The sequence below is a fragment of the Aquibaculum sediminis genome (assembly GCF_040712085.1).
Classification (GTDB): domain Bacteria; phylum Pseudomonadota; class Alphaproteobacteria; order Kiloniellales; family DSM-21159; genus Aquibaculum; species Aquibaculum sediminis.
The window spans coordinates 168,694-223,141 of record NZ_JBFCVK010000006.1; the positions used below are offsets into that span (position 1 = coordinate 168,694).

61 protein-coding genes and 1 pseudogene (2 of these 62 running past the window's edge) are annotated in these 54,448 nt (G+C 65.3%); 25 read left to right on the forward strand and 37 right to left on the reverse strand.

Annotation, left to right across the window (positions count from 1 at the left end):
• Positions 1–73: the 3' end of a DsbA family oxidoreductase gene (locus ABZ720_RS11290; protein WP_366555629.1), read on the forward strand. Its footprint begins 596 nt before the window's first position; 73 of the gene's 669 nt are visible here — the last part of the coding sequence; the start codon falls outside the window, past its left edge; the stop codon is at positions 71–73.
• On the opposite strand, the gene ABZ720_RS11295 is transcribed toward ABZ720_RS11290, so the two are convergent.
• The 6 genes and pseudogenes from ABZ720_RS11295 to ABZ720_RS11320 form a co-directional block, all read right to left on the reverse strand.
• Complete coding sequence (locus ABZ720_RS11295; RefSeq protein WP_366555630.1) at positions 67–876, reverse strand: phosphodiesterase; 810 nt, start codon at positions 874–876, stop codon at positions 67–69. The two genes, ABZ720_RS11290 and ABZ720_RS11295, sit on opposite strands and share 7 nt — an antisense overlap.
• Before the next feature lie 37 nt (positions 877–913).
• The gene (locus tag ABZ720_RS11300) at positions 914–1,735 is read right to left on the reverse strand and encodes a carbohydrate ABC transporter permease (RefSeq protein ID WP_366555631.1); all 822 of its coding nucleotides are present in this window, start codon (positions 1,733–1,735) and stop codon (positions 914–916) included.
• A complete protein-coding gene (locus ABZ720_RS11305) occupies positions 1,732–2,610 on the reverse strand; it encodes a carbohydrate ABC transporter permease (RefSeq protein ID WP_366555632.1) in 879 nt (292 codons plus the stop codon). The genes ABZ720_RS11300 and ABZ720_RS11305 overlap by 4 nt, the downstream gene beginning before the upstream one ends.
• 75 nt (positions 2,611–2,685) lie before the next feature.
• The gene (locus tag ABZ720_RS11310) at positions 2,686–3,444 is read right to left on the reverse strand and encodes an extracellular solute-binding protein (RefSeq protein WP_366555633.1); all 759 of its coding nucleotides are present in this window, start codon (positions 3,442–3,444) and stop codon (positions 2,686–2,688) included.
• 88 nt (positions 3,445–3,532) lie between these two features.
• A pseudogene (locus ABZ720_RS11315) lies at positions 3,533–3,670 on the reverse strand (hypothetical protein); the annotation flags it as partial.
• Positions 3,660–4,448, reverse strand: coding sequence for a DeoR/GlpR family DNA-binding transcription regulator (locus tag ABZ720_RS11320; RefSeq protein WP_366555634.1), 789 nt, complete (start codon positions 4,446–4,448; stop codon positions 3,660–3,662). The gene ABZ720_RS11320 and the pseudogene ABZ720_RS11315, both read right to left, overlap by 11 nt.
• Before the next feature lie 258 nt (positions 4,449–4,706).
• Between ABZ720_RS11320 and ABZ720_RS11325 the strand changes: the two genes are divergently transcribed.
• The gene (locus tag ABZ720_RS11325; protein ID WP_366555635.1) at positions 4,707–5,246 is read left to right on the forward strand and encodes an invasion associated locus B family protein; all 540 of its coding nucleotides are present in this window, start codon (positions 4,707–4,709) and stop codon (positions 5,244–5,246) included.
• 24 nt (positions 5,247–5,270) lie between these two features.
• Here ABZ720_RS11325 and rlmN read toward each other — a convergent pair whose 3' ends face one another.
• The 3 genes from rlmN to ABZ720_RS11340 all read right to left on the reverse strand — a co-directional run bounded on the left by rlmN (position 5,271) and on the right by ABZ720_RS11340 (position 7,880).
• A complete protein-coding gene (gene rlmN / locus ABZ720_RS11330; protein ID WP_366555636.1) occupies positions 5,271–6,410 on the reverse strand; it encodes a dual-specificity RNA methyltransferase RlmN in 1,140 nt (379 codons plus the stop codon).
• Positions 6,411–6,421: 11 nt separating this feature from the next.
• Entirely contained in the window at positions 6,422–6,955 is a 534-nt protein-coding gene (locus tag ABZ720_RS11335; RefSeq protein ID WP_366555637.1) for an invasion associated locus B family protein, read from the reverse strand.
• 343 nt (positions 6,956–7,298) lie between these two features.
• Entirely contained in the window at positions 7,299–7,880 is a 582-nt protein-coding gene (locus ABZ720_RS11340; protein WP_438264094.1) for an RNA methyltransferase, read from the reverse strand.
• Positions 7,881–7,931: 51 nt separating this feature from the next.
• Here ABZ720_RS11340 and ABZ720_RS11345 point away from each other — a divergent pair, with 51 nt between their 5' ends.
• The 4 genes from ABZ720_RS11345 to ABZ720_RS11360 are packed head-to-tail and all read left to right on the forward strand — an operon-like array spanning position 7,932 to position 12,201.
• Positions 7,932–8,996 carry an asparaginase gene (locus tag ABZ720_RS11345; protein WP_366555638.1) on the forward strand — a complete coding sequence of 355 codons (1,065 nt, stop codon included), beginning with the start codon at positions 7,932–7,934 and terminating at the stop codon, positions 8,994–8,996.
• A gap of 24 nt (positions 8,997–9,020) precedes the next feature.
• Positions 9,021–10,001: an NADPH:quinone oxidoreductase family protein gene (locus tag ABZ720_RS11350; RefSeq protein ID WP_366555639.1), complete on the forward strand. Its 981-nt coding sequence runs from the start codon at positions 9,021–9,023 to the stop codon at positions 9,999–10,001.
• A gap of 14 nt (positions 10,002–10,015) precedes the next feature.
• Positions 10,016–10,750, forward strand: coding sequence for a ligase-associated DNA damage response endonuclease PdeM (gene pdeM / locus ABZ720_RS11355; protein WP_366555640.1), 735 nt, complete (start codon positions 10,016–10,018; stop codon positions 10,748–10,750).
• On the forward strand, positions 10,747–12,201 hold the full coding sequence (locus tag ABZ720_RS11360; protein ID WP_366555641.1) for a cryptochrome/photolyase family protein: 1,455 nt from the start codon (positions 10,747–10,749) through the stop codon (positions 12,199–12,201). Before pdeM ends, ABZ720_RS11360 begins: the two co-directional genes overlap by 4 nt.
• Before the next feature lie 33 nt (positions 12,202–12,234).
• Here ABZ720_RS11360 and ABZ720_RS11365 read toward each other — a convergent pair whose 3' ends face one another.
• Together ABZ720_RS11365 and pncA are read right to left on the reverse strand one after the other, a co-directional pair.
• Positions 12,235–12,498: a hypothetical protein gene (locus ABZ720_RS11365; RefSeq protein WP_366555642.1), complete on the reverse strand. Its 264-nt coding sequence runs from the start codon at positions 12,496–12,498 to the stop codon at positions 12,235–12,237.
• Between the two features lie 16 nt (positions 12,499–12,514).
• Positions 12,515–13,153 carry a bifunctional nicotinamidase/pyrazinamidase gene (gene pncA, locus ABZ720_RS11370; protein WP_366555643.1) on the reverse strand — a complete coding sequence of 213 codons (639 nt, stop codon included), beginning with the start codon at positions 13,151–13,153 and terminating at the stop codon, positions 12,515–12,517.
• Positions 13,154–13,375: 222 nt separating this feature from the next.
• Here pncA and ABZ720_RS11375 point away from each other — a divergent pair, with 222 nt between their 5' ends.
• Entirely contained in the window at positions 13,376–13,528 is a 153-nt protein-coding gene (locus tag ABZ720_RS11375) for a hypothetical protein (protein ID WP_366555644.1), read from the forward strand.
• A gap of 234 nt (positions 13,529–13,762) precedes the next feature.
• Here ABZ720_RS11375 and ABZ720_RS11380 read toward each other — a convergent pair whose 3' ends face one another.
• Positions 13,763–14,155, reverse strand: a complete 393-nt coding sequence (locus tag ABZ720_RS11380; protein WP_366555645.1) for a DUF4168 domain-containing protein — start codon at positions 14,153–14,155, stop codon at positions 13,763–13,765.
• Positions 14,156–14,465: 310 nt separating this feature from the next.
• Here ABZ720_RS11380 and ABZ720_RS11385 point away from each other — a divergent pair, with 310 nt between their 5' ends.
• The 5 genes from ABZ720_RS11385 to ABZ720_RS11405 all read left to right on the forward strand — a co-directional run bounded on the left by ABZ720_RS11385 (position 14,466) and on the right by ABZ720_RS11405 (position 18,795).
• Positions 14,466–14,984, forward strand: a complete 519-nt coding sequence (locus ABZ720_RS11385; RefSeq protein ID WP_366555646.1) for a sigma-70 family RNA polymerase sigma factor — start codon at positions 14,466–14,468, stop codon at positions 14,982–14,984.
• A complete protein-coding gene (locus tag ABZ720_RS11390) occupies positions 14,981–15,898 on the forward strand; it encodes an anti-sigma factor family protein (RefSeq protein ID WP_366555647.1) in 918 nt (305 codons plus the stop codon). Before ABZ720_RS11385 ends, ABZ720_RS11390 begins: the two co-directional genes overlap by 4 nt.
• Positions 15,899–16,021: 123 nt before the next feature.
• A complete protein-coding gene (locus tag ABZ720_RS11395; protein WP_366555648.1) occupies positions 16,022–17,692 on the forward strand; it encodes a thiamine pyrophosphate-binding protein in 1,671 nt (556 codons plus the stop codon).
• Between the two features lie 75 nt (positions 17,693–17,767).
• Complete coding sequence (locus tag ABZ720_RS11400; RefSeq protein ID WP_366555649.1) at positions 17,768–18,151, forward strand: hypothetical protein; 384 nt, start codon at positions 17,768–17,770, stop codon at positions 18,149–18,151.
• Complete coding sequence (locus tag ABZ720_RS11405) at positions 18,148–18,795, forward strand: DedA family protein (RefSeq protein ID WP_366555650.1); 648 nt, start codon at positions 18,148–18,150, stop codon at positions 18,793–18,795. Before ABZ720_RS11400 ends, ABZ720_RS11405 begins: the two co-directional genes overlap by 4 nt.
• Before the next feature lie 12 nt (positions 18,796–18,807).
• On the opposite strand, the gene ABZ720_RS11410 is transcribed toward ABZ720_RS11405, so the two are convergent.
• The 9 genes from ABZ720_RS11410 to ABZ720_RS11450 all read right to left on the reverse strand — a co-directional run bounded on the left by ABZ720_RS11410 (position 18,808) and on the right by ABZ720_RS11450 (position 27,246).
• Positions 18,808–19,422, reverse strand: coding sequence for a cysteine hydrolase family protein (locus ABZ720_RS11410; RefSeq protein ID WP_366555651.1), 615 nt, complete (start codon positions 19,420–19,422; stop codon positions 18,808–18,810).
• A gap of 3 nt (positions 19,423–19,425) precedes the next feature.
• A complete protein-coding gene (locus ABZ720_RS11415) occupies positions 19,426–20,229 on the reverse strand; it encodes an N-formylglutamate amidohydrolase (RefSeq protein ID WP_366555652.1) in 804 nt (267 codons plus the stop codon).
• Positions 20,230–20,239: 10 nt separating this feature from the next.
• Positions 20,240–21,559: a type I glutamate--ammonia ligase gene (locus ABZ720_RS11420; RefSeq protein ID WP_366555653.1), complete on the reverse strand. Its 1,320-nt coding sequence runs from the start codon at positions 21,557–21,559 to the stop codon at positions 20,240–20,242.
• Between the two features lie 74 nt (positions 21,560–21,633).
• On the reverse strand, positions 21,634–22,788 hold the full coding sequence (locus ABZ720_RS11425) for an ABC transporter substrate-binding protein (protein WP_366555654.1): 1,155 nt from the start codon (positions 22,786–22,788) through the stop codon (positions 21,634–21,636).
• A 1-nt stretch (position 22,789) separates the two neighbouring features.
• Positions 22,790–23,827: a branched-chain amino acid ABC transporter permease gene (locus tag ABZ720_RS11430; protein WP_366555655.1), complete on the reverse strand. Its 1,038-nt coding sequence runs from the start codon at positions 23,825–23,827 to the stop codon at positions 22,790–22,792.
• Positions 23,824–24,720 carry a branched-chain amino acid ABC transporter permease gene (locus ABZ720_RS11435; RefSeq protein WP_366555656.1) on the reverse strand — a complete coding sequence of 299 codons (897 nt, stop codon included), beginning with the start codon at positions 24,718–24,720 and terminating at the stop codon, positions 23,824–23,826. The genes ABZ720_RS11430 and ABZ720_RS11435 overlap by 4 nt, the downstream gene beginning before the upstream one ends.
• Complete coding sequence (locus ABZ720_RS11440) at positions 24,717–25,451, reverse strand: ABC transporter ATP-binding protein (RefSeq protein WP_366555657.1); 735 nt, start codon at positions 25,449–25,451, stop codon at positions 24,717–24,719. The genes ABZ720_RS11435 and ABZ720_RS11440 overlap by 4 nt, the downstream gene beginning before the upstream one ends.
• Complete coding sequence (locus tag ABZ720_RS11445) at positions 25,438–26,256, reverse strand: ABC transporter ATP-binding protein (RefSeq protein ID WP_366555658.1); 819 nt, start codon at positions 26,254–26,256, stop codon at positions 25,438–25,440. The genes ABZ720_RS11440 and ABZ720_RS11445 overlap by 14 nt, the downstream gene beginning before the upstream one ends.
• 90 nt (positions 26,257–26,346) lie before the next feature.
• On the reverse strand, positions 26,347–27,246 hold the full coding sequence (locus tag ABZ720_RS11450; protein WP_366555659.1) for a MurR/RpiR family transcriptional regulator: 900 nt from the start codon (positions 27,244–27,246) through the stop codon (positions 26,347–26,349).
• Between the two features lie 137 nt (positions 27,247–27,383).
• Between ABZ720_RS11450 and ABZ720_RS11455 the strand changes: the two genes are divergently transcribed.
• Positions 27,384–28,067: a cysteine hydrolase family protein gene (locus ABZ720_RS11455; RefSeq protein ID WP_366555660.1), complete on the forward strand. Its 684-nt coding sequence runs from the start codon at positions 27,384–27,386 to the stop codon at positions 28,065–28,067.
• A 33-nt stretch (positions 28,068–28,100) separates the two neighbouring features.
• Here ABZ720_RS11455 and ABZ720_RS11460 read toward each other — a convergent pair whose 3' ends face one another.
• The gene (locus ABZ720_RS11460; protein WP_366555661.1) at positions 28,101–28,250 is read right to left on the reverse strand and encodes a hypothetical protein; all 150 of its coding nucleotides are present in this window, start codon (positions 28,248–28,250) and stop codon (positions 28,101–28,103) included.
• Between the two features lie 102 nt (positions 28,251–28,352).
• Between ABZ720_RS11460 and ABZ720_RS11465 the strand changes: the two genes are divergently transcribed.
• Positions 28,353–29,573 carry a GGDEF domain-containing protein gene (locus ABZ720_RS11465; protein ID WP_366555662.1) on the forward strand — a complete coding sequence of 407 codons (1,221 nt, stop codon included), beginning with the start codon at positions 28,353–28,355 and terminating at the stop codon, positions 29,571–29,573.
• Positions 29,574–29,603: 30 nt separating this feature from the next.
• Here ABZ720_RS11465 and ABZ720_RS11470 read toward each other — a convergent pair whose 3' ends face one another.
• From ABZ720_RS11470 to ndk, 4 genes are all read right to left on the reverse strand, one after another.
• Positions 29,604–30,041 carry a GFA family protein gene (locus tag ABZ720_RS11470; RefSeq protein ID WP_366555663.1) on the reverse strand — a complete coding sequence of 146 codons (438 nt, stop codon included), beginning with the start codon at positions 30,039–30,041 and terminating at the stop codon, positions 29,604–29,606.
• Positions 30,042–30,212: 171 nt separating this feature from the next.
• Entirely contained in the window at positions 30,213–31,415 is a 1,203-nt protein-coding gene (locus ABZ720_RS11475) for an acetyl-CoA C-acyltransferase (protein ID WP_366555664.1), read from the reverse strand.
• 17 nt (positions 31,416–31,432) lie between these two features.
• Positions 31,433–33,001: an AMP-binding protein gene (locus ABZ720_RS11480; protein ID WP_366555665.1), complete on the reverse strand. Its 1,569-nt coding sequence runs from the start codon at positions 32,999–33,001 to the stop codon at positions 31,433–31,435.
• Between the two features lie 263 nt (positions 33,002–33,264).
• The gene (gene ndk / locus ABZ720_RS11485) at positions 33,265–33,687 is read right to left on the reverse strand and encodes a nucleoside-diphosphate kinase (RefSeq protein ID WP_366555666.1); all 423 of its coding nucleotides are present in this window, start codon (positions 33,685–33,687) and stop codon (positions 33,265–33,267) included.
• A 147-nt stretch (positions 33,688–33,834) separates the two neighbouring features.
• Here ndk and ABZ720_RS11490 point away from each other — a divergent pair, with 147 nt between their 5' ends.
• From ABZ720_RS11490 to ABZ720_RS11515, 6 genes are all read left to right on the forward strand, one after another.
• Positions 33,835–35,736, forward strand: a complete 1,902-nt coding sequence (locus ABZ720_RS11490; RefSeq protein WP_366555667.1) for an ABC-F family ATP-binding cassette domain-containing protein — start codon at positions 33,835–33,837, stop codon at positions 35,734–35,736.
• Between the two features lie 107 nt (positions 35,737–35,843).
• The gene (locus ABZ720_RS11495; RefSeq protein ID WP_366555668.1) at positions 35,844–37,430 is read left to right on the forward strand and encodes a gamma-glutamyltransferase family protein; all 1,587 of its coding nucleotides are present in this window, start codon (positions 35,844–35,846) and stop codon (positions 37,428–37,430) included.
• Positions 37,431–37,668: 238 nt separating this feature from the next.
• Positions 37,669–38,922, forward strand: a complete 1,254-nt coding sequence (locus ABZ720_RS11500) for a sarcosine oxidase subunit beta family protein (protein WP_366555669.1) — start codon at positions 37,669–37,671, stop codon at positions 38,920–38,922.
• 12 nt (positions 38,923–38,934) lie between these two features.
• Positions 38,935–39,225, forward strand: a complete 291-nt coding sequence (locus ABZ720_RS11505; protein WP_366555670.1) for a sarcosine oxidase subunit delta — start codon at positions 38,935–38,937, stop codon at positions 39,223–39,225.
• A complete protein-coding gene (locus tag ABZ720_RS11510) occupies positions 39,222–42,221 on the forward strand; it encodes a sarcosine oxidase subunit alpha family protein (RefSeq protein ID WP_366555671.1) in 3,000 nt (999 codons plus the stop codon). Before ABZ720_RS11505 ends, ABZ720_RS11510 begins: the two co-directional genes overlap by 4 nt.
• On the forward strand, positions 42,214–42,825 hold the full coding sequence (locus ABZ720_RS11515) for a sarcosine oxidase subunit gamma (RefSeq protein WP_366555672.1): 612 nt from the start codon (positions 42,214–42,216) through the stop codon (positions 42,823–42,825). Before ABZ720_RS11510 ends, ABZ720_RS11515 begins: the two co-directional genes overlap by 8 nt.
• Before the next feature lie 27 nt (positions 42,826–42,852).
• Here the strand turns inward: ABZ720_RS11515 and ABZ720_RS11520 are convergent, their stop codons facing one another.
• From ABZ720_RS11520 to purE, 4 genes are all read right to left on the reverse strand, one after another.
• Positions 42,853–43,128, reverse strand: coding sequence for a hypothetical protein (locus tag ABZ720_RS11520; protein ID WP_366555673.1), 276 nt, complete (start codon positions 43,126–43,128; stop codon positions 42,853–42,855).
• A gap of 72 nt (positions 43,129–43,200) precedes the next feature.
• Complete coding sequence (locus tag ABZ720_RS11525; RefSeq protein WP_366555674.1) at positions 43,201–43,494, reverse strand: Dabb family protein; 294 nt, start codon at positions 43,492–43,494, stop codon at positions 43,201–43,203.
• A 69-nt stretch (positions 43,495–43,563) separates the two neighbouring features.
• Positions 43,564–44,661, reverse strand: coding sequence for a 5-(carboxyamino)imidazole ribonucleotide synthase (locus ABZ720_RS11530; protein ID WP_366555675.1), 1,098 nt, complete (start codon positions 44,659–44,661; stop codon positions 43,564–43,566).
• Positions 44,654–45,151, reverse strand: a complete 498-nt coding sequence (purE, locus tag ABZ720_RS11535; RefSeq protein ID WP_366555676.1) for a 5-(carboxyamino)imidazole ribonucleotide mutase — start codon at positions 45,149–45,151, stop codon at positions 44,654–44,656. The genes ABZ720_RS11530 and purE overlap by 8 nt, the downstream gene beginning before the upstream one ends.
• A gap of 317 nt (positions 45,152–45,468) precedes the next feature.
• Between purE and ABZ720_RS11540 the strand changes: the two genes are divergently transcribed.
• Positions 45,469–46,134: a class I SAM-dependent methyltransferase gene (locus ABZ720_RS11540; RefSeq protein ID WP_366555677.1), complete on the forward strand. Its 666-nt coding sequence runs from the start codon at positions 45,469–45,471 to the stop codon at positions 46,132–46,134.
• Between the two features lie 4 nt (positions 46,135–46,138).
• On the opposite strand, the gene ABZ720_RS11545 is transcribed toward ABZ720_RS11540, so the two are convergent.
• Positions 46,139–46,363 carry a YdcH family protein gene (locus tag ABZ720_RS11545; protein WP_366555678.1) on the reverse strand — a complete coding sequence of 75 codons (225 nt, stop codon included), beginning with the start codon at positions 46,361–46,363 and terminating at the stop codon, positions 46,139–46,141.
• Between the two features lie 154 nt (positions 46,364–46,517).
• Between ABZ720_RS11545 and ABZ720_RS11550 the strand changes: the two genes are divergently transcribed.
• The 4 genes from ABZ720_RS11550 to ABZ720_RS11565 all read left to right on the forward strand — a co-directional run bounded on the left by ABZ720_RS11550 (position 46,518) and on the right by ABZ720_RS11565 (position 49,208).
• Positions 46,518–47,606, forward strand: a complete 1,089-nt coding sequence (locus ABZ720_RS11550) for an ATP-dependent 6-phosphofructokinase (protein ID WP_366555679.1) — start codon at positions 46,518–46,520, stop codon at positions 47,604–47,606.
• A 1-nt stretch (position 47,607) separates the two neighbouring features.
• Complete coding sequence (locus tag ABZ720_RS11555) at positions 47,608–48,138, forward strand: TIGR02444 family protein (RefSeq protein WP_366555680.1); 531 nt, start codon at positions 47,608–47,610, stop codon at positions 48,136–48,138.
• Positions 48,125–48,655 (forward strand): chromate transporter, encoded by a 531-nt coding sequence (locus ABZ720_RS11560; protein WP_438264095.1) that lies wholly within the window; start codon positions 48,125–48,127, stop codon positions 48,653–48,655. Before ABZ720_RS11555 ends, ABZ720_RS11560 begins: the two co-directional genes overlap by 14 nt.
• A 151-nt stretch (positions 48,656–48,806) precedes the next feature.
• Positions 48,807–49,208: a transposase gene (locus ABZ720_RS11565; protein WP_438264098.1), complete on the forward strand. Its 402-nt coding sequence runs from the start codon at positions 48,807–48,809 to the stop codon at positions 49,206–49,208.
• Positions 49,209–49,223: 15 nt separating this feature from the next.
• Here ABZ720_RS11565 and ABZ720_RS11570 read toward each other — a convergent pair whose 3' ends face one another.
• From ABZ720_RS11570 to ABZ720_RS11595, 6 genes are all read right to left on the reverse strand, one after another.
• Positions 49,224–50,003, reverse strand: coding sequence for an amino acid ABC transporter ATP-binding protein (locus ABZ720_RS11570; RefSeq protein WP_366555681.1), 780 nt, complete (start codon positions 50,001–50,003; stop codon positions 49,224–49,226).
• Positions 50,004–50,017: 14 nt separating this feature from the next.
• Positions 50,018–50,773 (reverse strand): amino acid ABC transporter ATP-binding protein, encoded by a 756-nt coding sequence (locus ABZ720_RS11575; RefSeq protein ID WP_366555682.1) that lies wholly within the window; start codon positions 50,771–50,773, stop codon positions 50,018–50,020.
• A gap of 16 nt (positions 50,774–50,789) precedes the next feature.
• Positions 50,790–52,316: an argininosuccinate lyase gene (gene argH / locus ABZ720_RS11580; RefSeq protein WP_366555683.1), complete on the reverse strand. Its 1,527-nt coding sequence runs from the start codon at positions 52,314–52,316 to the stop codon at positions 50,790–50,792.
• Positions 52,317–52,340: 24 nt separating this feature from the next.
• Entirely contained in the window at positions 52,341–53,057 is a 717-nt protein-coding gene (locus ABZ720_RS11585; RefSeq protein WP_366555684.1) for an amino acid ABC transporter permease, read from the reverse strand.
• Between the two features lie 10 nt (positions 53,058–53,067).
• Complete coding sequence (locus tag ABZ720_RS11590) at positions 53,068–53,736, reverse strand: amino acid ABC transporter permease (protein ID WP_366555685.1); 669 nt, start codon at positions 53,734–53,736, stop codon at positions 53,068–53,070.
• Between the two features lie 61 nt (positions 53,737–53,797).
• Positions 53,798–54,448, reverse strand: partial view of a transporter substrate-binding domain-containing protein gene (locus ABZ720_RS11595; RefSeq protein WP_366555686.1) — the 3' portion only. Its footprint extends 198 nt past the window's final position; the window shows 651 of its 849 coding nt (coding positions 199–849); its start codon lies beyond the right edge, outside the window; it ends in the stop codon at positions 53,798–53,800.

The window sequence follows — 54,448 nt, forward strand, 5'->3', positions numbered from 1 at the left end:
CTTGCTGCAGCTGTTCGACCTGGCACGAGAGGGCGACGAGGGCCCGCGCGCCCAAACTGGATCGCCTCAGTGACCGCCGCCAAGCGGTAATGGGCCTTCGAAATCCCCGCTGGGCAGCAGGTGGCTCACCAGCCCCTGCCCCGCGATCCACTGGTGCAGCAGAAAGCCGGGCGGCTCCAGGTGCATGGTGAGCGGCGCATCCGGGCGCAGGTCGAGGCTCATCTGGTGCGCGGTGCTGGGCGCCGTCATCGCCAGGGTGCCGGCCCAGCGGACCTGGATCGGGCGATGCAGGTGGCCGCAGAGCAGGCGCTCCACGCGCGGGTGCCGGGCGACGATGGCCGCCAGTTCGGCACCGCCCCGCTTCAACCCATAGGCATCCATTTTGGCCAGGCCCGTGGTGAAGGGCGGATGGTGGATGGCCATGATCACCGGCTTGTCCGCTTCTTCCTGCAGCCGCGCCTCGGTCCAGGCAAGGCGCCGGTCGCAGAGTTCACCATTGATCGAGCCGGGCAGCAGGCTGTCCAGGGCCAGCAGGCGGCAGGGGCCGAGGTCGACGGCGAAGTGCAGGAAGTCGGGATCCTGCTTGAGATAGTCCGCTTCGGGGAAAGCCGCGCGCAGTTCCTGGCGGTCATCGTGATTGCCCGGCAGCAGGTAGACCGGCATGGGCAAGGGCGCCAGGATGCGGCGCAGCTCCCGATAGGGCGCCGGCGCCCCACCGTCGGCCAGGTCCCCGGTGAGCAGCACCGCGTCGGGTTGGGGCTCGAAGCGCATGAGCCGCGCAACGGCCTGCGCGAGCATGGCGGCGGTATCGATCCGGTCGAAGGCACGCTTCCCCGGCGCCATGACGTGAGGATCGGAAAGCTGGGCAATCAGCATGGACTGTCTCCCGGACGAGAACTCACTTGACCAGGGCTCACTTGATGCCGGCGGTCATGAAGGACTGCACGAACTGGCGCTGGAACAGCAGGAAGGCGATCAGCAGCGGTGCGATGACCATGAGCGTCGCCGCCGAGATCACCGCCCAGTTCACCCCGCTTTCCGGCGCCCCGAAGATCGCCAGCCCGACGGTCAGCGGCCGTGTTTCCACCGAATTGGTGACCACCAGCGGCCAAAGGAAGTTGTTCCAGTGGGTGGACACAGAAACTAGGCCGTAGGCCAGATAGACCGGCTTGGCTACCGGCACATAGACCCGCCAGAGTACGCCCAGGAAGCCGCAGCCCTCCACCCGCGCGGCCTCTTCCAGCTCGCGCGGCACCTGCTTGAAGGCCTGGCGCAGCAAGAAGATGCCGAAGGCGCTCGCCATGTAGGGCAGGCCGATGCCGGCGATGGTGTCGATCAAGCCGAGCCCGCTCATGATGCGGTAGTTCTCGACGATCAGCACCTCCGGCAGGATGAAGAGCTGCAGCAGCGTGAGCGCGAAGAGCAGGTCACGGCCCGGAAACTCGAAACGCGCGAAGGCATAACCGGCCAGGGTGCAGAAGAAGAACTGCCCGGCCAGGATCAGGCTCACCAGCAGGAAGGTGTTGAGGAAGTAGCGCGCAAAGGGCGCATAGCCCCAGGCCTCGACGAAGTTCTGCAGCGTCAGCGGGGCGAAGAGTTCGAAGCGCGTGACATAGGCCGGCGGGTGAAAGGCGGCCCAGAAGGCATAGAGCAGCGGCGCGATCCAGATCAGCGCCAGCAGCCAGGCAGCCGACACCTCCACGCAGCGTCCAAGGGTGAGGCGGCGTCGGGTCATCGGTAATGTATCCGTCGATCGAGACCGCGCACCTGCGCCACGGCCAGCAGGCCCAAAGTGAGCAGGATCACCACGGTCAGCGTGGCAGCATAGGGCTGGTCGAAGTAGCTGAAGGCCGTTTCATAGACGTAGTAGAGCAGCAGCTTGGAGGCGTTGCTGGGGCCGCCCTTGGTCAGGATGAAGAGGTGGTCGATCAGCTTCACCGAGTTGATCATGGCATTGACCAGCACGAAAAGCGTCGTCGGCATCAGCAGGGGAAAGACCACCCGGCGAAACCAGGTCCAGCGGCCCGCACCCTCGATGGCGGCCGCGTCCTTCAGGTCCGGGGGAATGGTCTGCAGCGCTGCCAGGTAGAAGATCATGAAGAAGCCGGCTTCCTTCCACACCGTGGTGACGATTATGGCGCCAAGCGCCGTGGAGGGATCGCCCAGCCAGTTGTGCCCGCCCAACCCCAGGGCCCGGCCGATCTGGTCCAGCAGGCCGATGTCGGGACTGTAGAAGAACAGCCAGATGTTGGCCGCCGCGATCATGGGCAGGATTGTCGGCGTGAAGTAGGCCATGCGCACCAGGGTGCGCGCCGGCAGCTTGGAATTGACCCAGAGCGCCATGCCCAGCGCGATCGCGATGGAGGTCGGAATGGTGCCGACAGCGTACCAGAGCGAGTTCTTGGCCACCTGCCAGAAGATCGGGTCCGCCAGCATGGCCTCGTAGTTATCCAGGCCGATGAACTGCGACGGCCGGCGCGCGGTGCCGCGGGAAAAGAAACTCTGCCAAAAGGTGGCAATGGTCGGGCTGAAGGCAAAGAGCGTCAGCATCACTCCCGCAGGAGCGAAGAGCAGCCAGCCGTAGAGCGTGGTGGTTTTCAATCGAGGCATGGCACTGGGGATCACCAAAAGGAAAAGACCGCACCCCGGCCGGACGTCCGGCGGCCGGGGTGCGGCTTGCAGGCCTTAGCGATACATGCGCAGCAGACGCTCGGCCGTGGCCTGGGCCTCCGCCAGGGCATCCGCCGGCTCGGCCGACCCGGTCAGCGCCGACTGGACCGCATTGTTGAGCGCCTCACGCACGCGCCCGCCCTCGTAGGTCGAGAGTTCGGCTGCGCCGTGCTCAAGCTGGTCGCGGGCCACGGCCGCTGCCGGGAACTCCTCCACGTAGGACTTGAGCGCATCGGTCTCATAGGCGGCCGGGCTCATGGCCGCCTTCTGCTCTGCCTCGGAGGTGTCCTCGAAGACGTAGAAGTTGCCGCCGCCGGTCGGTGAGCCATAACGCTCCTTCGCCGGGAGCAGGGCCACGCCGAAATCGAACTCGGCCTGGTTACGCACGGCGGTCAGGTTGCCGGTGGTGTGCCACATCATGGCGGTCTGGCCTTCGAGGAAGTTCTGGCGCAGCGTGCCCCATTCCACCGTTCCGCTCGGCATGATGCCGTGCTCGGCCGAGAGCGAGACCCAGTATTCCAGCGCCTCGACGGCCGCGGGATCGTCGAAGTAGGTCTCGGTTCCCTCCTCGTTCATCAGCTCGATGCCGTTCTGCAGGGCGAAGGCCTGGAACATCCAGTAGGGATAGCCGGTGGAGGGCACCATCACGCCCCACTGCGAGCCATCGTCCTTGGTCAGGGCCTGGCCCATCTCGACCATCTCGTCCCAGTTGGCCGGCGGCGTCTCGGGGTCCAGGCCGGCTTCTGCAAAGGCGTCCTTGTTCCAGTAGAGCACGATGGTGGAGCGCTGGAAGGGAATGCCCCAGGTCTGTCCCTTCGCTGTCCTCCAGGCCCGCGACGATGCGCAGCGTCGTGGACTTGCCGCAGCCCGAGGGTCCCAGCAGGACGAGAAACTCGCCGGATTCGACCCGGAAGCTGATGCTGTCCACCGCGACGGCATCGTCCCAGGTCTTGCGGATCGCCTCCGCTTCGACCGCTGCGGGACCGCTGTCAGCCGGCATGGACTCTCTCCCTTTCAACAGACTGGGCCACGATGGTCTCACACCCCGCCTCGGCCAGCAGCGCCGCGATGGGCGTCGGCGGCGGCCGGTCGGTGACGAAGCTGTCCACATCGGCAATATGCCCGCCGCGCACCGGGGCGCTGCGGCCGAACTTGGTGGCATCGGCCACCAGGATGCGCCGCCGGCAGTTGGCCACCAGCGCCTCGCGGGCGCGCACCTCTGCCGGATCGAAGTCGAGTAGCGTGCCCTCCTCGTCGATTCCGCCCGCGCCGAAGATGCCGATGTCCACCTTGTAGGCCGAGAAGAGCGCCTCGACCTCTTCGCCCAGGAGGTCGCGATCCGGCAGGCGCAGCTTGCCACCGGCGATGACGATGCGGTGGGAGCCGTTGACCGACAGCGCCATGGCGGCGTTCAGGTTGTTGGTCACCACTGTCAGGTCCTCGTGTGCCGAAAGCGCCAGGGCCACCTGCTCCAGCGTGGTGCCGATGCCGATGAACAGGGAGGAGCGATTGGCGACCAGCGGCCGAACGGCCTCGGCGATGCGTCGCTTGGCATCGAGGTGCGTGATGCGGCGGGTATCGTAGGGGAGGTTTTCCGCCTCGCTCAGCAGTTCCGCGCCGCCGTGCAAACGGCGCAACACCCGTGCGTCGCAGAGCTGATTGACGTCGCGCCGAATGGTCTGCGGGGTCACGCCGAAGCGCTCGGCCAGGGCCTCGATCGCCTGGTAGCCCTGCTCCCGGATCAGCGCGACAATCGCCTTCTGGCGGTCGCTCAGCACCCTTCCCCTCCTTCAGGGCCTATAGAAACGCCCTACTGTTCATTTGAACACGTTCGATCATAGGGGAGCTTCGTTTCGGCGGGAAGACGCATTGATGACGTTCATGTGAAAAACTCTCCGCTGCCAAACAACGCCAACCCTCCGTACCGAAGCGCTCGCATCGACGCGCCGCGCCCGCTTCGCTATACAGAGGCCGAGTGCCGGGGACGACATATCCCTGGATGACATCCCTGAACATGCGACGCGGTTGGAGAAGCAATGGCTGAGCGAAAGATCACGACCCTCGGACTGGTAGCAGGCGCGCTTGCGCTGCTGGGCCTGGTGCAATCACCGGCGCTGGCCCAGGGCCTTCCCACTGAGGACGTGCCGGAGGCCGAGGTGGAAGTGCAGCAGTTCGAGGACTGGAGCCTGCGCTGTGCGGGCGAAGGCGGGCAGCGGCGCTGCGAGCTGGTTCAGCCGGTGGATGATCCCGAGACCGGCGAGCCGGTGATGGCCCTAGTCATTGCACCGAGTGGTCCCGACAACGTTCCGGTGGCCTGGTTCGTCATGCCGCTGGGGGTCCTGCTGCCGCCCGGCATCGGCCTCAGCATCGATGACGCCGAGCCCGACCGCCTGCCGATCCGACATTGCGAACCCGGGGGCTGCCTGGCGCCGCTCGAGCTGAGCGACGAGGTGCAGCGCCGCCTGCGTAGCGGGGTAACCCTGGAGGTGCTGGCCTACGACATCGACGAGCAACAGGTGTCGGTCCCGCTCTCGCTCATGGGCTTCACCGCGGGCATGGAAGCCCTTATGCAGTGAGGCATTGGGGCAGCGCCGTCACCCTCAGGCGACGGCCGCTGCCTCCCGCTCGCTCTTGCGCAAGCGCTCACTGGCGCTCTTGAGCTGGCCGCAGGCTGCGGCAATGTCGCGTCCCCGCGGCCGGCGCACCGGCGCCGAGAGGCCGTGGTGGTAGAGCCGGTCCGAGAAGGCCTCGATCCGGTCCCAGTCGGAGCATTCGTACGCCGTCCCCGGCCAGGGATTGAAGGGGATGAGATTCACCTTGGCCGGAATGTCCTGCAGCAGCCGTGCCAGCTCGTCGGCATGGACATCGCTATCGTTGACGTCCTTGAGCATCACATACTCGAAGGTGATGCGCCGGGCGTTGTGGACGCCGGGATAGTCGCGGCAGGCCTGGAGCAGTTCCGCGATCGGGTACTTGCGATTGAGCGGCACGATCTCGTCGCGCAGTTCATCATTGGTCGCGTGCAAGGAAACCGCCAGGTTCACGCCCAGTTCCTCGCCGCAGCGGGCCATCATCGGCACCACGCCCGAGGTCGAAAGCGTGATGCGGCGCCGGGAGAGCGCCACCCCGTCCGGATCCATGGCCAGCTTCAGGGCCTTGGAAACCTCCTCGAAGTTATAGAGCGGCTCGCCCATACCCATCATCACGATGTTGGTGAGGCGCCGCCCCTCTTTCGGAGAGGGCCATTCGCCGAGGAAATCGCGGGCCAGCAGAATCTGCCCCAGAACCTCGGCAGCCGAGAGGTTGCGGACCAGGCGCTGGGTGCCGGTGTGGCAGAAGCGGCAAGTCAGGGTGCAGCCCACCTGGCTGGATACGCAGAGCGTGCCGCGGTCCTCCTCGGGAATGAAGACCATCTCGGCTTCGTTGCCGTCACCGAAACGCAGCAGCCACTTCTGGGTGCCGTCCTCCGAGACCTGATGGCGCGCCACACCCGGCCGCGAAATGCGGAAGTGCTCGGCCAGCTTGGTCCGGAAGCCCTTGGACAGGGTCGTCATGGCCGCGAAGTCGGTCGCGCCCTGGTGATAGAGCCAGTGCCAGAGCTGCTTCGCGCGAAAATTGGGCTCGCCAAGACCCGCGACCGCCTCGGTCAGCGCGTCACGGCTGAGACCGATCAGATCCCGCTTGGAGTCAGCGGCCGCTTCCGGCGGGGCGAAGGCAAGGGCGTGAGCGCTTCTGCTCATTGGGACGGCTTTCAGTTACAGGCTTGCTCCATGGCGTCGTAGGCCGCCATGAAACCGCGCAGGGAATAGGTGTCGGTGGTGAGGGTGCCGCGCGAGGAGGTGCCACGGACCACCATGGTGAGGCCGGCGCGCATGCGGTCAATCATCTGACGGTCCGCCCCCTGCTCGTTTGGCAGCCAAGCGGCATCTTCCTGCGTGAAGAGCGCGAAGCTGTGCTCCTGGTCGATGGCGGCTTCCACCGTGCTGTCCTCCTGGAAGGTATAGCCGGCGATGAAGCTCACCTCGGGGTCGCGGTCATCGGCCGGGCGCAGCGTGACGATGGAAAAAACATTGCCGCGCCGCGTGTACTGCCCCTCGCTGCGGGTGGGCGAACTGGCAATGAAGCAGACTTGGTTACCATCCTCCGTGGTGGTGTAGGCGGACCAGGCGTTGAAGTCGCCAACCCGCTCCACCGATTGCGCCTCGGCCGGTTGCGGCTGGAAACTGAGCAAGACGGCTGCGGTCGCGACGGCTGCCGCGGAGGTCATCAATCTCTTTCGCTGCATATCTTATCCCCTAAATACTCGCACGCTCCGGAGCCCTCACTGGGCCGCTTCGGCCGGCATCATCACCGAATCGGACTCAATAGGAAACAGCCGGCAGCGGCACGTGCCGCAATCGCCCGGCCGGCCGAGCCCTTCGCCCCGTCCGTTGCCAGACGGCCCGGACCGCGACGACGCAGAACACAGTGAAGGAATGGTATCGTCCGGCACCCGGAACAAGGTCCTCGGCTCGGGGGAGCCTGATTCCGCCGCGTCGCAAGATAGCAGCTTCATCCGGCTGCAAGCCACCCCCTGCTTGCGGTTCCCGGCGACCAACGCCGGGACGCTGATCTGCGCTGTGTGGTCATCAGCCCTGGTTTTGCTGCCGCTGACTACGAATCACCTGTCCGCCATGAACATGCGGCGGCACCTCCTCGGGTCGACCCAGACTGGAGGCCGGCCGCGGCGCGAAGCGGCCCATCACGGTCATGCGATCGTACATGACGATCGCGCCGGCCACGCCGACATTGATGCAAAACCGCATGGGAATCTTCACGATCGCGTCACAGCGGGCCTGCATCTCCGGCGAGAGGCTGCCGCGCTCCGGCCCCAGCACATAGGCCGCAGACGTGGGGTGATGAAAACTGGGCAGCTCGACCGCATCGTCCGTCAGCTCCACCCCGATCAAGCGGCAGTGCCGCGGCAACTGCACCTCCGCTACCGACGCGAAGCTGTAGGTCGGCAGATGATCGGGTGCCTTGGAGGTGTCCGACAGGCGGACCTCGCGCTGCCTGATCTGCGGCGCAACGGTGAAGAAGAAGCTTGCGCCGAAGGCATGGGCCGAGCGCTGCAGGTTGCCGAGGTTCATCGCCTTGGAGATGCCCTCGACGCCAATTCCGAAGTATCCACGCATGGAGCGGAACTTGCACCGATGCAGCCGCTTGGGCAAGCTGCCGCGCACCTTTCGGACCCAGTCCCCGCCCAAGATCAGGACATCGCCATGACCGAGCCCACCGAGACCTCTCACAGGCACGCGCAGACCACACCGGCCCGTCCGGCGGTCAATCCGCTGCTGGTGGAGGTCACGCGGGGGAGCATGGTGGAAAGCCGGCACCGAGCCGCCGTGGCTGTGGTCGACGTGGAGGGCCGCGTGGTGCTTTCCGCCGGCGACGTGGAAGCGCTGGTCTTTCCGCGCTCCGCCATCAAGCCGCTGCAGGCGCTGGGACTGGTGGAAAGCGGTGCCGCCGAGGCCTTCGGCTGCGACGACAAGGAAATCGCGCTGGCCTGCGCCAGTCACAACGGCGAAGCGGCCCAGGTCGAGGCGGTGGCGGCCTGGCTGGAACGCATCGGCTGCTCCGAGAGCGACCTGGAATGCGGGCCGCAGCTGCCGACCCACCAGGAAAGCCTGGAGGAACTGCTGCGCGCCGGCGGCGGGGCCAGCGCGCTGCGCAACAACTGCTCGGGCAAGCATGCCGGCTTTCTGACCCTGGCGAAGCACCTGAAGGTCCCCACGAAAGGCTACATTCTCTGGGAGCACCCGGTGCAGCAGACCCTGCTCGGCATACTGGAGATGATGTGCGGGCTGGACCTGCGCGGTGCCCCGCGCGGCATCGACGGCTGCGGCATTCCCCAGATCGGCATTCCGCTGGGCAATCTTGCGCTGGCCATGGCGCGCTTTGCCGATCCGGCCGACCAGCCGGAGCGGCGGCAAGCAGCCTGCGCGCGCATTGCCAAGGCCATGACCGCCGAGCCCTACATGGTCGCCGGCACCGGGCGCATGTGCACCCGCGTACTCGCCGCGACCGGCGGGCGCGCCCTGGTCAAGACCGGCGCCGAGGGCGTCTACTGCGCCGCGCTGCCGGAGTTGGGCCTGGGCCTCGCCCTCAAGGTGGACGACGGCGCCACCCGGGCCAGCGAATTCCTGCTCACCCAACTGCTGCAGCGTCTCGACCAGTTGGACAGCGCCGCCGCGGCCGAACTGCAGCGGGATCTGGCGCCGGTGCTGCACAATCGCGTCGGTCTGGAAGTGGGTCAGATCCAGCGCGGGGCCGAGTGGTTCTTCTGAGCAATCTGAGGAAGGAAAGTTAAGATGCGTGCCTTGCTGTGCCGGGCCTGGGGCGAACCGGAAGACCTTGAACTGGACGAGATTGCGGCCCCCGAGCCGGGCCCGGGCGAAATCGCCATCGCGGTCGAGGCCGCCGGGGTGAACTTTGCCGATACACTGATCATCCGGGGCAAGTATCAGGAGAAGCCACCCTTCCCCTTTGCCCCCGGTCTGGAAGTGGCCGGAACGGTGGCGGCGCTGGGCGAAGGCGTCGACACCTTCCGCATCGGCGACCCGGTCATGGGCATTCCCGGCCACGGCGGCTATGCCGAGGTCGCCGTTGCCAAGGCCAGCGACGTCTTTCACCGGCCCGCCGGCTTCGATGCCGCCATCGCCGCCGGTTTTCCCATCACCTATGGCACCGCCCATGGCGCGCTGGTCTGGCGCGCCGGATTGCAGGCGGGGGAAACCCTGCTGGTGCACGGCGCCGCCGGGGGCACCGGTCTGGCGGCGGTGGAAGTTGGCAAGGCGCTCGGCGCCACCGTCATCGCCACGGCGGGCAGCGCGGACAAGCTGGCCATCGCGCAGGAGCACGGCGCCGACCACCTGATCGACTACCGCGAGGAGGATCTGCGCGCTCGGGTGAAGGAGATCACCGGCGGCCGCGGCGCCGACGTGGTTTTCGATCCCGTGGGCGGCAAGGTCTTCGATGCTTCCTTGCGCTGCACCGCCTGGGAAGGCCGCCTGGTGGTGATCGGCTTTGCCGCCGGCGAGGTGCAGCAGATTCCCGCCAACCTGCTGCTGGTCAAGAACCTGGCCGCCTTCGGCTTCTACTGGGGTTCCTACCGCAAGAACGCCCCGGAGCGGGTGCGCACGCAGTTCGAGCAGTTGGCCGCCTGGGCCGCTGAGGGAAAACTCAAGCCCCACGTCTCTCACCGCCTGCCTCTGGCACGCGGTGCGGAGGCGCTGCGGCTGCTGGAACAGCGCGTCGCCACCGGGAAGGTGGTGCTGGAGGTCAGCCGCTGAACCAGGCTCGGGCCATGACGGCGGGCGCCGCACTGCCCTTTCCGAAACAGCCACCGGCCCCCGTCCTCCTGCTGAACGGCGTGCCCCTCACGCCGGAGCCGGAAGGCGCACTCTGGTGGCCGGACCAGCAGACCCTGCTCCTGGCCGACCTCCATTTGGAGAAGGGTTCGGCCTATGCCCGGCGCGGCAGCTTCCTGCCGCCTTATGACAGCGCCGCGACCCTGAGCCGCCTGGAGCAGCTTCTGCGCCGCCGCCCGGCGCAGCGGGTCGTCTGTCTGGGCGATTCCTTTCACGATACCGAAGGACCGGCGCGGCTGCCGCAAGAAGAAACCGACCGGCTGCACACCTTGGCCGCCGGGCGGGACTGGATCTGGCTTGCGGGGAATCATGACCCAGCTCCGCCCGGCCCAACGCCTCCCGACGACGGTCTCGGACGGGTGATGGAGGAGCTGGTGCTGGGTCCCTTGGTGCTGCGCCACGAGGCCCGCTCCGGTTCAGTGGCCGGAGAAATCTCGGGCCACTATCACCCAAAGGCCAGCGTGTCGCATCGCCTGGGCCGCTTTACCGGGCGCTGTTTCGTTCATGATGGCCACCGCCTGATCCTGCCGGCCTTCGGAGCCTATGCCGGCGGCCTCGACGTGCTGGCGCCGGCGATTGCGCGGCTCTTCCCGCGGGGCTGCTCGGTCCACTTGCCGGTGCGTGGCCGCGTGCACACCTTCCCGCACAGCGCTTTGCGACCGGTGCGGTGAGCCCCAAGGCCCCCAGTGAGGCCCCGAGCCTTGTCTGGTTCCGCCAGGATCTGCGCCTGAGCGACAATCCGGCGCTCAGTGCTGCGGCCGAACGTGGCCGGCCGCTGCTCCCCGTCTACATCCTGGACGAGGAGGCCGCCGGCACCTGGGCACCCGGCGGCGCCGCCCGCTGGTGGCTGCACCGCAGTCTGACAGCCCTGAAGGAATCATTGCAGGCCTGCGGCAGCAACCTGCTGCTGCTGCGCGGGCCGTCCGAGGCGCTGCTGCCGGATCTGGTGCAGCGGCTGGGGGCGGACGCCGTCTTCTGGAACCGCTGCTACGAACCCTGGCGCCAGGAGCGCGACACGCGGATCAAGCAGGCGCTGAAGGCCCAAGGGGTTCGCGCGGAAAGCCACAAGGCCGCGCTGCTGGCCGAGCCCTGGGACATCGCCACGGGAAGCGGGACACCCTACAAGCGCTTCACGCCCTTCTGGAAGGCTCTGCGCGCCTTTCACATTGCCGAAGCGCTGCCGGCACCCAAGAAGCTACCCCCTCCCCCCGCGATCGATGGCGAGCGCCTGGAGGACTGGGGTCTACTGCCGACGCGGCCGGACTGGGCCGGCGGGCTGCGCGCCACCTGGCAGGTAGGGGAAGCAGCCGCGCAGGCACGCCTGGATGACTTCCTCGCTGAAGCGGTGGACTACGGCAAGGCCCGTGACCGGCTGGATCAGGACGCGACCTCACGCCTTTCCCCCCATCTCCATTGGGGCGAAATCAGCCCGCGGCAGGTCTGGCACGCCGCGCTCGCCGCCAGCCATCGGGACGACGCGAAGTCAGACGGTTTATGGAAGTTCCTGTCGGAGCTGGCCTGGCGGGAGTTCTCCTACCACCTGCTCCATCACTGGCCCGACCTGCCCCATCGCAACTGGCAGGGCCGCTTCGATCAGTTCCGCTGGCTCGAGGATGAGGAGGCCTTCACGGCCTGGACGCGCGGGCGCACCGGCTATCCGCTGGTGGACGCCGGCATGCGCCAGCTCTGGCACGAAGGCTGGATGCACAACCGCGCCCGCATGGTCACCGGGTCCTTCCTGGTCAAGCACCTGCTGCAGCCCTGGCAGAAGGGCGAGGCCTGGTTCTGGGACACGCTGGTGGATGCGGATCTCGCGAGCAATGCGGCGAGTTGGCAGTGGGTGGCCGGCAGCGGCGCCGACGCCGCTCCCTACTTCCGCATCTTTAATCCCGTGCGCCAGAGCGAGACCTTCGACCCGCAAGCGCGCTACCTGCGCCGCTGGCTGCCTGAACTCGCGGAATTGCCGGACCGTTGGCTGCACCGCCCCTGGGAGGCGTCCGAGGCGACATTGACAGCGGCAGGCGTGCGGCTGGGACGCGACTACCCACGGCCCATTGTCGATCACGCCGCCGCGCGGCAGCGCGCACTCGATGCCTTTGCGGCCATTCGCCAGCCTGGATGAGTCCGGCCCGCGACAGAAAAAGCCGGGGCTCGTCTACTCTTTCGGACTGACGCGACGGCGCAGACGGCCCGCCAGCCGGCCGGCGAAGCGCGCAGGGTCTTGTCTGAAATCGACCTCGCCCGAGGTGCCGCGCCACTCCTCACTGAATTGCCCAGCCGCGCCCTTACCCTTCGCGGCCGCCGTGCGCAGGCGCGGCTGCACCTCGTCGCGATAGACTCGCCCGGCTTCGGCGCGCACCTGGGGGTTGCGCGCCGCGCGCTTGGCCGCTTCGAACAGAAGGGTACGCAGAATGGGCATCGAGACCTCGTGCGGTTCAGCCGATGTTCTGGCTATCAGTTAGGAGCGCGCCGGCCGCACGCAAGGACTCCGTGGCAGCCGCCGCAGAGCCGTTCAGGTCGATGGCGCGGCAGGCATCCTCCACCACCCCGACCTCAAAGCCGCACTTGCGCGCGTCCTGCGCCGACCAGAGCACGCAGAAATCATAGGCCAGGCCGGCCAGGAAGACCCGCTCAATCCCGCGCTCGCGCAGATAGCCGGCAAGGCCGGTGGCTGTGCGATGGTCGTTTTCGAAGAAGGCAGAGTAGGAATCGATCTCGCGGTGATAGCCCTTGCGAATGATCACCTGGGCGGTGTCCACCGGCGCCGCCGGATGAAACGCGGCGCCCCGCGTGCCCTGCACGCAATGATCCGGCCAGAGCACCTGTGTGCCGTAGGCCAGTTCCACGGTCTCGAAGGGCTGCTTGCCGGAATGGCTGCTGGCAAAGGAGCTGTGGCCCGGCGGGTGCCAGTCCTGGGTGACGGCAACATTGGTGAAGTGCGGCACCAGCCGATGCATGGGCTCGAAGATCTCGTCCCCCCCGGGGACCGCCAGCGCCCCGCCCGGGCAAAAGTCGTGCTGGGGATCGACGAGAAGTAAGAGATCGCGGCGGCGGTCAACGGTAATGCCTGTCATGTCCTCTCCACTACCCATGCAAACATGTCTGCCTGCGGCTTTGGCCCCAAGCCTGGGGCAGAAATTGCACTGCGTGACACTATAAAGTTCCTAGCGATTCTGAGGAACCTATTGCTGTGAGCCCCTGTCATTTTGGTCATGGCGTTATTCATCCGGGCCCTGCTCGGAAGCCTGACGGAGCTACGGGACCGGAAACGAGTCCACTGACCGAAAGGACCCACCATGACCCGCATCTGGATGATCGCTCTCGCCTTCTTCGGTGCCATGTTCCTTGCCGCCTGTGAGCCGGCCGACGATGTCGACAACCAAGCCCCGGCAATGCAAGAGCCTGGCGACACCGGCGGCGGTATGGGCAGCCCGACGGCGCCCGAGTAAGTCCCGCCTTCGCAGCCGATATAACGAGAACAGGGGCGTCCCACAGGCGCCCCTGTTTTTCTGTGCTCACATCAAGACGATCAGATATCCAGCGAATATCGACCACGGCCCTGAAAGCACAAAGGCGCGACCCCGGATCTGAGGCCGCGCCTTCGCGTCTATCGAACTTGCCCTCGCCCCGGTACCGGGACGAGGAAGCGCCCGAGCTATATAGCCCGGGCGCAGGCTCGAAGCTTACTGGCCGCTCTGGACCATCTCATTGATCTCGGCCGCGAGATCCGGGTCCATCTGGGCCTGCTGGGTGATCTGGTTGTACTCGTCGACGCTCATACCCTGCTGCTCGACGGCCGTCACCATCTCTTCCTGCATTTCCACCCAGATCTCCTCGGCTTCCTCTTCCGATTCAGCCTCGGCGATCGAGGGCTGCATGCGCTCGCCGATTTGGACGACCTCGGTCATGGCCGCGGCATAGGTCTGCAGCGTCTGGGTATCATAATCTACTGCAGGGGCTTCCTGCTGCTGCATTTCGGTCTGCGCGGCGACCGGCGTGGGCGCCACGAAAGCGGCCCCGGCCATCAGCGCAACAGCAGCGGTACCGGCGAGCAGAGTGCGGATAGGCATGTTCATGCCCTTCTCCTTTCTTCCAAAAAAACTGGGATAATCGCAGCGCGATCTTGTGAGTTGCACGAGCATCCCTGTGAAGCTCGCTGTTAGACGGACAAGGGCCCGGCCCCCTTCGTTCCAAAAAAAATAAAAAGTCTTGAACGCTGCCGCGCCCGGAGATGCCCTGTCGTGCCTAGGAGCCCCCAACTGCCCACGCAGCCTTTACCCAGGTCGCCTGCCTCCCCAAGTCTTTTTCCAGGGGAGAAGGGAACCGCCTGTGGCCTCAGCCTGTCATGCAAATGAACGGGCGGCGGCACAGCCCAGGAGAAGACACTTGTCCGACGACGTAAGCTGGCTGATCGCTCGTGAAACACCGCGACTGCGGCGCTATGCCCGGGCGCTGGTCAAGGATCCGACACGCGCTGACGATCTGGTGCAGGATGCCTTGGAGCGCGCCCTGCGCAAGCAACAGCAGGTCCGGAAACAGGCAAGCCTGCGCGGCTGGCTGCTACGGATCGTCTATACGGTCTACCTGAACGGGCGCAAGAACCGCTACGCCCCGCCGCCGCAGTCGATTGACGACACTGTCGTGCCGCACCCCTCGATGCCGGCGCGACAGCACCATCAGATGGAGTGCGCGACAGTCCTGGAAGCGCTCGACAAGCTGCCGGCAGGCCAACGCGATGCGATCCTTCTGGTGGCGCTTGAAGGCCTGCCCTACGACGAGGCCGCCCAGGTACTGGGTGTAGAAGTGGGCACCTTGAAGTCCCGCCTGTCGCGCGGACGTGAAGCATTACGCGGATTGACCGGCGGTGCCGCTGCGGGGGTGCCGCCAGTGAGGAGGGTGAAGTGACACAAGGCCGGACGATCGAAGAGCTCGATCTCCTCGCCTACGCAGACGGACTTCTGGATCCCCTGCGGCGGGAGGAGGTGGCCGCGTACTTGCGCGAAAATCCCCAGGCCGCACAACGCGTGGCGGATTACGAGTCGCAAAACCGGATCATCCGGGCCGCCTACGACCACACCGTAACCGAACCCCTGCCCGATCGGCTGGCAGCCGCTTTGGAGCCGCGCCCGGCACCTCCATTCTGGCGGCGCTCGCTGCGCTACGGCGCCTTTGCGGCATCACTCGCGGCCGCCGGCTTTCTCGGCTGGAGTCTCAAGGAGTCCAGTGTCGGACCGCCACAGCCATCACAGGCGCTGGTGGAGGCGTCGCTGGCGCTGCACTCCGACTGGTCGCCGAAACCGGAAGTCGCCGCCAGCAACGTGGACAGTTCGGCCCTGATCCCCAAGGCCGTCGCCGCCGAGCAGGAGGGCGACGTCACCCTGCGAATTCCCACCCCCGACCTCTCGCCCCTGGGCTTGCGCCTGGTCGGCATGCGTGGCACGGACGAGAGGGGCATTCCCGGCGTGCAGTTGATCTATACGGACGGTGCCGGGGAACGCACCAGCCTCTTCCTGCTGCCCGGTGCGGGGGGCACCCCACCGGCGATCTCCAGCACCCAGCAGGACAGCGGCACCTTGGCCTATTGGCGCGAGGGCCCCATCACCTTTGCCCTCACCGGCCGGGACGCCGGGCGTTCGGCGCAGTCCGTCGCTGCCCAGGTTCGCGGTGCCTTGCGCGGCGCCCCCATCACCATGATGCCGCCGACCGGTGGCGGGATGACTGCCGAAACCGGGGAGAGCACGTCTGGCGGCATGGACAACGTGCCGCTGCTCACGCCCCTGCCAGCCAGCGACATAACCACCGGCTCCGAAGCGATGTAGCGGAAGCCCTGCGGGCCGCTAGGCCAGGCCATGGAAGTTCATGGGCACGGCCTTGCCTTGATCGCCCCGGTCGCAGGCACCATCATGCGCGCCTGTTCAAAAGACCTACCGGCGAAGGGCTCCATGCAGAAACCGAACATGCGAACCGGCGGCCAGATCCTGGTTGACTGTCTCGAAACCCACGGTGTCGATCATCTCTATTGCGTCCCCGGCGAGAGCTATCTCGCTGTGCTGGATGCGCTGCACGACAGCACGGCCATCCAGGTCACCGTCTGCCGTCAGGAAGGCGGCGCGGCGATGATGGCCGACGCCTACGGCAAGATGACCGGCAAACCCGGCATCTGTTTCGTGACCCGCGGTCCCGGCGCCACCAACGCCAGTCCCGGTGTGCACATCGCCGCGCAGGATTCGACCCCGATGATCCTTTTCGTCGGCCAGGTGGCCCGCGGTGATTTCGAGCGCGAGGCCTTCCAGGAGATCGACTATCGCAAGGTCTTCGGCCCCATGGTGAAGTGGGCCGCCCAGATCGACCAGGCCGAGCGCATCCCCGAGTTCGTCACCCGCGCCTTCTACACCGCGACCAGCGGGCGGCCGGGGCCGGTGGTGCTGGCGCTCCCGGAAGACATGCTGCGCGACCTGGTCGAGCCCAAGGCGGTCGAGAGTTTCGAGCCGGTGCAGCCCCATCCCGGCGCCGAGCAGATCGAGCGCCTGGCCGAGCTGCTGAGCCAGGCCGAGAGGCCGCTGGTGATGGTCGGCGACGGACGCACGCCTGAGACTCGCGCCGACCTGCAGCGTTTCGCCGAAGCCTGGGACCTGCCGGTTGCGGCGGTTTTCCGCCGCCAGGACTGCATCGACAACAACCACCCGAACTATGTCGGCGACGTCGGCATCGGCGTGAATCCAAAACTGGCGCAGCGGGTCAAGGAGGCCGACCTCCTGCTGGTGATTGGCGCGCGCCTGGGCGAGATGACCAGCAGCGGCTACACCCTGCTCGACATCCCCCGCCCCAAGCAGAAGCTGGTGCACGTCTACGCCGGCGCCGAGGAGTTGGGCCGCGTCTATCAGCCGACGCTTGCGATCAACTCCGGTGCTGCACCGGCCCTGCGCGCGCTGGCCGAGTTGGAGCCGAAGGGCGCGCGCCCCTGGGCCGAGGCCACACGTCAGGCACGTGAGGACTACCTGGCCTGGACCACGCCGTCGGCGATTCCGGGCGAACTGCAGCTCGGCGAGATCCTCGGCTGGCTGCGCGAGCGCCTGCCGCCGGAAACGGTGATCTGCAACGGCGCCGGCAACTACACTGCCTGGGTGCACCGCCTCTACCGCTATCGCGGTGATCACACGCAGCTGGCCCCCACTTCCGGGTCTATGGGCTACGGCACGCCGGCTGCCGTGGCCGCCAAGCGGCTCCACCGTGACCGTCCGGTGGTGGCCTTTGCCGGCGACGGCTGCTTCATGATGAACGGGCAGGAACTGGCGACTGCCGTGCAGTACGACCTGCCGATCATCATCATCCTGGTGAACAACGGCATGTACGGCACGATCCGCATGCACCAGGAGCGGGAGTATCCGCGACGGGTCAGCGCCACCGACCTCAAGAATCCCGACTTCGCGGCGCTTGCCCGCGCCTATGGCGCCTACGGCGAGACGGTCACCCATACCGAACAGTTCGAGGCGGCCTTTGAACGGGCCTGGGAGTCCGGCAAGCCGGCGCTGCTCGAATTGCAGATCGATCCCGACGCGATCACCCCGGCCAAGACGCTGACCGCCATCAGGACGGAGGCGGAAGCCCGCTGATCCTCCACACCGCGGTTCCGGACGGAACCGATCAGCCGGAACCGCGGACTCCCGCCCCGGGCAGGAAGGCGTCCCATGAAGCTGGCGCTCCCACCGCTTACCCGAACCCACTGGCTGCTGTTCGCCTTGTTCCTGGCGACGGCAGCGGCCAGCGGGTTCTTTGCGGGACGCTTTGTCGAGAATGCCCGGCACTGGTCGGAGACACCCCAGGAACCCATCAAGGGCTGGATGACGCTCGGCTATCTGGCGCATGCCTACGAGGTGCCGGTGGCAGACCTGCACCAAGCCCTCGACCTGCCGCCTGAACCGCCGGACCGGCGTCCCCTCGCCGAGATTGCCGAGGAACGGAAGCTGCCGCTCGACGCCCTGCGCCTGCGACTGGAGCACGCGATCGCCATGGCACGCGGCGAGGTGGCCCGCCCGCCACCGCCCAACGGGCCAAGCGAGGCCGAGCCGTGAGCGAGGAACTGGTCGATCTCGTCGTGGATCATGGAGCGATCGCGCTGTTCGGCATCCTGATCGCAAACTGCCTGGGCATGCCCTTCCCTACTTCCCTCCTGCTGATGGCGCTCGGGTCCTTCGTGGGTCAGGGGGAGATGGAGCTCTGGCCACTTCTGTTTGCCGGCATCTCCGGAGCCTTGATCGGCGACCAGACCGGCTACTTCCTCGGACGACTGGGCGGCAACCTCGTCCTGCACCGGCTGACACGGCGGCCCCGCGCGGCCAGGACCTTCGGCAGGGCGGAGGCCCTGGTGTGGCGCTGGGGCGGGCCCGGCATCTACTTCAGCCGTTGGCTGCTCTCTCCACTTGGGCCCTGGGTCAATCTGGCCACCGGGCTCGCGCGCTATCCCTGGCCGCGCTTTGCGATCTGGGACTTCCTCGGGCTGAGCACCTGGATCGGGCTTTACTTCGGGTTGGGCCTGCTGTTCAGCCGCAGCGTCCAGAGCCTGGCCGATCTGACGGACAACCTGACCTGGATGCTGCTCTTCACCCTGCTCACCCTGCTGATCGGCTGGCTGCTGCTGCGCCGGCTGCGCAAGGAGGCCACTGCCAAGGTTGTCACACCTGCCAGCGATCCACCTCCCGACACGGAGGTGCGCTGACCGCTCCAGCGCTCAGGCGAGTTCCTTCAGGAGTTCCTCGGTGGTCGCCTGGCGGCAGTAGCCGCGGAAGGCGGCCAGGGCATTCTCATGCCGCTCCCGGGAATCGGTGGTGCAGGCATCGATAGGGCAGATCATCCGGAAACCCCGATCAGCCCCGTCGCGCACAGTGTGGTCGACGCACTGGTCGGTGAGGAAGCCGGTCACGATGACGCTGTCCAGGCCGATGTTGCGCAGCAGGTACTCGAAGATCGTCGAGTTGAAGAGGCTGGACGAGGTCTTGGGCAGAACCATCTCATCCCCTTGCGGCGCCACCTCATCGCAAACTTCGGCCTCCCGACTGCCCGGCGGAAAGTTGAAGCCGGTCTGCTTGTAGTCGAGGCTGCGGTCGCGCCCGTCGGCGGTCAGGCTCTGGATCACAGTGTGAACGACCTCCATGCCACTGCTCCGCGCGGCGGCCAGCAGGCGGACCATGTTCGGCACGGCGATCTCGCTCGCCGACTTGTGGAAGTAGGGCCGGGTCTCGGCCGCGCCGGGATGAAAAATGCCTTTCTGCACGTCGATCAGCAGCAGCGCGGTGCGGGCGGGATCGATCGGCGCGTTGCGGTCCAATGGCGCGGGACGGCTCATGGCTTATCCTTTCTGCTTGAGGAAGCGTTCCGCCGCCAGACGCAGCGCCCCCTCCAACCGCTCGGCCCAGCGCTCAGGAGCGGCTGCATCCTCCAGGTGATCCTGGCGCATCTCGAACTCCACATAGGGCAGGCCGCGGGCCTCTGCGTGCACGGGAATCGAATAGTCGTTCTCCATGTCCACGCCATAGGGCTCGTTGCGGCCGAGGCGCAGGTCCGTCGTCTGTTCCTCCAGGGCCGCCAGCACGAGATCATTGAATCGCCGGTCATCACCCCAGCAGAGGCCCAGGTCCCAGGGCCGCTCCAGCGGGCGCGCGCGCAGTTCCGGCGTGAAGGAATGCACGGAGACGAACAGCGTCGGCAGACCCGCCTCAGCCCGGGCATCGAGCAACGCCCTGATCCGGTCGTGGTAGGGCTTGAGGATCGCGTCATGCCGGGCCTGCCGCGCTACGGGGTCGAGATCCTGATTGGCCGGAACCTCGGTCGCATCGGCCACGGCGGGGATCGAATCGCCGGCCTCCGGCTTGCGATTGCAGTCGATCACCAGGCGGGAATAGCGCTGATAGACCAGCGGCGCCTGCAGGCGCGCCGCCAGATTCTTCGCGACTGCCAGCGCGCCGCGATCGATGGCGATGTGACGTTCCCGCTCGGCCTGTGGCAGGCCGAGCCCCTCCAGGCTGGCCGGCACCGCGTTGCCGGCATGGTCACAGACCAGAAAGAAGGGGCTGTCGCCGGCACCGGCAAGCTCGCCGACCGGCGGCGGATCCGAGGGACCGAGCAGGGTGGAAGGGATGGCATCGCTGCACATAGCGCTGTCCTCAATAAGCCTCGGCATAGATGCGGCAGATTTCGGCCTCATCGCGCCCGGCAAGCATGCCCATTTCACCCCGCTTGTGCTGCAGGTAGGCATCCAGCAGAACCGGGCCCAGCCAGCCGCTCACCGTCTCGTCCTCTTCCAGCGCGGTCAGGGCCTCGTCGAGCGAACGCGGCAGGTCGTGGATCCCCATTTCCCGCCGCTTTGCCTCACCCAAGGCCTCCGGATCGCCTTCAGTAATCGGCGGCGTCGGCAGCTTCTCGCGCAACCCCTGCAGGCCCGCGCGGATCAGCACGGCCAGTTGCAAATAGGGGCTGGCAGCGGCGTCGGCGGCGCGGAACTCGAGATTGACGCGCGGTGCCGGATCAATGTCGTCAGCCTGGGGATAGGGGCAGATGCGCAGCATCGCTTCGCGGTCGCGCAAACCCAGATTGCCCCAGAAGGCCGACCAGGAATGGGGGCGCAGCCGATCGTAGGAAATTACGCTGGGAGCGGTGATGGCGCAAAGCGCACGGACATGGCGCAGGATGCCGGCGGCAAAGGAGCCAGCGGCCTGCGAGAGTTCGCCCGGCCCGTCCGGATCCCAGGTCACGGGTCGGCCCTCGCGATCCTGCAGGCTGAAGTGAATGTGTACGCCGTTGCCGGCCACGCCGCGCGTCACGACGGGCGAGAAGCTCGCGCGCATGCCGTGGCGCTGGGCCGTGGCGCGGCAGATTTCGCGCAGCTTGACGGCGCGATCCGCGGCCTCCAGCCCCATCGCCGGATCGATCGTGATCTCGTACTGCTGCGTGCCGTATTCGGGCAGGTAGGTATCGGGCTCCAACCCGTTGGCACGCAGGGCCCCGACGAATTCGGCGGAGAAGGCTTCGATACCGCGCATGGAACTGAGCGCATAGGAATCGCCGCTGCGTTCCGCGGCACCGTCCAGGTGGAACTCATGCTCGAAACTGGCCAGCACGCGCAGGCCGGTTTCGGCCTCCAGTTCGTCCAGCGTCCGGCGCAGGAAGGAGCGCAGACAGCAGTCCCAATCGCTGCCGTCCAGATTGCGGATCTCGCCGATGAACCAGTGCTCCTCCGGCATGCCGTCGCCGAAGTCCAGGCGCACCTCGCCCTCTGCCATGGGAACGAGGAAGAGGTCGCCATGGGGGCCGAAGGGCGTCGCGGGGATACGGCCCAGGCAGTTGATCATGGTGTTGGTCGGCGTCCAGCCGACCCCGAAGCGCCGCCGGTTCTCCAGATCGCGCGCCGGGAAGCCTTTGCCCCGCACCTGCCCGGCGATGTCGGAACAGCAGATGTAGACCAGCTTCTCAGGTTCGATTGCCACGGGTCATACCCCCAAAATTCACGAAAAACGTAAACCCGGCCGGGGAGCGGACTCCCCGGCCGGAAGGCGTCGGCTTATTCCGGACGCCAGATGTCCTCGACCGAAAACTCGGCCGACTGCACGGAGATGATGGAGACCGGCTTCGGCGGCACCATGTTCTCACGGGTGTAGGAGACCGTGCCGGTCACGGCCGGATAATCGCGCGTGGCCGTCAGGGCCTCCCGGATCGCGGCCGGATCGTCACTGCCCGCCGTCTCGATCGCGTTGACGATCAGACCGATGGCGTCATAGCCCAGCGGCGCGAAGGAGTTCTCCGGCGGGTGGCCGAACTTGACCTCATAGGCGTCGATGAACTCCTGCACTTCCGGGCGGTCGTCAGCCAGGTAGGTGTGCGTCGAGAACCAGACGTCGTTGGCCAGTTCCGGCCCCGGCACGGTGGCCACCAGCTGGCTATCGAAGCCGTCACCGGAGATGATGGGGATGTCCAGGCCCGCTTCCCGGATCTGACGGATGGTCAGGCCGGCTTCGCTGGGAATGGCCGAAATAAACACGGCGTCCGGGGTCGGCTCCACCGCTTCCAGACGCGCGATCTGCGCCGAGAAGTCGGTATCGCCCATCATGAAGAAGTCTTCATCGATGATCTCGCCGCCACGCTCCTCGAAACGCTCCTTGAAGAAGGCGGTCAGCGCCCGAGTGAAGTCCATGGAGTTGTCGGTCCAGACGTAGACCCGACGGTGCTCCAGGGTGTCGTAGGAATAGTCGGCGATGGCGTAGGACTGATCGTCGTCGCCAAAAGCCGCCATGAACATGTTCTCGCCCACCCAGGTCGGCAGCATGGGGTGAGTCGCGCCGGAGGTGACGAAGGGAATGCCGGCGTCCTGGAAGGTCGGCGCCGCCGCCATCACGAAGGTGGTGTCCGACTGACCGAAGCCGGCGACCACATCGCTGGAAACGGCCTCCTGCGCCGCCGTTGCCGTCACCTGCTGGTCGGTCCGGGTGTCAAAGACCACAAGCTCCAGCGGACGGCCAAGAACCCCGCCCTCCTCGTTGATCTGGTCGACGTGCAACTCGGCGCCCTTCAGCGACGGTCCATCCAGGGACGAAAGCCCGCCGGTCAGGGAATAGAGCGCAGCAACGCGGATCGGTTCCTGTGCCTTGCCCTGCGTTGCGAAGGCACCGCCCGCCAGCGCCACCGCGCCAGCTGCCATCAAAAGACTACGAAATCTCATCTCAAACCTCCCGTTCTTCACCAGGTGAAAGGGGCCTCCCGGCCCGGGATCCTGCAGCTTTGCGCCGCAGGAAGGATGGCTCAGCGCTGCCGAAAAAGCCTTGTGGGCGCAGCAGCAGCATCGCGATCAGCAGGACGGCTATGACGATCTGGACCAGACCATAGGCGCCCATGGCCTGCTCGAGGGGGCGCAGGGCTTCGCTGAGAAAGGTCAGGGCGATCGCCGCCAGGGCCGCGCCAACCAGGCTGCCGCTGCCACCGATCACCACCATGACCACCAGCATGAAAGCCAGCGCAATTCCGAAGGAGCCCGGCGTCAGATTGGTCAGGAGATGCGCCCAGAGCACGCCGCCGACGCCGGCGAAAAAGGCCCCCAGCGAAAAGGCGGCCAGCTTGGCACGCGCCCGCGGCACTCCCATGCAGGCGGCGGCCATCTCATTCTCCCGGATCGCCAGCAGGCTGCGCCCGATCGAGGAATGCTTGAGCCGCCAGCAAACCAGCAGGGCCACTGCCAGCCAGCCGAAAATCCACCAGAGATCGGTGTGGCGCGGGATACCATTGAGACCGAGGGCGCCGCGGGTGGCGCCGTCGGCGTTGTTGATCACGACGCGCAGGATGATGATGAGCCCCAGCGTCGCCACCGCCAGATAGTGCCCGCGCAGGCGCAGCACCGGAAAGCCCGCGATCGCCGCGACCAGCGCGGCGGCAATCCCGCCGGCCAGGGTCGCCGGGAAGAGGGACCACTCGACGGTCGCCAGCCACTCCGGCAGCGCCGGCAGCATGAAGCCCTTGCGATTGGCCGGAAAGGTGAGAATGGCCCCGACATAGGCCCCCACCATCATGAAGGCGGGGTGACCCAGGGAAAAGAGCCCGGTCAGGCCGTTGGAGAAGCTGAGGCTGATCGCCAGCATGGCGTAGATGCCGGCAAATCCGAGCACCGTACGCTCATAACCGCTGAGCGAGCCCTCGGCATAGGCCACCAAGGCGATGACGACCGCCGCCAGCAGCCCCCAGGCGAGATGGTGACGGCCCAGGCTCATGCCCGCTCCTCCATCGAGCGGCCCATGAGCCCATTGGGCAGCACCAGCAGGATCAGGATCAGCAGACCGAAGACGAAGGCGTCACGATAGGAGCCGAAAGACGGCGGCAGCAGGCCGACAAACAATACCTCGGCAAAACCCAGCAGGTAGCCGCCGAGCACCGCGCCGACGAGGCTGCCCACCCCGCCAATGACCGCGGCGACAAAGGCCTTGAGGCCGGGCACGAAGCCCATAAGCGGGTCGATCTGCCCGGCGCGTCCGGCCCACAGCAGGCCGGCAAGCCCGGCCAGCGCCCCGCCGAGGGCGAAAGCCGTTGCGATGGCCTTGTTCACCCGGATGCCCATGAGACGCGCGGCCAGCGGGTTCTCCGCCGTCGCCCGCATGGCAATGCCCATGCGGGTGCCGCGGACAAAATAGGTGAGGCCCAACAACACCAGCAGGGTCACGGCCACCGTGACGATTTCCAGCACGGTCATGCGGGCGCCGAAGACGTCCAGGTTGGTGCGCATCCAGCCCGGCAGGTTGAAGGGCCGTGGCTGCCCGGAAAGCAGCAGAACGCCCAGGTTCTGCATCAGGATCGAAACACCGAGCGAGGTGATGAATCCATTGACCTGGGGCGCGGATCTCTGGGGCCGGAAGGCAATGAAGTCGATCAGCATCGCCAGGATGGCGCCGATGGTCAGCACGGCCAGGACAGCGGCCCAGAGCGGTAAGCCGAAAACCAGCAGGATGGCAAAGGCGGAGAAGGCGCCGACCATCAGCACGTCGCCGTGGGCGAAGTTGATCAGCCGCACGATGCCGTAGATCATCGAAAAGCCGACCGCCACTAGGGCATAGACCGACCCCAGCACCAGTCCGTTGATCATCTGTTGCAGCAGATAGCCGCCGGTCATGCTCCCTCCCCCGCCGGTGCCAGGCCCAGATAGGCTTCCTGCAAACGCGCATCCTCCGCCAGCTCCGCCGCCGGACCCGACAGCGTGATGCGGCCGTTCTCCAGGACATAGGCCCGGTCGGCGATCTCCAGCGCCATGCCGGCATTCTGCTCCACCAGCAGCACCGTGGTGCCGCGTTCGCGGATCGTCTCGATCACGTCGAAGATTCTGTCCACCATCTGCGGCGCCAGTCCCAGGGAAGGCTCGTCGAGCAGCAGCAGGCGCGGGCGCGACATCAGCGCCCGGGCAATCGCCAGCATCATCTGCTCGCCGCCGGAAAGCTGCCCGGCCAGACCGCCGGCGCGCTCGCGCAGGATCGGGAAGAGGTCGCCCATCGCCACAAGATCGCTCGACACCTCGCCATCGCGGCGCAGGAAGGCGCCCATGCGCAAGTTCTCGGCCACGCTGAGTCCGGCAAAGACCTGCCGCCCCTCCGGGCAGTGGGCAACGCCGGCAGCGACGATACGATCAGGCGCCAGGCGAAGCAGGTCATTCTCGCGGCCGTCCATGCTGAGGACCGCGCGCCCGCCTCGGGGCCGCAGCAGCCCGGAAATGGTCAGCAGCGTCGAGGTCTTGCCGGCACCATTGGCGCCCAGCAGCGCCACGATCTCCCCCGTCTTCACCTCCAAGTCGAGGTTGTGCAGCACCTGCGAGGGGCCGCGCCAGACATCGAGGCCATCAAGTGTGAGCATCGGCGGCCTCCTCTGTACGCCGCTTGCGGCGTGCGCTGCCCAAATAGGCCTCGATCACCGCCGGGTCCTGTTGAATCTCCGCCGGCGCACCGTCGGCGAGCAGGACGCCGCGGTTGATCACCTGGATGCGTCGGCAGAGCGCCATCACCAGGCGCATGTCGTGCTCCACCACCACCAGCGTCAGGGTCGATATGTGCGCGACCAAGTCCTGCAGCATGGTGGTGAGGCTGGCGGTTTCCGTCGCGTTCATGCCCGCGGCGGGCTCGTCGAGCAGCAGGACTTTCGGCCGGGTCGCCAGCGCCCGGGCGATCTCCACCTTGCGCTGCAGGCCATAGGGCAGATCGCCGGCGCGCCGGTCGACCATCTCCTCCATGTCCAACTGGGCCAGCAGGGCGGCCGCGCGTTCCCGCAGGGCGCGCTCGCTCCGAGACACCGAGGGGAACCCCAGCAGCGTTGCGAGCCAGCCGGCGCCTTCACCCCGGTGCGCCCCGACGGCCACGTTCTCCCAGACGCTGAGATCGCGGAACAGGCGGATGTTCTGGAAGGTGCGCGCGATGCCGGCGACCGCGAAATCTTCCGGCTTGGTCCCGGTGAGGTCACGCCCCTCCAGGCCGATTCGTCCGGTCGTCGGCGTGAGGACACCGGTGAGAAGGTTGAAGGCGGTGGTCTTGCCGGCGCCGTTGGGCCCGATCAGGCCCAGCACTTCGCCCTGGCTCAACTCGACTGAATAGTCGGAGAGCGCCACCAAGCCACCGAAGCGCTTGGTCAGCCCCTCCGCCTTCAGGGTCACGCCCGCTGTCGCCATGCCCATCCCAACCGTTATCTTGCGAAACGCACGTTACAGAGACCGTTTCAAAACATCAATCGGTAACGAATAGTACGATTGTTCCATCACTTATGATTCGCCGGGCGCACCGGGTTCCGGGCTCCAGAGCGCCTGCCTGTGGCGCTCGATTGCCTCGATGCGCTGCCGCGAGCGCGACCAGACCTGCTCATCAAAGGCCTGGGCCAGGACCTCGACGAAAGCGATCATGCCGACCAGACTGTCCCAGCGGGAGGGACCGTCCACTCTTGTGCGAAACACCAGGTCGGCCACCTCGGCTGCATCGGACATCCACTGATCGGTGATCAGCACGACGCTGGCGCCGCGCGCCGCGGCGAGGCGGGCCGTGTCCACGCTGTCGCGCTGATAGCGGCGGATGTCGAAGAGGATGAAAAGGTCTCGGCGTCGCAGGTCGGCCAGCTGGTCGGCGCGACGGATCAGGTCGTGGTCCATCAGCCGCACCCGGGGGCGCATCTTGCGCAGATGAAACTCCAGGTGCCGAGCGGCCACGTCAGTGAAATCGCCGCCGAGCAGGTAGACATCGCGGCGCTCATCGCTCAGCGCGCTGACCAGACGGTCGAGCTCGCCGCGCTCACACATGGCAAGGCTGTCGCCGATGGTTTCGCTCAGGCGCCCCCCCAGTTTGGCTAGCCCCGAGGCCGCGCTATCGGCCTCGGGGGGCCGGGTCAGAGGATACTGTGCCTGCGCTTCCAGTTCGCGCCGCAGTTCGCGCCGGAAATCGCCATAGCCTTCGAAGCCCAGCTTGGCGATGAAGCGCAGGATGGTCGGCGCGCTGACCCCCGCACGCTCGGCAAAGAGAGCAACCGTTTCGATGCCGGTGGTGGGGTAGCGCGCAAGGAGTGCTCGGGCCGCGCGCCGCTCCGCATTGGTGAGCGAAGGCAAACTGGCGGTGATGCGATCGGCCAGAGTGGCCGGTCGCTTTCCGGTGCCGGCACTGGTGCTGGTGGGCAAGGGCACCTCCCGCGTTGAGCATGAAGCGCCGCCATCGTTACGAAGTTGCGTGATAAGCGCAATCCTGTAATTACAGTTCCCAAAACCTGCACGGCCGTGCAGGGATCGCCCTCATCCTCGATTTGGAGTAACAGGCTATGTCCACAGCACTTCCGGCCATTGACGCCCCCGGCGGGATCTACCGCGAGCGCGCCATCGTTCCCCAGCGTACCGCCCTGCTCTCCGTGGACATGCAGAATGCCGAGTACAGTCCGGAGCTGCTGCAGCGAGCCCGCACCGCCGGCGACCCGGCCGAGAAGATGCTGCCCTTCCTGGAGCGGCTGGAGGCGGTGGTGCTGCCAGCCCAGCAGCGCCTGCAGGCTGCCGCGCGGGCGGCGGGCATCGAGGTGATCTACACCGTGATCGAGAGCCTGACCCAGGACGGCCGCGATCGCAGCCTCGACCACAAGATCTCACGCCTGCACCACGCCAAGGGCTCCTGGGAAGCGCAGGTGATCCCGGCCGTGGCGCCGCAGGGTGACGAAATCCTGATCCCGAAGACCGCGTCGGGCATCTTCAATGCCACCAACATCGAGTACGTGCTGCGCAATCTCGGCATCGACTATCTGATCGTCTACGGCGTGATGACCGATCAGTGCGTGGAGTCGACCGTGCGCGATGCCGCCGACCGCGGCTATCTGGTCACGCAGATCGAGGATGCCTGCGCCGCCGAGACCCCCGAGGGGCATGCCCGTTCCATCGAGGCGATGAAGGGCCACTACTGCCGCACCCGCTCCGCCGACGAAATGATCGCCGAAATCCAGGCGCTGACCGGTAAGTAGGAGTGCGCTCCGCCAAGGCAGGCTGGAGAGGACTCAGTCGAGAAAGAAGTCCTCATCCACCCGCTTGAGGTGGAGCAGCTCCTCCGTCCGGCAGCCCACCCCATGGCGCACCATCAGCCCGGCCAGCGCATCCCCGTCCAACAGGACGATGCGCTTGCTGAGCGCTCGCTGCGCAATGCACACAGCCTATATTTGCAAATCTCTGCTGTCGATCATCCGGTCATTCTTGGTTGCACGCAGCCTCCCGGCATGTGCAATCGACGGGTCATCGAGTTAGTTTGGCGAATGGCAGCGCGCACCACCAAGGGTCCCCCTTCACGCCTGCATCCCGTCACCGGGGAGTTCCGGGATCGTGCGACGGAGGCCGCCTTTCGGGAGTCCATCCTCGCCAGCGTCCAGCGCGACAGCCGCTTCTCGCTCTGCGTCGCGTCGGCGATCATCCTCAGCTTCTCCATTGCCGATTTCAGCTTCCTCGGAGCGTCCCAGGAAAGCTGGCTACTGCTGGCGCTGAGGCTCACGGTCAGCGGCTGCTGCCTGTTCTTCGCCTTCTACCTCGGCCGGCATCCGGTGCTGCTTACGCGGCCCTGGCTGCACAGCGTGGCCCCGATCGTCATCGCGCTGTGTATCATTCTCATCGTGCCGCTGCGCCCCATGACACTGCCGACGCAGTTCACGGCGGTGATCATCGCGCTGCTCGCCTTCTATCTTTTCGTGCCCAATCTCTTGCCGGGCATCCTCCTGTCCAGCTTCCTGCTCACGGCAGGCTTTCTCTTCGCGGCCTGGCTCTGCGCCGGGTTGCCGCCGGTGCGGGTCCTGACCCACGGCCTGCTGCTGACCATGGCCAACCTGGTGGGTTTCGGCACGGCGCTGAGATTGGCGCGGCTCGAACGGCGACAGTTCGCCTTGCTACTGGACGAACGGCACTCCAATCACCGCCTGACCAGTGCCATGGCGGAACAGCAGCGCCTGGAGGAGCAGTTGCGCCAGCGGGCCGAGCGCGACGACCTGACGGGCATCTCCAACCGGCGCCATTTCATCGAGCAGGCGGAAAGCGCCTGGGCCCAGAACCGCGCGCAAGCGCGTCCCTTCAGCCTCTGCATTTTCGATCTCGATCACTTCAAGCGCATCAACGATACCTGGGGGCATGACGGGGGAGACCGCACCTTGCAGTGCGTGACCGCCGCCTGTGCTCAGGCACTGCGCCCGGGAGATCTGCTCGGGCGCTTCGGCGGCGAGGAGTTCATGGTCGCCTTCCCCGAAACCGATCTGGAGCAGGCCTGCGCCATCGCCGAGCGCCTGCGCGAGACCATCGCCAGCCTCGCTCTCCCCGAGCCCCTGACCGGTGCAGGGTTAACCGTAACGCTGGGAGTGGCAACGGCCCAGCCTGGAGAAAGCACCCTGGAACCGGCGATCAAGCGTGCGGACGACGCCCTCTATCGCGGCAAGCGCAGTGGGCGCAATCGCGTAGAGCGCCAGGTGGACGCAGACCTGAGACCGGTCGAATAGACTGCCTTCTTGGGCCGGCCTTGCCGTCCGTCACTCCGCCATCGACTCGCCGCTGCCGCCCATTTCGGCCGGGAAGTCCTTGAGCTTGGGCAGGCCGTCGGGAATGCGCAGTACCGAAGAAGCGTAGTTGACGTGAACCTGCGGCTTGAAGTCCAGGCTGGGCAGGACCGCCGCATAGACGTCCACAAACTCGCCGGGCACATGCTGGGTCATCACATGCCCGCCGCAGCGCGTGCAGAACCGGCGGTGACTGTCCTCGGTCTTGTTATAGCCGGCCAGGAGATCCTCGCCCTTGGTGACCTCGACCGCATCGGGTTCCCAGAGCGCAAAGGCATTGACCGGGCCGGCACTCCAGGCGCGGCAATCCTTGCAGTGGCAGTAGCCCATGGCGAAGGGCTCGCCGGTTGCGGTCACTTCGACCGCACCGCAAAAACAGCTACCGCGATACAGAGTCTTATCCTCAACCATGCGCTTATCCTCAACCATGCGCGGTCCTCCCATCATCCGTCACCCTACCCGGCCCCACAGGTCCAAGCCCGTTTTGACACCGGCCGGGCAGTTGCGGCAGAGCGGCTCTCCGCCGCACGCTATCACCATAAAAGCGCGCCGCGGCCTGTTGCAATTGCCCGTTAGTGTGAATCAGCAGATCTCGAACAGGCCGGCTGCGCCCATGCCGCCGCCGACGCACATGGTGATCACCGCATAGCGCGCCTTCCGCCGCCGGCCTTCCAGCAAGGCATGGCCGACCAGCCGCGCACCGGTCATGCCATAGGGATGGCCGATGGAGATGGCGCCGCCATTGACGTTCAGGCGCTCGGCGGGAATGCCCAGGCGCTCCTGACAGTAGATCGCCTGGCAGGCAAAGGCCTCGTTCAGTTCCCAGAGGTCGATGTCATCGACGCCGAGGCCATGGCGCTCCAGCAACTTCGGCACGGCAAAAACCGGGCCGATGCCCATCTCGTCGGGGTCGCAACCGGCAACCGCCATGCCGCGATAGACCCCCAGCGGTGTCAGGCCGCGACGCTCAGCTTCAGCGCGTTCCATGACCACCACGGCACTGGCACCGTCGGAGAGCTGCGAGGCGTTGCCGGCAGTGACGAACTTGCCCAACTTGACGCGCTGCCCGTCGCGGAAGACCGGTTGCAGCTTCTCCAGGTCGGCCAGCGTCGTCTGCGGCCGGTTGCCCTCGTCCTTCGACAGGGTGACCTCTTCCTCCCAGGTCTCGCCGCTGGTCTTGTCGCGCACGATCTTCCGGGTGGTCAGCGGCACGATCTCCTCGTCGAACCGCCCGGCCTCCTGGGCCTCGGCGGTGCGCTGTTGCGAGCGCAGGGCGAAGGCATCCTGGGCCTCGCGCGACACACCGTAGCGCTCGGCCACGATCTCGGCCGTTTCCAGCATCGACATGTAGACGTCCGGGCGATGCTCCATCAGCCAGGGATCGTGCCAGCGGCTGGTGTTCATCGTGTCGTTCTGCACCAGGGAGATCTGCTCGACGCCGCCAGCCACGGCGATGGGGGTCTCCTCGTGCAGAACCTGCTTGGCGGCGGTTGCGATTGTCATGAGCCCCGAGGCGCACTGCCGATCGAGCGTCATGGCCGCAACACTGGTGGGCAGGCCGGCGCGCAAGGCCGCCTGCCGGGCCACGTTGGCGTGGGTGGTGCCCTGCTGCAAGGCAGCACCCAGCAGCACGTCCTCGACCTCTTCCGGCGCCAGACCCGCCCGCTTGACCGCCTGGGCGATGGCGTGGCCCGCCAATTCCGGGGCCGTGGTGTTGTTGAAGGCCCCGCGATAGGCTTTGGCCAGCGGCGTGCGGGCCGTGGAGACGATGACGGCTTCCTTCATCGGGCGATCCGATCCTTTCAGCGTTTCAGTTTGAGGCCGGCCGCCTCGCGATCCCAGGTGTCGGCAGTCACGCCGTCCTGGCGCAGAACGTGCTTTTGCAGCTTGCCGCTGGCGGTCTTCGGCAAATCGTCGGTGATGCGCAGGTAGCGCGGCACCATGAAGCGCGCCAGCCGCTCGGCCAGGAAGAGAGTCAGCGCCTCCGGGTCGATGGTGGCGCCCGGCACCGGGGTGACCACCACCAGCACCTCGTCCTCGCTGTGCGCACTGGGCACGGCGACGGCAACGGCTTCCTTCACATCCGGGTGCGCCACCACCTCCGCCTCCAGCTCGAAGGAGGAGATGTTCTCGCCGCGCCGGCGAATGACGTCCTTCATTCGGTCAACGAAGAAGAAGCGGCCGTCGGGGTCCTGGCGGAAGGCGTCGCCGGTGTGGAACCAGCCGTTGCGCATCGCCTCCACCGTCGCTTCGGCATTGCGATAGTAGCCCTTCATCAGCGCCCAGGGGCGGTGGCTGCGCACCAGCAGTTCGCCCACCTCGCCGCGCGGCACCTCCTGGTCGTGAGCATCGGCCACCCGCAATTCGAACCAGGGCCGCGGCCTTCCGGCAAGACCCAGATCGTCCTCGCCGCTGTGGATCGGCCCGGCGCTGATCGGGCTGGCGATCTCGGTCATGTTGTAGACAGTGTAGAGCTCCACGCCGAAGCGGTCGCGGAACTTCGGCGCGTCCTCGCCGAAGGGGACCACGAAGGCCTTGCGCAGGGGATGGTCCCGGTCCTCGGGGGTTGGCGGCGCCTTCAGCAGGAAGTTCGCCATCACCCCCAGCAGCAACACCACGCTGCTCTCGGTCTCACGCACCGCCTGCCAGAAGGTGCCGGTCTTGAACTCCCGGATCATGGCAATGGTGCCGCCCAGCGCCAGCATGGCATAGACGTAGAGCGTGGAACCGCAATGGAAGATCGGCCCGCAGATCATGCAGACGTCGTCTTGTGCGATGCAGTCGAAGGCATCGGGCCCCATGGTGTAGAGCTGCACGTAGGAGAATACGACACCCTTCGAGGGACCGGTCGTGCCCGAGGTGTACATGATTGCCTGGCTGTCCCAGGGCTCGATCGGCCGCTCCAAGGCCAGGCTCTCGGCGGGCGGCGGTGTTTCAGGGTCCACGAGCGGCGCAAGCGAGAGGCCGGACAATGCGGGCAACTCACCGGCGTCGGTGACCAGAATGCGTTCGACCTTGCCGGTGGCGATGTCGCTCAGCCGCTCGAGAAAATCCGGCTCGGCGATCATCAGGCGGGCATCGGCGTTGTCGAGAATGTGTGCCAGAGGTCGGCCACGGGCCGCGGTATTGATCGGGATGTAGACCGCGCCGAGATAGTTGATGGCAAACCAGGTCGTCAGCAGATCGGGCCCGTTGCCCATCCAGCAGAGCACATGATCGCCCTGCTTCACGCCCTCGCGCTGCAGGGCAGCCGCGCGTCGCTGCACCCGCGCCAGCATCTCGGCGTAGCTCCAGCGCTCACCCGGCCAGAAACGCACGAACTCGGCATCAGGTCGCGCCTGGGCCCAATGCTCCAGCATGTAACGCAGCACGCAACTATCCCGTGCCGGTATGACGGATACGGCATTCTCGGCCATAGAGCGCCCTCGCCTCCTCTGCTTCCTGCCATTCTGGATTGTTCCGGCCTGGCGGCCGGCGCGGTACGATCCGGGAACGCGAAAGTGCAGCAGCACCGCGGGCTTGTCAAAAGCAAGCAGCGGCACGGCACCTGCGGAAAAGAAAAGCCGGAGCAGCCCTTTCGGCCGCCCCGGCTTTCTCCGCTTCGCTCACAAGGATGAGCGGTTTAGTTCGTCTCTCAGCCGACGATCTCGCACTCGGAGAAGAAGTAGGCGATCTCGTTGGCGGCATTCTCGGCGCTGTCGGAGCCGTGCACGGAGTTGGCCTCGATGGACTCGGCAAAGTCCTTGCGGATCGTGCCCGCGTCGGCGTTCTCCGGGTTGGTGGCACCCATCACTTCGCGGTTCTTGGCCACGGCATCCTCGCCTTCCAGCGCCTGCACGACCACCGGGCCGGAGATCATGAAGGACACGAGGTCATTGAAGAAGGGGCGCTCACGATGCACCGCATAGAAGCCTTCGGCCTGGGCCTTGGTGAGCTGGATGCGCTTCTGCGCCACAACCCGCAGACCGGCGGACTCCAGGCGATCGATGATCTTGCCGGTGATGTTGCGGCGGGTGGCGTCGGGCTTGATGATCGACAGGGTGCGTTCGATCGCCATGGTGGTTGTCTCCTGATTTAGGGTCAAATTACTCGCAAAAGCGAAATCGCGCGCCTTATAGCGGCGCCGGCGGCAGGCGGCAACCGCACCATAACTTCAATCCGCGCCCCTCTCGCCACCTCCGGGCTCGGCTGCTATCAAGGCGCCATGCTGCAGATCCAGGATCTCCTCTACCGCGTCGAGGGACGCGTGCTCTTCGAGCGGGCCTCCGCCACCATCAACCGAGGCTGGCGCGTGGGCCTCGTTGGCCGCAATGGCACGGGCAAGTCCACGCTGCTCAAGCTTATCGCCGGAGATCTGAGCCCCGACGGCGGCACCGTGGAGGTGATCGGCCGACAGCGCATCGGCACGGTGGCGCAGGAAGCCCCGGGGGGCGAACGCAGCCTCATCGATACCGTGCTCGCCGCTGACAGCGAGCGCAGCCAGCTCCTCGAGGAAGCCCAGAGCGCCAGCGAGCCCGCCCGCATCGCCGAGATTCACGAGCGGCTGGCCGAGATCCGTGCCGAGAGCGCGCCGGCGCGTGCGGCGCGCATCCTCGCCGGCCTGGGTTTCGACGAGGCGGCCCAGCAACGGCCCTGCTCCGCCTTCTCCGGCGGCTGGCGCATGCGCGTTGCCCTGGCGGCTTTGCTCTTCGTCGAACCGGACTTGCTGCTGCTCGACGAGCCGACCAACCATCTCGACCTGGAGGCGGCGCTCTGGCTCGAAGGGCACCTCGCCACCTACCCCGGCACCCTGCTGCTGGTCAGTCACGACCGTGACCTGCTCAATCGTGCGGTGGACCGCATCCTCCACCTGGAAGGCGGCAAGCTGACCCTCTATTCGGGCGGCTACGACATCTTCGAGCGCACACGGCGCGAACGACTGGAACACGAGGCGGCCCAGAATGCCCGGATCGAGGCCCAGCGCCGGCACATCCAGGCCTTTGTGGACCGCTTCCGCTACAAGGCCAGCAAGGCACGCCAGGCGCAGTCGCGCATCAAGATGCTGGAGAAGCTGCAGCCCAGCGTGACGCTGATCGAGGATGCCTCGATCACACTGAACTTTCCGAACCCCGAGCCCCTGGCGCCACCCATCCTGCAGCTCGAAAAGGCCGCGGTGGGCTATGCACCGGGCAACCCCGTGCTGCGGAACCTCAATCTGCGCCTGGACATGGACGACCGCATCGCGCTGCTCGGCGCCAACGGCAACGGCAAGTCGACCCTCGCGCGCCTGCTGGCCGCGCGCCTCGATCCCCTGGAAGGACGCTGCCACCGGGACCGCAAGCTGCGCGTCGGCTACTTCGCGCAGGACCAGGCCGAGGCCCTCGATCTTTCCCGCTCGGCCATGGACAACCTGGCCCGCCAGATGCCCGAGGCGACAGCCCAGGCCCTGCGCGACCATCTCGCCCGCTTCGGACTCGGCGGTGACCGCGCGGTGACCAAGGCGGGCGACCTTTCCGGCGGCGAGAAAGCGCGGCTGCTCTTTGCCATCATCAGCCGCGAGTCGCCGCACCTGCTGATCCTGGACGAGCCGACCAACCATCTGGACATCGACGCCCGCGACGCCCTGGTCCAGGCCCTGGGAGCCTACGAAGGCGCCGTCGTGCTGGTCAGCCATGACCCCCGACTGGTGGAACTGGTCGCCGACCGGCTTTGGCTGGTGCAGGACGGCAAGGTCCAGAGCTTCGACGGCGACATGAACGACTATCGCCAACTGCTCCTGGAACAGCGCCGGGCTGAGCGACGCGAGGCCCGCAGCGACAAGCCGCGGGACACCACGCCCAACCGCAAGGACCAGCGTCGCGCCGCCGCCGAAGCACGCGCCGCCACCGCAAGCCTGCGCAAGGCTGCCCGCCAGGCTGAGAAGCGCTTGGAAGCGCTCACCGTCGAGCGGCAGGCAGTGGAGGGGCAACTGGCCGACCCGAAGCTCTACGAAAGCCAGCCGCAGGCGGTGCCCGAACTGCAAAAGCGCCTGGGCGAGCTGGACAAGGCCATCGCAACGGCCGAAACGGCCTGGCTGGAGGCGGAAGAAGCCATCGAAGCGGCCATGGCGGAAGCCGGCGCCGCCTGACCGGCGTTCGGCGCGCGCCACCGGCCGGGTGCTGGACCGCCTGCCCGCGAGCCGCTATCACAAAAGCCAAGCCCATCGACACACGAGAGAAAGCGAGAGTCTCGCCCATGCGCGATTTCCAGAAGAACGGTCGCTCAGCCCTTTACGCCGGCAGCGCCGCCGTCGCCACCTCCCACCCGCTGGCTTCCATGGCCGCGGTGGAGATGCTGCGCTCCGGCGGCAATGCGGTCGACGCCGCCCTGACCGCCTGCGCCGTGCTCTGCGTCGTGGAGCCGCACATGACGGGCATCGGCGGTGACTGCTTCGCACTCTATGCCCCGGCGGGCGCCTCCGAGCCCGTCGCGATCAACGGGTCTGGCCGCGCGGCCTCCGGCGCCTCGCTCGACTGGTACCGGCAGGAAGGCTTCACCAAGATTCCGGAAGACGGAGCGCACGGCGTGGTCGTTCCGGGGTCGATTGCGGCCTGGTGCCGTCTGGCCGAAGACCACGGCCGCAAGGACATCGGCGAGATCCTGGCGCCCGCCATCCGCTATGCCGAGGAAGGCTACGTCATCACCCCGCGCGTGGCCTGGGACTGGGAGAAGCTGGTGCCGCGCCTTGCCAACGACTCGGTGGCCCGCGAGCTGCTGCTGGTGGACGGCAAGGCCCCGGCGCTCGGCACCCGCCACGGCCAGCCGAAGCTGGGCGCAACACTGCGCCGGATTTCGCTGGAAGGCGCAAAGGGCTTCTACAGCGGCCCAGTGGCCGAGGATCTGGTCGGCCGCCTGCAGGCCCTGGGCGGCCATCACACCCTGGAGGATTTCGCGGCGGCAAAAGCCGACTACGTGACCCCGGTCTCCACCGACTATCGCGGCTATCGGGTCTATGAGTGCCCGCCCAACGGCCAGGGCATCATCGCGCTGATGATCCTCAACATCCTCTCCGGCTATGACATGGCCGGCCTGGACGAGGTCACCCGCACGCACCTGATTGCCGAAGCCACAAAGCAGGGCTATGCCCAGCGCGATGCCTTCATCAGTGACCCGGCCGCCATGTCCGCCACCTCCGAACAGCTGCTCTCCGAAGCAACGGCAACAGCGTTGCGCGCGCGCATCTCGCCGAAAGAGGCCGCAGACGCGCCGGCCCTGGATATGGGCGGGGCCGAGCACCGCGACACCATCTGCCTGTCCGTGGTCGACGAGGACGGCAACGCCATCTCCTTCATCAACTCCCTGTTCCACGGTTTCGGAAGCTGCGTCATCGGCCCGGAGTCCGGTGTGGTGCTGAACAACCGCGCTTCCTCTTTCCGCCTTGAGCCGGGACACATCAATGCGTTCGCCCCCGGCAAACGGCCGATGCACACGATCATCCCCGGAATGGTCATGCAGAATGGGGAAGCCATGCTGCCCTTCGGGGTGATGGGCGGGCACTACCAGGCCAGCGGCCATGCCGCTTTCCTCACCTCGCTGCTCGACGAGGACATGAACCTGCAGACCGCCATCGACCGTCCGCGCAGTTTCGCCCACGACGGCGTTCTGGCGCTGGAGACCGGGTTCACGGAAGCCCAGGCCGAGGCTCTGCGGGCCCTGGGCCACAAGGTCAACTTTGTCGACAGCCCCCATGGCGGCGCCCAGGCCATCCGCATCGACCGGGAGCGCGGCGCCCTGATCGCTGCATCCGATCCACGCAAGGACGGCTGCGCGCTCGGCTGGTAAGCGCAATTTAGGCTCCTTCACTTACAGCCGCAGGGAGCTGGCGTTCCCTGCGGCTGTTGCTTTACAAGGCTTTGCGTCTTTTTGAGTGATGTCGCGTCTTTGCGTCCCAGGCGTCGCCCCGTGATTGTTGCCGCCGGGTGAAAGTGCCTAGCCTGCACTGCAGTCGGTAAAGCGGATCCAGGGGTGCGCCCGAGTACTCCTCCGCTTCAGCCGGAAGGCAAATCACAGCGGCGCAAGCATGACCCATTATTCCATATTCAGCCTGGTGAAGGGTGCCCTCTGCGGCCCCGGCGCCTGGTCGCCTGTCTGGCGCGAACCGGAGCCGAAAGCCGAGTACGACGTGGTGATCGTCGGCGCCGGCGGACATGGTCTCGCCACCGCCTACTACCTGGCCAAGGAGCACGGCATCACCAATGTCGCCGTGCTGGAGAAGGGCTACCTGGGCGGCGGCAACACCGGCCGCAACACCACCATCGTGCGCTCGAACTATCTCCTGGACGGCAACGCACACCTTTACGAGTGTTCGATGAAGCTCTGGGAGAACCTGAGCCAGGACCTGAACTACAATGTCATGTTCAGCCAGCGCGGCGTGCTCAATCTGGCGCACAACGACGCCCAGATGGATGCCTTCCGCCGCCGCGGCAACTCAATGCGCCTGAACGGCATCGATGCGGAGCTGCTCGACCGCGACGGCGTGCGGGCCATGGTGCCCCACATCAACTTCGAGGATGCGCGCTTTCCCATCTACGGCGGCCTGCTGCAGCCGCGCGGCGGCACCGCACGCCATGACGCCGTTGCCTGGGGCTTCGCCCGGGCCGCCGACACCCGCGGCATCGACATCATCCAGAACTGCGAGGTAACCGGTATCCGCCGCGAGGGCAACCGCGTCACAGGCGTCGAGACCAGCCGCGGCTTCATCGGCGCGAAGAAGATCGGCATCGCGGTGGCGGGAAATTCCTCGCGGCTTGCGGCCATGGCCGGGCTGCGCCTGCCCATGGAGAGTCACCTGCTGCAGGCCTTCGTCTCTGAGGCCCTAAAGCCGGTGATCGACACCGTCGTGACCTACGGCGCCCATCACTTCTATGTCAGCCAGTCCGACAAGGGCAGTCTCGTCTTCGGCGGCGACCTGGACGGCTACAACTCCTATGCCCAGCGCGGCAACCTGCCGGTGGTGGAGGACGTGATCACCGCCGGGCTATCGCTCTTCCCCAACCTGTCGCGCATCAAGCTGCTGCGCCACTGGGGCGGCGTGATGGACATGTCCATGGATGGCAGCCCCATCATCGGGAAGCTGCCGGTCGAAGGACTCTACCTGAACGGCGGCTGGTGCTACGGCGGCTTCAAGGCCACGCCGGGCTCCGGCTGGGTCTTTGCCCACACCATCGCCAACGACCAGCCCCATCCGATCAACGAGCCCCTCAGCCTCGAGCGTTTCGAGACGGGCGCGGTGCTCGACGAAAAAGGCGCCGGCCCGGTGCCGGGCCATCACTGAGGCAAGTATAGCATGCGACTTCCCTGTCCCTGGTGCGGAGACCGCGACCTCAACGAATTCGGCTATGGCGGCGATGCCACGCTGCAGCGCCCTGCCGACGATGCGCCGATGAAGGAATGGGTCGATTACGTCTTCTTCCGCGACAACCCCCGCGGCAGCCACCGCGAGCACTGGCAGCACATCCAGGGTTGCCGTGCCTGGATCGTCGTCGAGCGCGATACCTTGACCCACGAGATCACCGGAAGCTGGCCGGCCAATGAGATGGTCGCCACCGCCCCTGCGAAGGCCGAGGTGACATCATGAGCGCGGCCAAGGCGAACAAGTCACAGCGTCACCGCTCTGCTGACGGCGGGCGCATCGACCGCGGCACGCCGCTCTCCTTCCGCTTCGACGGGCAGTCCTATCAGGGCTATGCCGGCGATACGCTGGCCTCGGCCCTGCTGGCCAACGGCGTCACGCTGGTGGGACGCAGCTTCAAGTACCACCGCCCGCGCGGCATCCTCTCCGCCGGGGTCGAGGAGCCCAACGCCCTGGTCCAGCTGCGCAGCAGCGCCCGCCACGAGCCGAACGTGCGCGCCACCGTGGCCGAGCTCTATGACGGCCTGGAAGCGACCAGCCAGAACCGCTGGCCGTCGCTGACCTTCGATGTCAGCTCGATCAACAACGCCTTCTCCGCCTTCCTGGGTGCCGGCTTCTACTACAAGACCTTCATGGGCCCGACCCGGGGCGCCTGGCATTTTTATGAGCGCATCATCCGCAAGGCCGCCGGCCTCGGCACCGCGCCGACGCTTCCGGACCCGGACCGCTATGAGAAGGCCCATGCCCACTGTGACCTCCTGATCGTAGGCGGCGGTGCCGCCGGTCTCGCCGCCGCACTGGCGGCGGGGCGCAGCGGCGCCCGGGTCTTCCTGGTCGAGCAGGACAACGAGCTGGGCGGCGCCCTGCTGGGCGAGGCGGCCGGCGCAAGGCTCGAATGGGCCACGGCCGCCGCCGGCGAACTGGCCAGCCTGCCAAACGTGCGCATCCTCACCCGCACCACGGCCTTCGGCTTCTACGATCACGGTGTTCTGGGGCTGGTGGAGCGGGTGGCCGACCACCTGCCGCAGCCGGGTGCGCATCAGCCGCGCCAGCGCCTCTGGACCCTGCGGACCAAGCAGGTGGTCATCGCCGCCGGCGCCCATGAGCGCCCGCTGGTGTTCGGCGACAACGATATTCCCGGTGTGATGCTGGCCGGCGCGGTACGGCGCTACCTGCATCGTTGGGCCGTGACGCCCGGGGAGCGGGCCACAGTCTTCGCCAACCACGACGAGGCCTATCGCACGGCCCTGGATCTGGCCGATGCCGGCATTGCGGTGGCTGCCGTGGTGGATCCTCGCCCGGTGCCGGGCGGCGACCTGCTGCGGGCCCTGGCGGAACGGGGCATCGAGCATCTGGGCAATCACGTGGTGGTTCGCGCCCGCGGCGGCCGCCATCTGCTCGGCGCCGAGGTGGCCGCGCTGGATGCCGACGCCAAGCCCAGTGAGCCCACCCGCTTCATTCCGAGCGACCTGCTGGCCATGTCGGGTGGCTGGAACCCGGCGGTGCAGTTGCACGCCCAGTCCGGCGGCAAGCCGCAGTGGGACTCCCGCCTCTTCACCTTCGTTCCCGGCACCTCCAAGCAGGCCGAGCGCTCCGCCGGTGCCGCCGCCGGCCACATGACCCTGGCGTCCGCGCTTGCCGACGGCGTCAGTGCCGCCGGTGCAGCCCTCGAGGCGCTGGGACACACGCCCAAGCCGATCGACCTGCCGGCCGTCGAACCGGAGGCCGAAGCGGTGCCGGCGCCGCTGTGGGAGGTCTACACCCGCAAGGGCAAGCGCTTCGTCGACTTCCAGCACGACGTCACGGCCAAGGACCTGGATCAGGCGGTGCGCGAAGGCTATCGCGCACCCGAGCACGCAAAGCGCTACACCACGCTGGGCATGGCCACCGACCAGGGCAAGACGGCCAACGTCAATGCCCTGGAAGTGCTGGCCCGGGCCCGCGGCGAGGCGCGGGAGAAGCTGGCGCAGACCACCTTCCGTCCGCCCTATACCCCGGTCAGCCTGGGCGCCTTCGGCGGCCGCGATGTGCTGCGCCACTACCACCCGATCCGGCGCACGCCCATGCATGTCTGGCACGAGGCACAGGGTGCCGTGATGGTGGAAACCGGCCTGTGGATGCGGCCGCGTTACTACCCCCGCGGAAACGAGACGCTGTTCGAGGCGATGAACCGCGAAACGAAGCACGTGCGCGAGAAGGTCGGCATGGTCGATGTCTCGACCCTGGGCAAGATCGACGTGCAGGGTCCCGATGCCGGTGAATTCCTCAACCGCATCTATGCCAACGGCTTCAAGAAGCTGCCCGTGGGCAAGGCCCGCTACGGCGTGATGCTGCGTGAGGACGGCATGGTCTTCGATGACGGCACCTGCTCGCGCCTGTCGGAAAACCACTATCTGGTGACCACGACCACGGCCAATGCGGCGCGGATCCTCAGCCACATGGAGTATCACCTCCAGACCAACTGGCCGGACCTGCGGGTACACGTGGCCTCGGTCACCGACCAGATCGCCGCCATGGCGATCGCCGGGCCGCAATCGCGCGCAGTGCTGCAGAAAGCGGTGGAAGGCGCCGACGTCTCCAGCGAGGCCCTGCCCTTCATGGGTGTGGTGCATGCCCGCATCGCCGGCAAGCCGGTGATCATCTTCCGCATCTCCTTCTCCGGCGAACTGGCCTACGAGGTCGCGGCCGGTGCCGATCACGGCTTGGCGGTCTGGGAAGCCCTGATGGAGGCCGGACAGGAATCCGAGATTATTGCCTATGGCACAGAAGCCATGGCGGTGATGCGCATCGAGAAGGGCCATGCCGCCGGACCGGAACTCAGCGGCCAGACCACCGCGGCCGACCTGGGGCTGGGCAAGCTCTGCTCCACCAAGAAGCCCTACATCGGCCACCGCCTGAAGGAACGCCCGGCCACCGCCGATCCACATCGTCCTGCCTTGGTGGGGCTGGTCTCTATCGAGGACAACAAGCGCATTCCCGGCGGCGCCCAACTGGTCGAAGACCCGCAGGCAAAGGCCCCCGTGCCGATGCTGGGCTATGCCACCAGCCCGACCTACTCCATCACGCTTAACAAGAACATCGCGCTGGGCTTGCTGAAGGACGGCGCCGAGCGGATGGGAACGACGCTCTACGCCACCAATCCGCTGAACAACACCACCGTCAAGGTGGAGGTGGTCTCTCCCCACTTCTTCGATCCCGAAGGAAAGCGCCTGCATGCCTGAGCGTTTGTCCGCCCTCGAGGGCGCCTATCACCCCGGCCTTCACGGCACCACCGACCCGGCAGCGGCCCGCCTGTTCCTGAGCGAGCGGCGCGGCCTCTCGGTGGCGCTTGTGTCCTGCTTCCCGGAAGACCGGGAGGCCGTGGCTTCTGCGGTGCAGGAACTGCTGGGCCTGGCGCTGCCGGCTCCCAGCCGCGCGCATGAGAACGAGGCCGGCGCCCTACTCTGGCAGGGGCCCGACCGCTGGCTGGTGGTCATGCCGGAGGAAAAGCAGCCCGATCTGGTCCAGACATTGCGCGACAGCTTGGCCGATCGTCCGGCGGTGGCCGTGGCCGACATCAACCACGCCCGTTGCGTCATCCGCATTGCCGGTGCAGAGGCGCGCAATCTGCTGGCCAAGGGCTGTGGCCTGGACCTGGTTCCAGAGTCCTTCCCCGCGGGGCACTGCGCCCTCACCCGCTTCGGTCATCAGGCTGTGACGCTCCACGCCCGCGGGGCCGAGGAGATCGACCTCTATGTCACGCGCAGCTTCGCGCTGGCGCTCTGGGAAGAGTTGCTGGATCTGGGCGCGGAGTACGGTCTCCGGGTGGAAGAACCGCGTCGCTGAGGTTATAGGCGCCCGCCGCCGGTAATATCAGGCGGCGGCGCCCGGCTGCGCAAGCTCGCGCTCAGCCTGGCAGGCACGCCGGAACAGCCAAACCCCGGACAGAGCCGCCAGCGCCAATGCGATGACGCCGCCGGCCATGGCGAAGCTCTCGGACAGATGTAGAAGCCCTACGATGGCCCAATCGAGGCCGAAACCAAGCGCCAGCACCGCATCGAACATGATGATGCCTGCGCAGAACGCGGCAAACATCGCACTGACAGTCGGGCGGGTGGCAGTCTGGGATGTCGGCAGGGTAGCCTTCACGGTCGTCTCTCCATTCTGGATCGGCTCATTCAGGTTCAACTGAATTCAGTCAGAGCCGAAACGCTAAAAAAGCTAGGATGCCTCCGCGCGGACGTCGGCGGCAATGCGCAGATCGCGCAGCGGCTTCACCTGGCGGATGCACTCCGCATAGATCGGGTGTTCCTTGTAAGCCCGCAAGGCTGCCTCATCCTCGAATTCTCCGTAGACCACCAGATCCACCTCCGAGGAGAATTGGTCGCGGCGGATGTTCTGGCTCACTTCGAAATGTCGCACGCTGGGGATGGTGCCGAGCTGCATAAGCAGCTGCTGAATCCGTTCGATATCCTGCGGGTTCTTGGCAGAGAAGAAGACAATGTGACGCAGCATGACGAGGTGTGAACTCCCGAATGGTCTCAACGGAATACGGGCAAGTGAAGGAAGGCGGGCAGCGCAGCCTCAGCCGAGCGGCGACAGGCGCGTGACGTGACCCATTTTGCGTCCCGCGCGCGCCTCCCCCTTGCCGTAGAGATGCAGGCGCGCGGCGGGGTCGGAAAGGATCTCCCGCCAGCGGCCGGCTTCGTCGCCGAGCAGGTTACGCATCACCGCGTTGGAATGGCGGTCGGGTGCTCCCAGCGGCAGGCCGGCCACGGCGCGCACCAACTGCTCGAACTGCGATGTGACGCAGGCATCCATGGTCCAGTGTCCGGAGTTGTGCGGGCGCGGCGCCAGCTCGTTGACCAGCACTTTGTTGTCGGTGGTCACGAACATCTCGACCGCGACCAGCCCGATCAGGTTCAGGCCTTCCGCAACGTGCCGCGCAATCACCTCGGCCCGCTCGGCAACGTCCGCCGGAATGCGCGCCGGCGCCACTGTCTGATCGAGGATGTGATCGCGATGCCGGTTCTCGACCGGGATATAGGGCGCAATCGCTCCATCCTGGCCGCGGGCGACGATGACGGAAATTTCGGCCCGGAAGTCGACGAAGCTTTCGACGATCGCCGGGCTGTCCGGGGCGTGGCGGCGCATTTCCTGCCAGGCCTGCTCCACCTGCCCCTCGCTGCGCAGCAGGACCTGCCCCTTGCCGTCATAGCCGAACTCGGCGCTTTTCAGGATGACCGGCGCGCCGAAATCCCGCAGCGCCCGTGTCATGGCTTCCGGTCCGGCCACCTCCATGTAGCGGGTGGTCGGCACATTGATCGAGCCGAGGAAATCCTTCTCGCGCAGGCGGTTCTGACAGATGTGCAGCACGTCCGCACCGGGACGCACCGGAACCCGCTCGGCCAACACCCGCGCGGTGTGCGCCGGCACGTTCTCGAACTCGAAGGTGACCACGTCCACCGCATCGGCGAAGGCGCTCAGCGCTGCCTCGTCGTCGTAAGCGGCAATCGTCGAGCGCGCGACCACCTGTGTGGCCGGCTCGTCCGCGCCCGGGCAATAAACGTGGCAGCGAAAGCCCAGTCGCGCGGCCGCCAAGGCAGTCATGCGTCCAAGCTGTCCCCCGCCCAGGATGCCGATGGTCGAGCCCGGCGGCAGGGTGAAACGCGCTTCAGCCATCGTCGCGAGGCTCCTCTGCCACGTTGTCGCTCTGCGCGGCACGATAGGCATCGAGCCGCTTCGCCAGGGCCTCATCGTTCAACGCGAGCACCGAGGCCGCCAGCAGCCCCGCGTTCTTCGCGCCCGCCCGGCCGATGGCCAGCGTGCCCACTGGCACGCCTCCCGGCATCTGGACGATCGACAGAAGCGAATCCATGCCCTTCAGAGCCTGGCTTTCCACGGGCACGCCGAAAACCGGCAAGGGCGTCAGGCTGGCCACCATGCCGGGCAGATGCGCCGCCCCGCCGGCGCCGGCGATGATCACCTGAAGGCCACGGTCCCGGGCGCCGCGCGCATAGTCGTAGAGCCGCTGGGGGGTGCGATGCGCCGAAACGATGCGCGATTCATGCGCAACCCCCAGTTCCGTCAGAGCCACAGCCGCATGGCTGAGTGTGGGCCAATCGGATTGACTGCCCATGATGATACCGACCTGCGGCGCAGACACCGTCATGCCTTCGCTCCAACTGCCAACATCCGGAAAGGCCCCCGATCCGTCCTGTGACGACCCCGTGGAATTGGCCCGGGCAATCCCCGGGCGGGTGCTTTGGCGCATTATCCGTTCGCACCCGCCGCGAAACAAGCTTTGCCGCTCCGCCTGCCGCGGAAAAGCATCGCGGTTCACACCGGGTGGTCGGTCTGCCGCGTTTTCGGGGTTATCCCCTTTGCGTCTATGCACAGCAGCCTGCGTGATGTCCTAATCTGCGACGCATCGGATCCGCGCCGGGCTTCCGTGGGTATCCGGACTGCAAAAAAGAGGGCCACGCCCCAATGCATGTGCTTGCCCGCGCCCGCCAGATCCAGCGCAACCTTTCAGCCGACGGGCTGCGCGCAACGCTCTACAAGAGCTACTATTACGGCCTGGGCTACGTCTTCGATGCCGCTCACAAGCGCATCGACACCACCTCCCCGGCCACGCGCGAAACCCAGACCGAGTACGGCACCCCGCGTGGCGACCGCACGGCCGCATTTCCCTGCCATCCAGGGGTGCTGCGACGTGCGCTCGATGCGCTTGCCGTGTCTGCGAACGATGTCTTCCTGGACATTGGCTGCGGCAAGGGCCGGGCTCTGGTGGTGGCACGACGCTACCCTTTCCAAAGGGTCATCGGCGTGGACCTCATGCCCTCCCACATCCGGGTTTGCCGCCGCAACCTGGAACGCCTGGGCAGCCGCGAGCATCAGCTCATTCTCGGCGATGCGCTCAAGATCGACTATCCGGCCGACGTGACGGTTTGCTTCCTCTTCAAACCTTTCCCCGAGCCCGTGATCCTGGCCTGCCTCGCCCGCCTCCTGCCACGGCCCCGCGCCGTGATCCTGATGGGCAGCGACGCACTGGAACAGCTTCCAGGCTACCGGCTGCAGGAGAGCTACCGCCATGGACCGTCAGAGCGTTTCGACTACCTGCTGTTCACTCGGGAGTCCGAGGCCGAAGCCTGATGTCTCAGGCGATGATGTCCGGGATCAGGCGATCCTCGATGCGCCCCATCATGTCCTTCAGGACGAGTTTGCGCTTCTTCAGACGCTGGATCTGCAACTGGTTGCTCAGCGGTGACTCCGAGAGCTTATCGATCACCTCGTCCAGGTCCCGGTGTTCCAAATGCAGCTGCTCCAGGCGGGCGCGCAGTGACGCCTGCTCCTCCTCGCGGTTCTCGTAATCGTCATTCATAGGCCTGGAGGGCTCGTTCTGTTCATTGGGGACCGGAGACCATCATAGCGCTTCCCGCTGTACCCGGGGAGGGGGTGAAAACGCCGGGGAGAGTTGCAGGGGATGACGCTTTACGACACCTTGTTCTTTCTAACATGGATGCTCGAGCAGCAGAATGACCAACAGGCGCAGAATTGGCGTGCTCACCAGCGGGGGCGACTGCGCCGGCCTCAATGCAATTCTGCGCGCAGTGGTCCAGCGCGCGGTTGAGGGCTACGGCTGGCACGTGGTCGGCATCCACAAGGGTACGGCCGGCCTGCTCTCCCGCCCTGTGGAGGCGGAAACCCTCGACCTCTCCCGCTTCCAGGGCGAGCTGCTGCGCCGGGCCGGCACCATTCTGGGCACCACGAACAAGGGCAATCCCTTCGATTTCCCCCTGCCCGACGGCCGGCGAATCGACCGCTCCGAGGAGATCGTCGAGGGCTTTCGAGAGCTGGAGATCGAGGGGTTGATCGGCATCGGCGGCGACGGCAGTCTCGCCATCCTCTCACGGCTGTGTGAGAAGGCGGACCTGCCGCTGATCGGCATTCCCAAGACCATAGACAATGACGTCGCGGGCACGGAGGTGGCCATCGGCTATGCCACGGCCGTCGGCGTGGCCACCGACGCGCTCGACCACCTGCAGCCCACGGCTGCGAGCCACGACCGCGTCATGATCCTGGAGGTCATGGGGCGCGATGCCGGCCACATCGCTCTTTCGGCGGGGATTGCCGGCGGCGCCGACATCATCCTGGTCCCGGAGATCCCCTACACACTGGACAATCTCAAGCGCAAGATCGACGAGCTGCGACGGCGCGATCGCAACTTCGCGCTCGTGGTGGTGGCCGAGGCCGTGCGCACCGAGGAGGGTGAGGCAGTCACAGCCAGTCCGGGCGCCGCCCAGGCGCGCTACGGCGGCATTGGCCACTACATCGGTCACAAGCTGGCCGAGGCCACCGGGGCCGAAATCCGGGTCACCGTGCTGGGGCATGTGCAGCGCGGCGGCACCCCGGTGCCACGCGACCGGCTCATGGCCTCGATCTTCGGCGTTCACGCCGTGGACCTTCTGGCCGCCGGCAAACGTGACCGCATGGTGGCCTGGTCCGGCCGCACGGTCACCGACCTCGCGCTGGTCGATGTGGTGGACAAGCCCCACCGGGTCGATCCGCAGGGCGCCTTAGTCCACGCTGCCCGCGGCTTGGGCATCTGCCTGGGAGACCGCTAACGTGAAGCACACCGGCCGGCTCTGGAGCTTCTCACTCGCGATCTACGGCCAACCGGGCGTCCCCGAGGCCTGCCTGGCCTTGCAAGACAGCCGCGGCGCGGACGTGAACCGGCTGTTGCATGCGCTCTGGTGCGGCGCGCTGGGCCATCGCATCACCCAGGACGAGCGCCAGAGGCTCGATGAGCAAGCCACCCCCTGGCACGCGCAGGTCGTGCAGCCCCTGCGTGGGGTCCGGCAATGGCTCAAGGGCCGCGAAGCCATGGCGCTGGGCGAGGCGGCCGAACTGCGCCAGCAGATCAAGGCGCAGGAACTGGAATCCGAGCGGCTGGAGCAGCTGCTGCTCGAATCCACACTGGCCCCGCCGGCGGCAACCGGTGGCCCCTCCCACGCCGCCGCCAACCTCCTCGCCCTGATTCCCGCACCCCGCGGCGCGGAGCGTGACCATCTCCTGACCCTGCTCAAAGCCACCTGGCCACAGCTCGACCCCACGCGGCTGTCCGGCCTCTTCCCCAGTGAGCATGAGCAGAACTGACCCGGTCAGCGAGAGGCAGGGTTCCGCCTGGGAGGTCTTTCGCATCTTCCTTGTGCTGGGCCTCACCTCTTTCGGCGGTCCTGTTGCCCACCTCGGCTACTTTCGCGATGCCTTCGTGGCGAAGCACAGGTGGCTCAGCGACCGGGCCTATGCAGACATCGTCGCGTTGTGCCAGTTCCTGCCGGGACCGGCCTCCAGTCAGGTCGGCATGGCGGTCGGGCTGCAGCGGGCTGGCTATGCCGGCATGCTGGCTGCCTGGACCGCCTTCACCCTGCCCTCGGCCCTGCTGCTGGTGGCCTTCGCCTACGGCGCTGAGGCCCTGGGCACGGGCGCGGGCGCCGGATGGATCCAGGGCCTGAAGGCGGCGGCCGTGGCCGTGGTGGCCCACGCCCTGCTCGGCATGGCACGCAGCCTTACTCCCGACCGCGAACGGGCGACCATAGCCGTCACCGGGATGATTCTTGCGCTGTCGATACCGGGTGTGGTGGGCCAGTGGGCTGCTGGACCTGTTGAATGAGGCCCTGGTCGGCGCGGCCCGGGTTCTGTCGGGCCGGGATCCGACCCCGACCGCAGGGATCATCGATAGCCAGTCAGTCCAAACCACCTAAAGCGGCGGGCCGCGTGGCTATGATGCCGGCAAGAAAACCAGGGGGCGAAAAAGGCATGTCCTGACCGATACCGACGGCAATCTGCTCGGTCTCGTCACACATGCTGCCGACCTCCAGGACCGCGACGGCGCCCCGAGCGTGATTGCCCAGGCCTGCGAGAGTTTTCCCAGCGTGACGCATGTCTTCGCCGACGGCGGCTATGCTGGCGACAAGCTGAAAGCGGCGCTTGCCACCGAGGACGGCCCCCAGATCGCGATCGTGAAGCGCCCAGCCGGCGTTCCGGGCTTCATTGTCATCGCCCGCCGCTGGGTGATCGAGCGCACCTTCGCGTGGCTTGGACGCTGTCGGCGCCTGGCAAAGGACTGGAAGGCCTCCATCGCATCCGCCGATGCCTGGGTGCTCATCGCAGCGATCAGAAGATCCGCGCGCTTCATCGCCAAAAAATCCACCGCCGAGTTTTGAGTCGGACTCTAATGTTTAATGCTTCAATATTTTGTTTAAGAAATCTTTCGATCTCTCGGTAGCAGGAGCATTAAAAAACACCTTTGGCTCCGCCTGCTCTACAATTTTTCCTTCATCCATAAAGACGATACGATCTGCCACTTGTTGTGCAAATCCCATTTCATGAGATACAACAATCATCGTCATGCCTTCGCTGGCCAGATCAACCATGGTATCTAAAACTTCTTTCACCATCTCTGGATCAAGGGCAGACGTCGGCTCGTCAAAGAGCATAATTTCTGGTTCCATGCACAGCGCACGTGCGATGGCAACTCGCTGCTGCTGGCCCCCTGAGAGTTGAATCGGATATTTATCAGCTTGATCCCGAATCCGGACTCGTTCCAGGAACTTATAGGCCCGTTCCGTAGCGGCCTCCCTCGACTCTTTTCGTATCCAAACCGGCCCCACCGTGAGATTTTTCAAAACCGTCATATGAGGGAATAGGTTAAACGACTGAAATACCATGCCCACTTTAAGTCGCACTTGCTCAACTGAGCGCGGGTCTACAAGTGCCACTCCGTCCACGCTGATCTTACCTTCCTGGTACGGCTCCAGGCCATTGATACAGCGGATAAGACTTGACTTTCCAGATCCAGAAGGACCGCAGACAACTACCTTTTCGCCACGCGCAATCTGAATATTAACACCATCTAATGCCTGGAATGCACCATACCATTTCCCAACATTCTCAATAGCGATGATCGAACCGTTATTACCGACCATCGCTTTTTCCTTATTAACTTGATCAACTGTCATTACTGACACTCATTCTATAAAACCATGTCCAGAAACGCCTTAGTGCGTTCGGCCTTGGGCGCCGAGAACAACTCGTTGGGTTGCGCCGTTTCAACAATTTTTCCATGGTCCATAAAAATCACTTGATCGGCAACTTCGCGCGCAAAACCCATTTCATGGGTAACCACGACCATAGTCATCCCGCCGCGTGCCAATTCTCTCATAACCTCAAGAACGCCCCCGATCATTTCAGGATCAAGGGCTGAGGTCGGTTCATCGAATAGGATAGCGCCTGGCTGCATGGCGAGGGCGCGCACGATCGCTACTCTTTGTTGCTGACCGCCGGACAACTCAGTGGGATAGGAATCAGCCTTGTGCTGTAGGCCCACGCGATCCAACAGATCCAAGGCCACCGATTTCGCCTCATCCCGCTTATAGATTCCGGCTCTTACCGGTGACAGGCAAATGTTCTGGCTCACCGTGATGTGCGGAAACAGAGCATAGTCCTGGAACACCATGCCAACCCTTTGGCGCACTCGTCGCCAAGCTGAAACAGACGCTCGTTCTACCCTCTGACCTTCTACAACGATCTCCCCGGCATCGACGGTTTCCAACCCATTGAGGCAGCGGATAAGCGTAGATTTTCCAGAACCAGATGGGCCGATAACCACAAGGACCTGTCCCCGGTGCACATCGAGATCAACCCCACCCAGCGCCGCAATGCCCTTGAATCGTTTTTCCAGCCCGCGCGCTGAAATTACCGTTTCTCGACTTTCCGTGGATACGCTCATTATCAATGCCCTTGTGCTAGGCTGCCGATGCGAGGCCACTCAAACGCTTGGTTTCTTTCTCAAGCTCCCCCTCTGCCGCACGCAGACTCGCGACACGTCGACTCAGCAGCTCTGAATCCTCAGCATGCTTACTGTTTGCTGCCTCAACTAAGGCGGCCACGTCATTGGGGGACGGTCCGCCCGTCCCTTCTCGAGAAAGAACTGCCTTCACCGGATCCAATGCGTTTCTTGCAGCTTCATCGCTCATAGAAGCCGCTCTACCGATAGTTTCCACAGCTGCTTGGTCTATCAGGTCCGCACCTACTTCATCGGCCTTCAATCCGCGCTCCATTGCTAGGCGAACCACACGCCCAACCACGTGATGCGCTTCTCGGAATGACAAACCCTTCTCACGGACCAACGCGTCTGCCAGATCGGTAGCGGTAGAGTAGTTCTCCCGAACCAGTTCGAGCATCCGTTCTGGCTTAGGTTTGGCGCCTGAGACAACCACCCTTGCCGCTGGAACAGCCAGAGCCATCTCCTCAAGCGAGTCCCAGACCCACCTCATGCTGTCGCTCGTACCATCCTGGGCATGACTATAGGGGACCGCCTTGTAGGCAGCGAACGCTGAGCTTAGGGCCCCTATAAGGTGGGCTGGCCGCCCTTTCAGGTTCTCCAGGGCCGCCATATTCTTCTTCTGGGGCATGATCGAGGACGTAATAGCGACGCTATCCGGCAGGTCTAATGTGCTAAATTCATATGTTGTCATATTATAGAAATCTTGCGCCATTCTCCCCATGGTCGTCGCCAAAAAGGTGCAAGCAGCAACAAGTTCTATGATTACATCCCGGCAAGCTATTGCGTCTTGCGCATGCCAGGCCGGTCCGTCAAATCCCAGCAAACACGCGGTTCGATCCCGATTGATTGGAAATGACGTACCCGCGAGGGCTCCTGCGCCCAATGGTGAAAGATTAAGACGACTGTATGCTTCCGAGAACCTGTTGAAGTCTCTTTGGAGGCCGCTTTCTACGCCTAGCAAATACCAACCGTACGTAATTGGTTGCGCGGGCTGCAGATGCGTATAGCCGGGCATGACTACATCGGAATACTTCCCCGCCTGATCGATCAGAACCCGTCTAACTTCTTGCACCTCAGACATTATTTTTATGGCCAGGTGGCGCGCACGCATTCGATCTTGAGTCGCTTTTAGATCATTGCGCGACCGGGCAACATGCATTCTTCCGCCTACATCAGCGCCTACCCGCCGAATTACCTCTGCCTCGTAGTTAAAGTAGGGATCTTCTCGGGCCGGATCCAACTCAAAGGCTGATGGCCCTTCCTCGTCGAGATCCAAGATCACCCTTGCCAACTCGGCAGCCACAGCCTGATCCAAGATGCCCTGCTCCTCCAGCATCACAACGTGTGCTTTGTTGATTGCACTCATTAACGGCAAGGCAGGTGCAAACGACCGAAACAGCACCGGCGCCATAAATGCGGCTTGGATTTCAGGTGCCATCACCTCTTTCAAGAAGCCACTAACTTTTGATTCCATCATGTTCTCCATTGGGCTTTAGATCGCCCCGTTTCTTTAGATGCTCTCAGCTGCTTCTTGACGTAAGCGAGCGACCTTCAACCCCTTACGCATCGTGCGTTCAGTTAGATAACGCTCTAACCGTTTCGTCAACATTGCCAGCGAGAAGCAGATGACAAAGTAAACACAAAGAACAAACCCAAATATAGTGAACGCCGGACTGAACCCTGTCATCATGGTAGTACGCTCCACAATAATTTGGGCCGTTCGAAAGAACTCCATGGCGCCAACTAGCGACGCAAGAGACGTGGCCTGAATAAGAATGCTAAATAATCCTGTAAATGGGGGGATAATCGGCAACACAATTTGCGGCAAAAGAACGTATACCATAATTTCCCAAGGGCTTAACCCCAAGGCCATGGCACTCTCTCGTTGGTGCTTAGGTATTGCACTAAAGCCGCCACGAACTATCTCCGCACCGTTTGCGCCGCCCCACGTTGAAAGACTGACAACCGCCGACCAGAACGGCTCCAGTGGAATGCCAATTAACGGGGCACCAAAATAAACAAACAGTAAGTTAACAACTAATGGGATATCGCGAAAAAACTCCACATACGCGATTGATACCCAGCGCAACGGCCTGTGTCGCGACACGCCCATAAGACCGAAAAACAATGAAATAATACTAGCTATTGCTAATGTTGTTAGCGCAAGTTGAAACGTCACGGTTAAACCGCGAATGAACAGCGGAAGGCTTGATTGAATTAATTCCATTTCAAATCTCTCAGCTTGGCCGGAAGGGTTTCTGAAGTACGAATTCCAAACGTCGCACAGCGAACGACAAAACTAAAACAAGGCCAAGATAGATGGTGCCAATAGCTGCAAACATTTCCAGTGTTCTGAAATCCATCGCCACTCGGTCCATAGCCACAAATGTTAGCTCTGCAAGACCAATAGCCTGTAAGTAAGCTGAATTCTTTAGCACTGAAACCGATGTGTTCAGCATTGCTGGAATACTGACTCGCAATCCCACTGGAAGTGCGACGAGCAGCAGGTAGTGCATACGGCCGAATGCGAGCGCGTTTGCCGCCTCGGTTAATCCCTTAGGTATGGCGAGGAATCCACCTCGCACGTTTTCTGTGTTATAAGCTCCGCCCCATAACGTAAGCGCGAGAACACCCGACCAGAAGGCCGACAAGGGTACGCCGACAGATGCTAGACCGTAGTATATGAAGAAGATTTGTACTAAGAGAGGCGTTGATCTAATAAAGTTAACGTATGCCACTGATATTTGTGAGATCACAGGAATGTTAAATATGCGTGCGCTCGCACACACAACACCTATCACAGCGGCCAGTAGGATTGAGAGAACACTAATTCGTATGGTCATTAAAAGACCATAGAATAAATCTGGCCCAGCACCCCAGATATAATCAAATGAAAAATTGTACATAGGAGCCCCTTTGGAGCTGCCGCCCCGCCTTATAACGGCGGGACGGCAAGCTTGACCATGGTCAGTCTTCAGCAGGACGCTGGGACACGTCCCAGAGTGTCTTACGGACCTCTACCATGTCGGGGTCCTCATATTCTTCGATCCACTCTTCAAACTTGCCCTCTGCTTCCATCCGATCGATCGAAGCATCCACATACGCCAACCAATCTTCCTCACCCTTCCTGACCGCAACACCCCTGGAGCCAAGCTGGTAGCGATCTTCCAGCATCCGGATCCGATCATTGTTCATGTCGAGGGATAGTTGAACGGCCAGATCATGAGCGTACGCATCAGCTCGGCCTTGCATCAGACTTTGGATCGAATCTGAAACCGTATCGAGACGCACATCGTTGATATTCGGCATGTTTTCCTCAAACCATGGGATCTGCCAAGCGCCTTTGACAAATGCGACCGTACGACCTTCAAGGTCGTCCATGGTCTGTATGTCGCTGTCGTTCATCACTAGGATGGAAGACGACGACCAAGTGTAGGGCCTCGAAAAATCAACGACCTCAGCTCGCTGCGCGTTGATGCCCATGGTTGCAATGATCGCATCAATCTTGCCACCGACAAGTGCGGGAACCCGATTTGAACTTGTTACGCACGTGATCTCGGCAGCCCCTTCGTCACCAAAAGCGTAAGCAGCGATCTGCTTTCCCATATTGACTTCGAG

Bases quoted from the DNA above. Each gene is read 5' to 3' on its own strand.
- ABZ720_RS11415 (WP_366555652.1), bottom strand. From the start codon at position 20,229: ATGTGCAGCGATGCCATCCCTTCCACCCTGCTCGGTCCCTCGGATCCG.
- ABZ720_RS11435 (WP_366555656.1), bottom strand. From the start codon at position 24,720: ATGACCGGCGGCTATCTGCTGCAACAGATGATCAACGGACTGGTGCTG.
- ABZ720_RS11365 (WP_366555642.1), bottom strand. From the start codon at position 12,498: ATGCCCATTCTGCGTACCCTTCTGTTCGAAGCGGCCAAGCGCGCGGCG.
- ABZ720_RS11295 (WP_366555630.1), bottom strand. From the start codon at position 876: ATGCTGATTGCCCAGCTTTCCGATCCTCACGTCATGGCGCCGGGGAAG.
- argH (WP_366555683.1), bottom strand. From the start codon at position 52,316: ATGGAGAACATGATGGAATCAAAAGTTAGTGGCTTCTTGAAAGAGGTG.
- ABZ720_RS11335 (WP_366555637.1), bottom strand. From the start codon at position 6,955: ATGCAGCGAAAGAGATTGATGACCTCCGCGGCAGCCGTCGCGACCGCA.
- ABZ720_RS11530 (WP_366555675.1), bottom strand. From the start codon at position 44,661: ATGGCTGAAGCGCGTTTCACCCTGCCGCCGGGCTCGACCATCGGCATC.
- ABZ720_RS11440 (WP_366555657.1), bottom strand. From the start codon at position 25,451: ATGCTCACACTTGATGGCCTCGATGTCTGGCGCGGCCCCTCGCAGGTG.
- ABZ720_RS11425 (WP_366555654.1), bottom strand. From the start codon at position 22,788: ATGAGATTTCGTAGTCTTTTGATGGCAGCTGGCGCGGTGGCGCTGGCG.
- ABZ720_RS11380 (WP_366555645.1), bottom strand. From the start codon at position 14,155: ATGAACATGCCTATCCGCACTCTGCTCGCCGGTACCGCTGCTGTTGCG.
- ABZ720_RS11345 (WP_366555638.1), top strand. From the start codon at position 7,932: ATGACCGAGCCCACCGAGACCTCTCACAGGCACGCGCAGACCACACCG.
- ABZ720_RS11540 (WP_366555677.1), top strand. From the start codon at position 45,469: ATGCATGTGCTTGCCCGCGCCCGCCAGATCCAGCGCAACCTTTCAGCC.
- ABZ720_RS11495 (WP_366555668.1), top strand. From the start codon at position 35,844: ATGCGCGATTTCCAGAAGAACGGTCGCTCAGCCCTTTACGCCGGCAGC.
- ABZ720_RS11550 (WP_366555679.1), top strand. From the start codon at position 46,518: ATGACCAACAGGCGCAGAATTGGCGTGCTCACCAGCGGGGGCGACTGC.
- ABZ720_RS11585 (WP_366555684.1), bottom strand. From the start codon at position 53,057: ATGGAATTAATTCAATCAAGCCTTCCGCTGTTCATTCGCGGTTTAACC.
- rlmN (WP_366555636.1), bottom strand. From the start codon at position 6,410: ATGAGCAGAAGCGCTCACGCCCTTGCCTTCGCCCCGCCGGAAGCGGCC.
- ABZ720_RS11455 (WP_366555660.1), top strand. From the start codon at position 27,384: ATGTCCACAGCACTTCCGGCCATTGACGCCCCCGGCGGGATCTACCGC.
- ABZ720_RS11300 (WP_366555631.1), bottom strand. From the start codon at position 1,735: ATGACCCGACGCCGCCTCACCCTTGGACGCTGCGTGGAGGTGTCGGCT.
- ABZ720_RS11505 (WP_366555670.1), top strand. From the start codon at position 38,935: ATGCGACTTCCCTGTCCCTGGTGCGGAGACCGCGACCTCAACGAATTC.
- ABZ720_RS11410 (WP_366555651.1), bottom strand. From the start codon at position 19,422: ATGAGCCGTCCCGCGCCATTGGACCGCAACGCGCCGATCGATCCCGCC.
- ABZ720_RS11475 (WP_366555664.1), bottom strand. From the start codon at position 31,415: ATGAAGGAAGCCGTCATCGTCTCCACGGCCCGCACGCCGCTGGCCAAA.
- pdeM (WP_366555640.1), top strand. From the start codon at position 10,016: ATGACGGCGGGCGCCGCACTGCCCTTTCCGAAACAGCCACCGGCCCCC.
- ABZ720_RS11525 (WP_366555674.1), bottom strand. From the start codon at position 43,494: ATGCTGCGTCACATTGTCTTCTTCTCTGCCAAGAACCCGCAGGATATC.
- ABZ720_RS11515 (WP_366555672.1), top strand. From the start codon at position 42,214: ATGCCTGAGCGTTTGTCCGCCCTCGAGGGCGCCTATCACCCCGGCCTT.
- pncA (WP_366555643.1), bottom strand. From the start codon at position 13,153: ATGACAGGCATTACCGTTGACCGCCGCCGCGATCTCTTACTTCTCGTC.
- ABZ720_RS11510 (WP_366555671.1), top strand. From the start codon at position 39,222: ATGAGCGCGGCCAAGGCGAACAAGTCACAGCGTCACCGCTCTGCTGAC.
- ABZ720_RS11590 (WP_366555685.1), bottom strand. From the start codon at position 53,736: ATGTACAATTTTTCATTTGATTATATCTGGGGTGCTGGGCCAGATTTA.
- ABZ720_RS11445 (WP_366555658.1), bottom strand. From the start codon at position 26,256: ATGGCGACAGCGGGCGTGACCCTGAAGGCGGAGGGGCTGACCAAGCGC.
- ABZ720_RS11375 (WP_366555644.1), top strand. From the start codon at position 13,376: ATGACCCGCATCTGGATGATCGCTCTCGCCTTCTTCGGTGCCATGTTC.
- ABZ720_RS11325 (WP_366555635.1), top strand. From the start codon at position 4,707: ATGGCTGAGCGAAAGATCACGACCCTCGGACTGGTAGCAGGCGCGCTT.
- ABZ720_RS11470 (WP_366555663.1), bottom strand. From the start codon at position 30,041: ATGGTTGAGGATAAGACTCTGTATCGCGGTAGCTGTTTTTGCGGTGCG.
- ABZ720_RS11500 (WP_366555669.1), top strand. From the start codon at position 37,669: ATGACCCATTATTCCATATTCAGCCTGGTGAAGGGTGCCCTCTGCGGC.
- ABZ720_RS11465 (WP_366555662.1), top strand. From the start codon at position 28,353: ATGGCAGCGCGCACCACCAAGGGTCCCCCTTCACGCCTGCATCCCGTC.
- ABZ720_RS11430 (WP_366555655.1), bottom strand. From the start codon at position 23,827: ATGAGCCTGGGCCGTCACCATCTCGCCTGGGGGCTGCTGGCGGCGGTC.
- ABZ720_RS11305 (WP_366555632.1), bottom strand. From the start codon at position 2,610: ATGCCTCGATTGAAAACCACCACGCTCTACGGCTGGCTGCTCTTCGCT.
- purE (WP_366555676.1), bottom strand. From the start codon at position 45,151: ATGACGGTGTCTGCGCCGCAGGTCGGTATCATCATGGGCAGTCAATCC.
- ABZ720_RS11575 (WP_366555682.1), bottom strand. From the start codon at position 50,773: ATGAGCGTATCCACGGAAAGTCGAGAAACGGTAATTTCAGCGCGCGGG.
- ABZ720_RS11400 (WP_366555649.1), top strand. From the start codon at position 17,768: ATGAAGCTGGCGCTCCCACCGCTTACCCGAACCCACTGGCTGCTGTTC.
- ABZ720_RS11395 (WP_366555648.1), top strand. From the start codon at position 16,022: ATGCAGAAACCGAACATGCGAACCGGCGGCCAGATCCTGGTTGACTGT.
- ABZ720_RS11545 (WP_366555678.1), bottom strand. From the start codon at position 46,363: ATGAATGACGATTACGAGAACCGCGAGGAGGAGCAGGCGTCACTGCGC.
- ABZ720_RS11570 (WP_366555681.1), bottom strand. From the start codon at position 50,003: ATGACAGTTGATCAAGTTAATAAGGAAAAAGCGATGGTCGGTAATAAC.
- ABZ720_RS11350 (WP_366555639.1), top strand. From the start codon at position 9,021: ATGCGTGCCTTGCTGTGCCGGGCCTGGGGCGAACCGGAAGACCTTGAA.
- ABZ720_RS11560 (WP_438264095.1), top strand. From the start codon at position 48,125: ATGAGCAGAACTGACCCGGTCAGCGAGAGGCAGGGTTCCGCCTGGGAG.
- ndk (WP_366555666.1), bottom strand. From the start codon at position 33,687: ATGGCGATCGAACGCACCCTGTCGATCATCAAGCCCGACGCCACCCGC.
- ABZ720_RS11490 (WP_366555667.1), top strand. From the start codon at position 33,835: ATGCTGCAGATCCAGGATCTCCTCTACCGCGTCGAGGGACGCGTGCTC.